The organism is Microbacterium sp. LWH13-1.2 (assembly GCF_038397735.1).
Taxonomy (GTDB): Bacteria; Actinomycetota; Actinomycetes; order Actinomycetales; family Microbacteriaceae; genus Microbacterium.
The window spans coordinates 1,808,110-1,865,227 of record NZ_CP151635.1; the positions used below are offsets into that span (position 1 = coordinate 1,808,110).

Below are 57,118 nucleotides of genomic sequence, written 5' to 3' on the forward strand. Positions count from 1 at the left end.
CTCCACGTCCTGCAGGCGCACCGGCTGCGCCGTGCCGGCATTCGCCGAACCGCGCGCCGTGGAGGGCGCCGAGAGGAGTGAAGTCATACCCCCATGCTGTCCAACCTGCCGGAGTGTGACGAATACGGACGTAATGTTCGGTCACGTAACCCCGCACGACTCACGGATGCGGGTGGATACGCGGAACGGGCCGCCACCCCGAAGGATGACGACCCGTTCCAGAGTGTGATGCTTAAGCGTTGCCGCCCGAGAGCTTCTCGCGGAGAGCCGCGAGAGCCTCGTCGTCAGCGAGCGTGCCCGCGCCTGCGGCCTCGCTCGAGAAGACCTGGCCGCCGAAGTCGTCGCCAGCGGCCGCCTCGGCCTCGGCTGCCTTGGCAACCTGAGCCTTGTGGGCCTCCCAGCGAGCCTGAGCTGCAGCGTACTCCTGCTCCCATGCCTCGCGCTGGGTGTCGAAGCCTTCCTTCCATGCACCGGTCTCGGGGTCGAAGCCCTCCGGGTACTTGTACTCGCCGGCCTCGTCGTACTCGGCGAGCATGCCGTAGAGCGCCGGGTCGAACTCGGTGCCGTTGACGTCGACGGCCTCGTTCGCCTGCTTCAGCGAGAGCGAGATGCGGCGACGCTCGAGGTCGATGTCGATGACCTTGACGAAGACCTCTTCGCCGACCGACACGACCTGCTCGGCCAGCTCGACGTGCTTGCTGGAGAGCTCGGAGATGTGGACGAGGCCCTCGATGCCGTCTGCGACGCGAACGAACGCACCGAACGGAACGAGCTTGGTGACCTTACCCGGCGTGACCTGACCGATCGCGTGGGTGCGGGCGAAGACCTGCCACGGGTCCTCCTGCGTCGCCTTCAGCGACAGGGAGACGCGCTCGCGGTCGAGGTCGACCTCGAGGATCTCGACGGTGACCTCCTGGCCCACCTCGACGACCTCGGAGGCGTGCTCGATGTGCTTCCAGGACAGCTCGGAGACGTGCACGAGGCCGTCCACGCCGCCCAGGTCGACGAACGCACCGAAGTTGACGATCGACGACACGACACCCTTGCGGACCTGACCCTTGTGCAGGTTGTTCAGGAACGTGGTGCGCGACTCCGACTGCGTCTGCTCGAGCAGCGCGCGGCGGCTGAGCACGACGTTGTTGCGGTTCTTGTCGAGCTCGAGGATCTTGGCCTCGATCTCCTGGCCGAGGTACGGCGTGAGATCGCGGACGCGGCGCAGCTCGATGAGCGAAGCCGGGAGGAAGCCGCGGAGGCCGATGTCGACGATGAGCCCACCCTTGACGACCTCGATGACCGTACCGGTGACGACTCCGTCGTTCTCCTTGATCTTCTCGACGTCTCCCCAGGCACGCTCGTACTGAGCACGCTTCTTGGAGAGGATCAGACGGCCTTCCTTGTCCTCCTTCTGGAGAACCAGGGCCTCGACCTCGTCGCCGACCTTGACGACCTCGTTGGGGTCGACGTCGTGCTTGATCGAGAGCTCGCGCGAGGGGATGACACCCTCGGTCTTGTATCCGACATCGAGGAGGACCTCATCGCGGTCGATCTTGACGATCGTGCCTTCGATGATGTCGCCGTCGTTGAAGAACTTCAGGGTCTTCTCGACCGCGGCCAGGAAGTCCTCAGCAGATCCGATGTCGTTGATGGCGACCTGCTTGGTGGCCGGGGCGGTCGTTGCGGTAGTCATGTAGTGGGTTGTCCTTGTGAATGGAGACTCGGGCTGAAGGCTCCGGCCGCGCACGGCCGATCACGAGCTCTGCAGCGATTGATTTGGTTTCTGCCACCTGGGCATGCATAGGCACGCCACGAGTGACAATCAAGGCTATCAGATCTCAGGGCTGCGTGAAGGATGCGATACCACGCGCGGCTCGCACGCTGACAGACTGTCGGCATGCCCCGCGCCGACAAGCTTCTCCTGCTCGACACCGCCAGCCTCTACTTCCGCGCCTTCTACGGCGTTCCCGACAAGGTGACGGCGCCGGACGGCTCCCCGATCAACGCGGCACGCGGCCTGCTCGACATCATCGCGAAGCTCATCACCCTCTACGAGCCGACGCACGTGGTCGCCTGCTGGGATGACGACTGGAGGCCGCAGTGGCGCGTCGACCTGATCCCGAGCTACAAGTCGCACCGAGTCGTCGAGGTGGTCGCGGCGGGCCCCGACGTCGAAGAGGTCCCGGATCCGCTCGAGGCGCAGATCCCGCTGATCCGTCAGACGCTCGGCCTGCTCGGCATCCCGATCATCGGTGTCGCCGAACACGAGGCGGACGACGTCATCGGCACCCTCGCCACGCACTCGACGATGCCCGTCGACATCGTCACGGGCGACCGCGACCTGTTCCAGCTCGTCGATGACGCGAGAGACGTGCGCGTCGTCTATACGGCACGCGGCATGAGCAATCTCGAGATCGTGACGGATGCCGTGGTCGTGGCCAAGTACGGCGTGCTCCCCGGTCAGTATGCCGACTTCGCCACGATGCGCGGCGACGCGTCCGACGGGCTGCCCGGCGTCGCAGGGGTCGGCGAGAAGACCGCCGCGACCCTGCTGCAGTCGCACGGCGATCTCGTCGGGATCCGCGCGGCAGCAGAAGCCGGTGAAGGGATGAGCGCCGGAGTTCGAGCGAAGATCCTCGCCGCGTCCGACTACCTCGACGTCGCGCCGACGGTCGTCGCCGTGGCACCCGATCTCGACATCGTGGCGCCGACCGAGGCGCTGCGGCCGCTCGACCCGGCCGAGGCGGATGCCGCGACGGCGCTCGCGGAGAAGTGGAACCTCGGATCGTCGATGGCCCGCGCCATCGCGGCCGTGGCGACAGTCGAGGGCTGAGTCAGTTCGCCCAGGCGAGCAGACGATCGAGACCCCAAGTCGTGATGATGCGGGATGCAGGTACTCCCGCCCGTTCCGCGCGCTCCGCGCCGTGGTCGAGCAACGAGAGCTGGCCCGGCGCGTGCGCGTCCGAGTCGATCGAGAAGAGGCATCCTGCGTCGAGGGCGATCGCGATCAGCTCGTCAGGCGGGTCCTGACGCTCCGGCCGCGAATTGATCTCGACCGCGACGCCGTTCTCGGCGCAGGCCGCGAAGACGGCGCGGGCATCGAACTGGGACTCGGGCCGCGTGCCCCTCTCCCCCTGCACGAGGCGTCCCGTGCAATGACCGAGCACGTTCACTCGCGAATCCGACACGGCAGCGATCATCCGCGCCGTCATGGGCCTCGCCTCCATGCGCAGTTTCGAATGGACGGATGCCACGACGATGTCGAGATCGCCGAGCAGCGAGTCCTCCTGATCGAGGGAGCCGTCCTCGAGGATGTCGACCTCGATACCCGCAAGCAGCGTGAAGCCGTCCCCTGATTCCGCCCGTACCAGCGGGATCTGCTCGCGCAGCCTCTCGGCGGAGAGTCCGCGGGCCACCCGCAGACGCGGGGAATGATCGGTGATCGCCTGATACTCGTGCCCCAGCGCCCTCGCCGCCGCCGCCATGACGGGAATGGGCGTGGTGCCGTCGGACCAGTCCGTGTGGGCGTGCAGATCTCCACGGAGCCTGCCCCGCAGCTGCGAGACCTTCTCCGGCTCGACATCTCCGCGAAGCTCGACGAGATACTCAGGAACCTCCCCGGCCTGCGCCTGCCGGATGACACCGAAGGTCGACTCCCCTATACCTCTGGCGGCACGCAACCGAGTGGGATCCTCACGGACGTCCTCGGGCAGCTGCTGCAGAGCCGCCGCCGCCTGGCGGAACGCCTTCGCCCGGTAGCGCGAGGCGCGTTCGCGCTCCAGCAGAGAAGCGATCTCGAGCAGGGCGGCGACGGGATCCATGTCTCTTCCCTACGCGGAGGCGAGCTCTCGGCTCACGCTGATCCACTCGTCGAGCTTCGCGGCCGCTCGGCCGTCGTCCACCGCGGCGGCCGAGCGCTCGTATCCCTCGCGCAGTCGCTCCAGGATCGGACGCTGCACCTGCGTGGCATCCTGCGACAGCTCGAACGCGACGATCCCAGCCGCGGCGTTCAACAGCACGATGTCGCGAACAGCGCCCTTCTGACCGTCGAGAGTGCGACGGAGCACTGCCGCATTGTGGTCGGGGGTGCCGCCGATCAGGTCGGCGAGATCGGCGACAGGGATGCCGAGGTCACGCGGATCGAGGTCATGCTCGTGGATGTCACCGCGGGTCACTTCCCAGATGCGGCTGTGACCCGTCGTCGTGAGCTCGTCCAGGCCGTCATCACCGCGGAACACCAGCGCTGTCGCGCCGCGGGTGCGGAACACTCCGGTGATGAGCGGGACACGCTCGAGCTGCGCCACGCCGACGGCGTTGGCCTCGGCTCGGGCGGGGTTGCACAGCGGGCCCAGCATGTTGAACACGGTCGGCACCCCGAGCTCTGCGCGAACAGCGCCCGCGTGCTTGAAGCCGGGGTGGAAGGCGCCGGCCCACGCGAAGGTGATGCCCGTGCGATCGAGGATCGACGACACCGCTGCGGGGTCGAGCGTGAGCTCGAGTCCCAGCGCGCTCAGCACATCCGACGATCCGGAGGCAGAACTCGCAGCCCGATTGCCATGCTTCACGACGGGAACCCCGGTGGCGCCGATGATGACCGCGGCGGTCGTCGAGACATTGACCGTGCCCACCCGATCGCCGCCGGTGCCGACGATGTCGAGCACGTTCGGCGACACGGGAAGCGGAACCGCCGCCTCGAGGATCGCGTCACGGAATCCGACGATCTCGTCGATCGTCTCCCCCTTCGCTCGCAGAGCGATGAGGAAGCCCGCCAGCTGCGCCTCGGTCACATCGCCGCGCATGATCTGACGCATGGCCCACGTGGACTCCCAGACGCTGAGGTCCCGGCGCTCCAGAAGAGTGGTGAGCACGTCGGACCAGGTCAGGGAATCAGCCATGTGTGCGATCCTATCGGCGTCGGGAAAACGTGCAGGCTCTTCCGCGCGGGCACCTCCCCCCACGGCACCCCCTGTTTCCCGCGGATTCACCGAGGATTCGCAGTGTTTTCTTAGGGTCACCTAAGTCGCATGACAGCGAATCGGGGTCCCTCGGTGCGAGAATCACGCCCGAGGATCGGCCATAATGGAAGGGTGACGACCTCAGCGACGTATGCCCCGGCGGCAAGAACGATCAAGCGCCCCAACCCGGTAGCTGTCGGCACCATTGTGTGGCTCGGCAGCGAGGTGATGTTCTTCGCGGGACTCTTCGCGATCTACTTCACTCTCCGCAGCACCTCACCGGAGCTCTGGGCCGACCGAACCGAACTGCTGAACGTTCCGTTCGCGTTCGTCAACACGGCGATCCTGGTGTTCTCCTCCTTCACGTGCCAGATGGGCGTGTTCGCGGCAGAGGACCTGCAGCCGTACCGCATCGCCAAGGGGCAGAAGAACCTCGCCGGCCGTCGTCGCCTCTTCGGGTGGGGCATGGTCGAGTGGTTCTTCCTCACCTTCGCACTCGGCGCGATCTTCGTGTCCGGACAGGTCTGGGAGTACGCACAGCTCGTCGCTGAGGGCATGCCGATCAGCGCAGACTCCTATGCATCCGCGTTCTACCTGACGACCGGCTTCCACGCCCTGCACGTCACCGGCGGTCTCATCGCGTTCCTGCTCGTCATCGGGCGTGCGTACGCCGTCAAGAATTTCCGGCACAAAGAGGCGACCTCCTCGATCGTGGTGTCCTACTACTGGCACTTCGTCGACGTCGTCTGGATCGTGCTGTTCGTCGTTATCTACTTCCTGAAATAAGAGCGGAGCTGATCCCCGAGATGGCACGAGAGAAGAAGCGCCGTTCGAACGGCCGTCGCAGTCCCCTGGCTGCGGTGGCACTCATCGGAGCAGGCCTCATGATCACCGGCGCCGTGTACGCCGGAACATCCGCAGCCTTCGCTGCGACCGACACCCAGACCACCGCTGAGAGCACCCTCACCGTCGAAGACGGAGAGAAGCTGTTCACGGCGAACTGCGCCACCTGCCACGGCCTCGACCTGCAGGGCACCCCGAACGGGCCCAGCCTCTACGGTGTGGGTGAGCTCGCGACCGAGTTCCAGCTGTCCACCGGACGCATGCCTCTGCAGATGCAGGGACCACAGGCTCCGCAGAAGACGCCGCAGTTCACGGAGGACCAGATCCTGGCGATCTCGTCGTTCGTCCAGGAGTCCGCGCCCGGTCCGACCTTCCCCGAGGAGCACATCCTCGACGGAGGCGGCGACGTCGCGAACGGCGCCGAGCTGTTCCGCGTCAACTGCGCCATGTGCCACAACGTGGCCGCAGCAGGTGGCGCACTCACCGAGGGCAAGTACGCCCCCGCTCTGACCGAGACCAGCGCGCTGCACATGTACGCCGCCATGGTCACCGGCCCCCAGAACATGCCCGTCTTCGGCGACATGAACCTGTCGGATGAAGACAAGCGCGACATCATCTCGGCTCTGCTCTACCAGCAGCAGTCCGTGCAGATCGGCGGATTCTCCCTCGGTTCGCTGGGTCCCGTCTCCGAGGGCCTGTTCGTCTGGATCTTCGGCATCGGCGCGCTCGTCGCCATCACCGTGTGGATCACGGCGAAGTCCAACTGACGCTTATTCATCGAAGAGGAACGTACGAGGAGCACCATGGCACACGACGACGACTCGCAGGCTCTTGACAGGGCCTACCAGCCCTCTCCGGGGCTGGGTGTCGCAGTCAGCGATCCCGTGCAGAACCCTGGGCTGCCGCCGCACCGCGAGCGGATGACCGACAAGGACCCGCGCGCTGAGAAGGCTGCGGAGCGCACGGTCTACACCCTGTTCTATCTCTCACTGGCAGGAAGCATCTGGGCGGTCGCCGCCTACATGCTCTTCCCCATCGAGAGCGGCGCGCTCATCGACATCCGTCAGAACAACCTCTTCATCGGTCTGGGCATCGCTCTCGCGCTGCTCTCGATCGGCATCGGGGCGATCCACTGGTCCAAGGCGCTCATGAGCGACAAGGAGCACATCGAGTACCGCCACCCCACCCGTGGCAAGGAGTCGACGCGCGAAGCGGTCATCGAGGCGTTCGAGACCGCCAACGAGGAGTCCGGCTTCGGCCGCCGCACCATGATCCGCAACTCGCTGTTCGCGGCGATCGTGGCGTCGATCATCCCCGGTGTGACTCTGTTCCGTGGCCTCGCTCCGCACAGCACCCCTGACGACCCCACAGCGGGCGATCCGGTCGTGCTGCTGAAGCACACGATGTGGGAGAAGGGTCAGCGTCTCGTGCGCGACCCCGACGGCACCCCCATCCGCGCGGCTGACGTCACCCTCGGTTCCGCGTTCCACGTGATCCCCGAGGACCTCGCCGAGCTCAGCCATCACGACGGCTACCTCGAGGAGAAGGCCAAGGCCATCGTGCTGATGATGCGCCTGCGCCCCGAGCAGCTCGTCGAGGCGGAGGACCGCAAGGACTGGTCGTACGACGGCATCGTCGCGTACTCCAAGGTCTGCACCCACGTCGGCTGCCCTGTGGCTCTGTACGAGCAGCAGACGCACCACCTGCTGTGCCCCTGCCACCAGTCGCAGTTCGACGTCACGGACCACGCCAAGGTCATCTTCGGCCCGGCCGCACGCCCGCTGCCGCAGCTGCCCATCACCGTCGACGACGAGGGCTATCTCGTCGCACGCAGTGACTTCACCGAGCCCGTCGGCCCGAGCTTCTGGGAGCGCCATTGAGCACCGCAACGCTGTCCAAAGAGGACAAGGACAACAAGGCGCCCCTCGGCGGCCGATTCGTCGGCGCCGCGTCGAACTACATCGATGAGCGCACCAGCATCTCCGGCTTCGTCAAGGAGCTCGGTCGCAAGATCTTCCCCGACCACTGGTCGTTCATGCTCGGTGAGATCGCGCTGTGGAGCTTCGTGGTCGTGTTCCTCTCCGGGACCTTCCTGACGTTCTTCTTCGAGGCGTCGATGGTCGAGACCCACTACACCGGTGCATACGCCCCGATGCGCGGCATCGCGATGTCGGCGGCGCTCGAGTCGTCGCTGAACATCTCGTTCGACCTCCGCGGTGGTCTCCTGGTCCGCCAGATCCACCACTGGGCCGCCCTGGTCTTCGTCGCCGGCATCGGCGTCCACATGCTGCGCGTCTTCTTCACCGGCGCGTTCCGCAAGCCGCGCGAGCTCAACTGGGTGATCGGCTTCGTGCTGTTCATCCTCGCGATGGCCGAGGGCTTCACCGGCTACTCGCTGCCTGACGACCTCCTGTCGGGCAACGGCCTCCGCATCATCGACGGAATGGTGAAGGGTATCCCCCTCATCGGCACGTGGACATCGTTCCTGCTCTTCGGTGGCGAGTTCCCCGGTACGGCGATCGTGGGCCGCCTTTACACGCTGCACATCCTGCTGCTGCCGATGCTGGTCATCGCGCTCATCGTGGTGCACCTGATGCTGATGATCGTCAACAAGCACACGCAGTTCGCCGGCCCCGGCCGCACGAACGACAACGTGGTGGGCTACCCGATGATGCCGGTCTACATGTCGAAGATGGGCGGCTACCTGTTCATCGTCTTCGGCACCATCGTGCTGATCGCGACGTTCTTCCAGATCAACCCGATCTGGAACTACGGCCCCTACGACCCGTCCCCCGTCTCCGCCGGTACCCAGCCTGACTGGTACATCGGATTCGCCGACGGTGCGCTCCGTCTTGCGCCGTCGAACCTCGACGTCGTGTTCCTCGACCACACCTGGTCGTTCGGAATCCTGCTGCCACTGGTCGTCCTCGGGCTGTTCATCGTGCTCGTCGCGATCTACCCCTTCATCGAGGCGTGGGTCACCGGAGACAAGCGCGAGCACCACATCGCTCAGCGTCCGCGCAACGCGGCGACCCGCACCGCCATCGGCGTTGCCGGCGTCATCTTCTACGCGGTGCTGTGGGCTGCGGCCTCCTCGGACCTCATCGCGACGCACTTCATGCTGACGATGGAGGGTGTGATCCACGCACTCCAGGCATTGCTCTTCGTCGGACCGGTACTCGGGTACTTCGTGACGAAGCGCATCGCACTCGCTCTGCAGAAGAAGGATCGCGAGATCGTCCTGCACGGATTCGAGTCTGGCCGCATCGTCCGCCTTCCCGGTGGCGAGTTCATCGAGGTGCACCAGCCGGTCGACAAGTACGACCGCTGGAAGCTCATCGACGTCGACGGCTATGAGCCGCTGGTCGTCCGCCCGAACGCGAAGGGACGCATCTCGTGGACCGAGAACCTGCGGTCCTCCGTCTCGCGCTGGTTCTTCGAGGATCGCCTGGCCCCGCTCACGCAGGCCGAGGTCGAGGCCGCGGATGCTCACCAGCACCACGTCGAGGCTCACAACGACGAGACCGAGGCGGCCGAGATCCAGGGCGCTCATGAGCGTGCAGGATTCCCTGACGCGCCTCTCACCGTCAGCGAGACACACATCGACGAGACGTCGAACACTCCCAGCACGGTCATTTCGACCGAGCCGGTGAAGAAGCCTCGCAAGAAGAAGTCGGAGGACGGCGAGTAAGACCGCCGCTCCCCCATGACGAAGGCCCTGTCCGTTTCGGACAGGGCCTTCGTCGTGTCCGGGAGCCTCCCACCTGGGCGTGGAAGGATCGTGACATGAGCTCAGCAGTCCAACTCATCCGTTCCGCCGACCTCGCCGCTGCGCCCTACGCCTACGCGGCCACAGCACCATCCGGATCCCGGTTGATCTTCCTCGCCGGCGCGTGCCCGCTCGAAGACGACGGCAGCACCACCGCACCGGGCGACTACGCCGCGCAAGCTGCCCGCTGTATGGAGACACTGCGCGAAGCATTACGCGCCAGCGGCGCGACTCTCACCGACGTCATCAGCACACGCGTCCTGGTTGCCTCGTCGTCCCAGCAGGACCTGATCGCCGCCTGGGACGTCGTACATGCTGCCTTCGGCGACCATGACGCGCCGAGCACCCTTCTGGGCGTCACGGTGCTCGGCTACGATCACCAGCTGGTCGAGATAGAAGCGGTCGCGGCGGTTGCGGAGAGGCCACGATGAGCGGCACGATCCGTGCGGCCGTCTCCGCGGATGCCGAAGTCCTGCACGCCATCGAGGCGCACGCCGACGCGCTCCTGATCGACACCCTGGGGGCACCGGAATGGCCGCCGGCCGGCGACGGCGCGGAGCGACTCGGAACGCCCGGCTTCGTCCTCGTCGTCGAAGACCCCGCGGACTCCCCCGTCGGCTTCGTCCATGTGCTCGACGCCGACGGCCACGCCCACCTCGAGCAGCTGTCCGTCCTCCCCTCCTCCGGTCGACAGGGCTACGGACGCCGCCTCGTCGTCGCCGCTCTGGACGAAGCCCGCGAACGCGGCTACACCCGGATGTCACTGCGGACCTATGCAGAGGTCCCGTGGAATGCCCCGTTCTACGCCTCGTGCGGATTCCTCGAGAGCATCCCGGAGACACAGTTCCAGCGTGGTCTCGTGGACACCGAGGCCACGCTCTCGCTCGACCGATACGGACGGCGCGTGCAGATGACCGTGGAGCTCTGACCACTCACTTCGATTTTGGCGGAATCCCGTGCGCCCGCGTCCGGAAGACGAGGGCGCACAAGGGAACGTGTCCCTACGCTGGGACCATGATCGATCGTGCAGACTACTTCGCCGCCAAGCTCGCCTACGAGACCGACGCCAGCGACGTCCATGCCGCTCTTAAGGCCGGAGAGGAGATCGTCGTCATCGATGTACGCTCCGACGAGGCATGGGCGCAGGGGCGCGTCTCCGGCGCCGTCCACATGCACTACAGCGAGATCGCGACCCGCGCTCCGGTCGAGGTTCCCGCCGATGCCGCGGTCGTCATCTACTGCTGGAGCCCTGGGTGCAACGCCGGCGCGAAGGGCGCCCGGGAGTTCGCCGCTCTCGGGTATGACGTGCGCGAGATGATCGGCGGCTTCGAGTACTGGGTTCGCGAGGGCTACCCGGTGGAGGACGCGGACGGCGTGCACCACCGCCCGGTCGATCCGCTCACCGGCGTGGCACGGGTGCGCACGACGGCCTAGACATCGCCGGCCATCGCGGCCTGAGGCCCGGCGGTGCGGGGATACGACGACGAAGGCCCCTGGGACGGATCCCAGGGGCCTTCGTCGAGAATCTCAGCGGGCGAAATTGCCGCGGTAGTACTCGTAGACCCAGCCGACGATCGCGACCACGAAGATCGCGAGGCCGATCGGGAGCAGGAAGTGACCGACCGCGAGTCCGACGACGAACACCGCAGCAGATCCAGCCAGCACGATCGGCCACCAGGACCAGGGGCTGAACTCACCCAGCTCGGGGTCACCGTCGTCGATGTCGCTCGTCAGGATGTCCTCGGGCAGCTCACCGTTCTGCGCCTTGTGCGTGCGATCGAGGTAGAACGCGATCAGCGCGCCCATGAAGGCTGCGAAGAACAGCGCCACGGTACCGACCCATTCGATCCGCTCGGCGAAGTTCTCCGAGGGAGTCGCCAGGATGTGCCAGCCGGTGTAGACGACGCCGACCAGTGCGAAGAACGCGGTCAGGATCCACCAGAGAATGACGTTGTCGCGCATGGCTCAGTGGCCCTCTCGCTCGCCGGGAGCGGCAGGCGTGAACTCCGCCGCCTCGGGGTGGTTCAGGTCGAATGCAGGACGCTCGCTGCGGATGCGCGGGATCGACGTGAAGTTGTGACGCGGCGGCGGGCACGAGGTCGCCCATTCGAGCGATGCGCCGTAGCCCCACGGGTCGTTGACCGTGACCTTGGGCGCCTTGCGTGCCGTGATCCAGACGTTCAGGAAGAACGGCAGCATCGATGCACCGAGGATGATCGCGCCGATCGTCGACACCTGGTTCTGCCAGGTCCAGCCGTCTGCGGCCGAGTAGTCGGCGTAGCGACGAACCATGCCGTCGACACCCAGCCAGTGCTGGATGAGGAACGTCATGTGGAAGCCGATGAACAGCATCCAGAAGTGCACGTAGCCGAGACGCTCGTTGAGCATGCGTCCGGTCCACTTCGGCCACCAGAAGTAGAAGCCCGCGAACATCGCGAACACCACCGTACCGAAGACCACGTAGTGGAAGTGAGCGACCACGAAGTAGGAGTCGGACAGAGCGAAGTCCAGCGGCGGAGCCGCGAGGATGACGCCGGTCAGACCACCGAAGACGAACGACACGAGGAAGCCGAGTGCGAACACCATCGGCGTCTCGAACGTCACGGATCCTCGCCAGAGTGTTCCGATCCAGTTGAAGATCTTCACACCGGTCGGCACCGCGATGAGCATGGTCATCAGGGCGAAGAACGGCAGCAGCACGGATCCCGTCACGTACATGTGGTGAGCCCACACCGCGACCGAGAGCGCCGCGATGGCGATCGTCGCATAGACCAGGGTCTTGTATCCGAAGATCGGCTTGCGGCTGAACACCGGGAAGATCTCCGACACGATGCCGAAGAACGGCAGGGCGATGATGTAGACCTCGGGGTGACCGAAGAACCAGAACAGGTGCTGCCAGAGCAGGACGCCGCCGTTGGCCGGGTCGTAGATGTGCGCGCCGAGGATTCGGTCTGCTGCCGCGGCGAAGATCGCAGCTGCGAGCACCGGGAAGGCCATCAGGATCAGGAGGCTCGTGATGAGCGTGTTCCACGAGAAGATCGGCATACGCCACATCGTCATACCGGGAGCACGCATCGTGATCACAGTGGTGATGAAGTTCACCGCTCCGAGAATGGTTCCGAAGCCCGAGATGCCGAGACCGACCATCCAGAGGTTTCCGCCTGCACCCGGCGAGAACGAGGCGCTCGCGAGCGGCTGATAGGCGAACCATCCGAACGATGCCGCACCCTGAGGGGTGAGGAAGCCGGCCACGGCGATCGTGGAGCCGAAGAGGAAGAGCCAGAACGCGAAGGCGTTGAGACGCGGGAACGCGACGTCAGGGGCTCCGAGCTGCAGCGGCAGGATCGCGTTCGCGAAGCCCGCGAAGAGCGGCGTCGCGAACATCAGCAGCATGATCGTGCCGTGCATCGTGAAGAGCTGGTTGTACTGCTCCTTCGTCGGGATGATCTGCATCCCGGGAGCGAACAGCTCTGCACGGATGACGAGGGCCATCACGCCACCGAGGAGGAAGAACAGCACCGAGGCGATGAGGTACATGTACCCGATCGTCTTGTGGTCGGTGGAGGTGATCCACTTGACGACGATGTTCCCCTTCTGCTCGACGCGCGAGGAGCTCATGAGAGCGGCCTGGCGTGCGGGCAGAGTGGTGGGTCGGGAGCGGGGGGCCTCGTCGGTGCGGGGGGCTTCAGTTGTCGACATGGCTTACTCCTCTCCTTCCTCGGAGTCGGTCGTTGCGGTGGTGCCCGGGAAGTTCGACAGACGGTCGTACGCATCCGTGATGTCGCCGGTGTTGCCTTCCTCCTCGAGCGACTGGAGGTAGGCGTCGTACTCGTCCTGCTCGACGACCTTGACGTTGAACAGCATCATCGAGTGGTACTCACCACACAGCTCGGCGCACTTGCCGGCGTACTCGCCGACGCGCGTCGGGATGAAGGACCAGGAATTGTCCTTCCCGATGTACATGTCCTTCTTGTACAGGAAGTCGATGATCCAGAACGAGTGGATGACATCGCGCGACTGCAGGTTGATGGTGACCTTCTGGTCCACCGGCAGCACCAGGGTCGGAAGCTGCGCCTGGTCGATGTTGCCGGCGGCATCGGGCTGAGCCTGGATGCCCATGGTCCAGACGGCGTCGGAGTTGTCCTCTTCTTCGCCGTCGTACTGGAAGTCCCACGCCCACTGCTTGGCGATCGCGGTGATCTCGACGTCGGGGTCATCCCACTTCGCCTCGATCGCGCTCTGGTCGCGAGCGGTGAAGAAGAACATTCCCAGCACCAGGATGAGCGGCACGATCGTGTAGAAGATCTCGATCGGCATGTTGTAGCGCATCTGCACCGGCAGGCCGGTCTGTCCCTTGCGGCGACGGTACGCGATCGCGGCCCAGGCCATCAGGCCCCAGGTGATCACGCCGACGGCGAGCAGGACGATCCAGGAGTTCACCCAGAGCGAGGACACGCGCTCGGTCTGGTTGGTGGCCGCAGGCTCACCCTCCACGAAGCCAGGCAGGTAACCGTTCAGCTCAGTGGCAGTACATCCCGCCAGGGCCACGGCTGCCACTACTCCCAGGGGAAGAGCGGCCCAACGAAGGCGGCGTTTCGAGGGCACGATGCACCTTTCAGATTGCGGACAGGGCACACCCAAGTCTAGGGCAACCTCACACCTGATTCATGCCAACCACGCAGGTTGGCGGAGGGGTTCGGATCAGTGGAAGCTGTCTCCACAGGCGCAGCTGCCCGCGGCGTTGGGGTTGTCGATCGTGAAGCCCTGCTCCGAGATCGTGTCCTTGAAGTCGATCGATGCACCGTCGAGATACGGGACGCTCATGTTGTCGATGATGACCTCGACACCGTCGAAGTCGACGGTCTCGTCGCCCTCGAGATAACGCTCGTCGAAGTACAGCTGGTAGATCAGGCCAGAGCATCCGCCAGGCTGGACGGCGACGCGCAGGCGCAGGTCGTCGCGGCCCTCCTGCTCGAGGAGGTTCTTGACCTTCGTGGCCGCGGCGTCGGTCAGCTTCACGCCGTGCGCCTGGGTGGTCTCTGCTGCAGTCAGTGTGGTGTCGCTCATGTCGCTCCTTGTGACGGGCCGCGCTCGCACGGCTGGTGTCTCGATTTTACCCTCCGGTTGGCGGAACGGGCTCAGATGATGATGTCGTTCATGCGGGAGAGGAGAAGCGCCTCGGTGGCGACCGCGTGGCGGAAGGTGTCGAGGTGCAGGGATTCGTTGGGGCTGTGCGCCCTGGAGTGCGGGTCCTCGACGCCGGTGACCAGGATCTGCGCGTCGGGGAACTCCCGGACGAGGTCGGCGATGAAGGGGATGGATCCGCCGACACCGAGGTCGATCGGCGCGACTCCGTAGCCGTCGCGCATCGCGTCGCGCGTGAGCGCGACGGCCCATCCGCTCGTGTCCACCAGGAACCCGTTGCCCAGATCGACGTCGGAGAACGTCAGCTCGGCGCCGAAAGGCGCGTGGGCGCGGAGGTGCGCCTCGAGGGCGGCGTATGCCTCCTCACCGGACTGGCCGGGGGCGACACGGGCGCTCACGACGACCGTGACCTCGGGCAGGAGCGTGTTGGATGCCGCCTCGACACTCGTCGCGTCGATGCCGATGACGGTGACGGCCGGCTTGTTCCAGATCCGGCTGAGGATCGTGCCGCCCCCGATCGGGGAGGTGCCCGGCAGGAGCCCCGCCTCATCGCGGAGGGTGTCCTCGCCGTACTCGGGCGTGGGAGCCTCCCGCTCCGTCATCCCCTCCACTGCGACCGAACCGTCGTCGTTCCACAGGGTCGAGAGCATCTTGACCGTCGCCATCATGGCGTCGGGCACCGCTCCGCCGAACATCCCCGAGTGGGATGCGTGGTCGAGGGTGCGCACCCGCACCGTGAATCGCGCGTTCCCGCGCAGAGACACCGTCAGCCCCGGAGTGACCGAGTCCCAGTTGCCGGAGTCGGCGACCACGATCGCGTCAGCGCGCAGCGCCTCCTTGTTGTCCGAGAGGAACTGCGCGAACGAGCGCGACCCGTACTCCTCTTCACCCTCGATGAACATCGCGATCCCCAGTTCGAGGTCGTCGCCGATCACCTCGGCCACGGCGCGGATCGAGGCGATGTGCGCCATGATTCCCGCCTTGTCGTCGGCTGCTCCGCGGCCGTAGAGGCGTCCGTCGCGAACGGTCGGCTCGAACGGCGGCGTCTGCCACAGCGCGTCATCGCCGGGAGGCTGCACGTCGTGGTGCGCGTAGAGCAGGATGGTGGGCTTGCCGTTGCGCGCGGCACGCGTGGCGAGCACTGCCGGCTGCCCGTGCTCGTCGGTGCCGGGGATCGCGGCACGGAGGATGCGGACCTCGTCGAAGACTCCGGTGTCGGTCGCGAGAGCGGCCACGGCCTCAGCGCTGCGCTCGAGCTGCGTCTGGTCGAAGGCGGGCCAGGCCATCCCGGGGATCCGCACGAGCCGACCGAGGTCGCTCAGCGCCGCCGGGAAGCCGGTCGCTGCCGCTTCGAGGACGGCGGGCTCGCGGTCGCTGGACAGATTCTGGTCACCGGGCTGGGCAGGAGATGTCATGCGAGTAATCTTAAGGTGATCGACCTTCACCGAACCGAGGAACCTCGTGGCCACTTCCCCTGTCTCCCCTCCGACGAACGACGACGCCTCCGAGACGCCAGGCTCGGGCAAGGGACGCGCGACGCCGACCCGGGCCGAGCAGGAGGCCGCGCGCCGTCGCCCTCTCGTCGCGAACACCAAGGAGGCCAAGGCCGCGGCACGTGCCGAGCTCAACGAGCGACGCAACCGTGCGCAGGCAGGTCTCGCAGCCGGCGAGGAGAAGTTCCTCCCTGCACGCGACAAGGGCCCGCAGCGCCGCTGGGTTCGCGACTACGTGGACGCCGGATGGCACCCCGCGGAGTTCGTGATGGGCGTGATGGTTCTCGTGATCCTCATCTCGCTGCTCCCTGCCAATCTCGCGATCGGTGGATTCGCCATCGCCGGCTGGGCGTACCTGGTCATGATGGCCTACCTGATCCTCGCGATCGGCGGCATGGTGCTCCTGGGCTTCCGCGTCAAGCGCAAGGTCGCAGCGAAGTTCGGCCAGGAGCGCATGGAGCGCGGCCTCGGCTGGTACGCCGCCATGCGGTCGCTGCAGATGCGCTTCATGCGCCTGCCGAAGGCCCAGGTCAAGCGCGGCGACTACCCCGCCTGACACACGCGACGTACGCAAGAGGCGTCTCCTGCTCTCACGAGCACGAGACGCCTCTTCTGCGTTCCGGGTGGCCTCAGCGGCGCACGAGCCCCCTGTTGAGCTCGCGTCCCCAGAACGGGCCGCGGTACAGGAAGGCCGTGTATCCCTGCACGAGGGTCGCGCCTGCAGCGAGTCGCTCCTGCACGTCTGCGGGGGTCTCCACTCCCCCGACGGCGATCACGCAGAAGTCCGCGGGGACCGCAGTACGGACGAGTCGGAGTACCTGCAGCGAACGCTCCTTGAGCGGCGCACCGGAGAGACCACCGGCGCCCGCCGCCTCGACGGTCGCAGCGTCAGTGGTGAGGCCGTCCCGGCTGATCGTCGTGTTGTGCGCGATGATCCCCGCGAGCCCCTCGTCGACGGCGAGCTTCGCGATCGCCGTGATCTCGTCGTCCGGGAGGTCAGGCGCGATCTTGACGAGCAGCGGCGTGGATCCCGATGCCGCGCGCACGGCCCTCAACAGCGGTGCCAGGGTCTCGACGGCCTGCAGGCCCCGAAGGCCGGGTGTGTTGGGCGACGACACGTTGACCGCCAGGTAGTCGGCAAGCGGAGCGAGCCTGGTCGCGGATGCGACGTAGTCGGCCGTCGCATCCTCGACGTCGACGACCCGGCTCTTGCCGATGTTGACACCGATCACCGTGTCCGGGGCCCCTCTGCGCAACTTCGCGAGTCGTCTCGCGGCCGCATCCGCACCCTCGTTGTTGAAGCCCATCCGGTTGATGACGGCCCGGTCGGCGACGAGCCGGAAGAGCCGAGGCTTGGGGTTGCCCTCCTGCGGGATCGCCGTCACGGTGCCGACCTCCACGTGCCCGAATCCGAGAGCCGCGAGCCCGCGCACACCGATCGCGTTCTTGTCGAAGCCCGCAGCGATACCGAACGGGGATGAGAAGGTCAGCCCGAGTGCCTCGACACGCAGCGACGGGTCGGGCTTCGTGAGCGCGCGCGTCGCCCAGGAGAACGGGGGCACGCCGAGTACACGGATCACCGCCATCCCGGCGTGGTGGGCGAACTCGGGGTCGAAGCGCGACAGGACAGCGCGGAAGAGCAGCGGATACATCCCTGCCAGATTACCGGTCGGCGGGCTCCGGCTTCGCGTGGTCGGCACGGAGATCGGTGATCGCGCTCTCGAAGTCCTCCAGTGAATCGAACGCCTGATAGACGCTCGCGAACCGCAGGTACGCGACCTCGTCGAGATCGCGGAGCGGACCGAGGATCGCCAGCCCGATCTCGTTCGTGTCGAGCTGAGACACACCGGTCTGCCGCACGGCCTCCTCCACCCGCTGGGCGAGGATGGCCAGGTCGGCTTCGGTCACGGGTCGACCCTGGCAGGCTTTGCGCACACCGGATATGACCTTCTCGCGGCTGAACGGCTCCATGACGCCTGACCGCTTGATGACGTTGAGGCTCGCCGTCTCGGTCGTCGTGAACCGGCCGCCGCACTCGGGGCACTGCCGTCGTCTGCGGATCGACAGACCGTCGTCGCTGGTGCGGGAATCGATGACCCGAGAGTCCGAGTGACGGCAGAAGGGGCAGTGCATCTGACCGATCCTACGCCGTGAAACGAGCCTCGATCGCCTCACCGTGCGCGGGAAGCACCTCGGTGTTGGCGAGTGCGACGACTCCGGCACGGACTTCGGCGAGGGCAGCGCGATCGTACGAGATCACCTGCTGCGGGCGGAGGAACGTGTAGGCGCCGAGCCCGGGCGCATAGCGCGCCTGTCCCCCGGTGGGCAGAACATGGTTGCTGCCCGCCATGTAGTCGCCGAGGCTCACCGGGGTGTGGTCGCCGACGAAGACGGCACCGGCGCTGGTGAAAGTGTCAGCCGCGGTCTCGGCATCGTCGAGATGCAGCTCGAGGTGCTCCGGCGCGTACGCGTTGCTGAACGCCGTGGCCATCGCACGATCGTCGACGAGGACGATCGCCGACTGCGGGCCGTCGAGCGCGGCTGCAACGCGGGTGGCGTGGCGGGTCGACGCGGCCTGCCGGGCGACCTCGGACGCCACGCGTTCTGCGAGGTCCTCCGAGTCCGTGACGAGCACCGCCGAGGCCTGCTCGTCGTGCTCTGCCTGGCTCACGAGGTCGGCGGCGATCAGACGCGGGTCCGCTGCCGAGTCCGCGACCACGAGGATCTCGGTGGCACCGGCCTCGGAATCCGTGCCCACGACGCCGGCCACGGCCCTCTTCGCTGAGGCGACGTAGTTGTTCCCCGGCCCCGAGAGCACGTCGACAGGATCGAGACCTATGCCGGCGACGCCGTGCGCGAATGCTCCGATGGCTCCTGCCCCGCCCATCGCGTAGACCTCGGTGATGCCGAGGAGACCGGCCGCTGCGAGGATCGTCGGGTGGATGCGTCCGTCCTGGTCGTCCTGTGGAGGGGATGCGAGCGCGATCTGCTCGACACCTGCCACCTGCGCCGGGACGACGTTCATGATGACGCTCGACGGATAGACCGCCTTGCCTCCGGGGATGTAGACGCCCGCACGGTGGACCGGCTGCCAGCGCTGGGTGATGGTGGCGCCGGCACCGATCTCGGTGACCTGAGGCGCGGGGACCTGGGCCGCCGAGGCGATGCGCACTCGACGGATCGCCTCCTCGAGCGCGGCGCGGACCTCCGGCGCCAGGATCTCGAGGGCATCGGCGATGTGCTGGGCCGGCACTCGGACTTCGTGTCCGGAGACGCGGTCGAATCTGTCGGCCTGCTCGCGGAGCGCCTCTTCGCCTCGCGCTCGCACGTCCTCGACGATCCGCGCCGCCGTATCGAGTGCCTCTGCGCGTGCCTGGGTGGCTCGCGGCACGGCCGCGAGCATGTCTGCCGGCGAGAGCTCGCGCCCCCGCAGATCGATCGTGCGCAAGATCAGCCCTTCGTGATGTCTGCGATGTCGTGCAGGTAGCCGATGCGACCGTCGTCGTGCCGCACGACGTAGGCACCGCCACGGTCCTCGATGACGAGAGCCCAGGCGTGGGGGCCGATCTGGAAGATCGCTTCCCCCCGCTCGTCGTGCACGTCGCGCTCGGTCGGAGCGAGCACCCAGAACGGCTGTGCGGCAGGGGCAGCGTCGTATGCGTCGTTCGCGCGGGCGTCTGTGTGGTCGTCCACGGCGGGGAACGCAGTCGTCTCGGGAGACGAGACGTCCTGAGCCGTCGCACCCAGAAGCGATTCGATGCTTCCGGTGTCGGACACGATCTCGGGCTCCTGGCCCCGGCTGCTGCGGGAGTATGCCGGGGCGTATTCCTCATCGGCCGTGGCCTGCTCGGTGCCCGTCCCCCCGCCGGATGCGTGCGCGGCGAGCGGCACCTGCTGGGCCAGATCGAGCCTGGCGACCTCGTCGGTCGCCTGCTGCCCGGAGAGCTCGACGTCGAGTCCGTCGGCGGGGAATGCCTGCGTGGTGTGCGGCACCTGCTCGGCGCTGCGGACGGCCTCGTCCGGCACATACTGCGCGGTCGTGTCAGGCGCGTAGTGCTCGGTCGTGTCGGGCGCGTACTGGGCTGTCACGTCCTGGGGTGCCGCGTCCTGGGCTGTCGCTTCGGGCACGGTCGCGGTCGCATGGCCCGCGCTGGCGAGGGGTGCACCCGGCGAGGACTCTTCGGCGCCTCGCGAGGCACTCACAGAAGTCGCCTCCACCGCGGGCGTCGGCTCAGGGCGCGGACGCGGGATGACGGGGCGCACCGGGTTCGCGTTGCGGTGAGCGAGCGTGACGAGGCGGCCGTGGAAGTCTTCCCTGAGCCCGGGTACCAGCGGCGCGAACACGGTGAGGACGACGAGCGCGAGCGATGCGACGAGCTGGACGATGCCACTCCAGGAGAGAGCGAAGACGCCGAACTCGATGGCGAAGGCGACCGCGCTCCACAGCGCACCGATCCAGAAGACGGCAGCGACAGAGAAGGCGACAGAGGCGAACTGATCGATCCCGAGGGAGCCGACCCGGCGGATGCCGTCGGGTGAGAAGCGGCGCAGGATGAGCAGGAAGACCGCGACCGTGGGCACACCGATCGGAAGGATCCACTGGATGCCGGTGCCCCAGATCGATGCGTCGACCGCATGCGGGAAGAACGACGAGATGAATGCGACGAGCCAGACACCGACGATGAGGAGCTCACGCAGGGTGAACCCGAGGATGCCGAACTCCGGCGTCACCTCGTCGTCGTAGAGGACACCGTCGTCGTCGGAGAAGACCTCGTCGACCGTGGCCTCGGAGGCTGCGGCTGCACCCTCTGCGTCCGAGGCGTCACTGTTCAGGAAGGGGGATTCCGTGCTCATGGGGGGTGGTCCTTTCGCCACGGTGCAGAGCCTCTGACGCCCTGCATCCGAACGCGTCCTGATACTACCCGGTGCATCCGGGAGGACGTCATCGGGCGACTCGTGTATAGGCTCGGCTCAGCCGAGGCAGCTCGGTCCGAGGAGTGATTTGAGATCGCCGAACAGGTCGGCGGAGACCTTCACGGGCATCGGCACGTCGAACACTTTCGCCGTGCCGCCACGGTGCACGCGCAGAACCACCTCAGTGTCTCCGTTGTGTCGGCGTAGGACATCGGCGAGGTCGTTCATGACCCTCTCGGTCGCTCGTTGCTCCGCCAGCACGAGTGAGAGCGGTCCTGCCGCATCGAACGAGCCGACATCGGGGGCGAACGCCGACTGCGCGTGGAGATTGAGCCCGTCGTCGCGCTTCGAGACGCGTCCGCGGACAGCCAGGATCGAGTCCTGCTGCAGGATGTGCTGGAACTCGGTGTAGGTCTTGCCCATGAACATGACCGTCACCTCGCCGTTGAAGTCCTCGACCGTGATCATGCCGTACGGGTTTCCGCTGGCCTTCGCGACACGATGCTGAACACTCGTCACGAGACCGGCGACGGTGACCTGCTCGCCGTCCTGCATCTCCTCCGAGTTGATGAGGTTGTGGATCGAGATCGACGCATGCTTCGCGAGAGGCACCTCGAGCCCGGCGAGCGGATGGTCGGAGACGTACAGGCCGAGCATCTCGCGCTCGAAGGCGAGCTTGTCCTTCTTGATCCACTCGGGACGCGCCGGAACCTTGGCCGGCGCCACCTCGTCCGTGCCCTCGTACAGACTGTCGAAGTCGAAGCCGATCGCGCCCTGCGCTTCGTTCCGCTTGCGATCCACGGCGGCCTCTACGGCATCCTCGTGGATCTCCAGCAGCGCCCGGCGGGAGTCGCCCATCGAGTCGAAGGCGCCGGCCTTGATCAGCGACTCCACGGTGCGCTTGTTCGAGACGTGCAGCGGCACCTTGTCGAGGAAGTGATGGAACGAGGTGAAGCGCTCGTCCTTCCGCGCCTTCACGATGCCTTCCACGACGTTGCTGCCGACGTTGCGCACGGCACCGAGCCCGAAACGGATGTCGTCGCCGACGGCGGCGAAGTAATTGATGGATTCGGAGACGTCCGGCGGAAGCACCTTGATGCCCATCCGGCGGCACTCGTTCAGATACAGCGCCATCTTGTCTTTCGAGTCGCCGACGCTGGTGAGCAGTGCGGCCATGTACTCGGCGGGGTAGTGGGCCTTGAGGTAGGCGGTCCAGTACGACACGACGCCGTAGGCGGCGGAGTGGGCCTTGTTGAAGGCGTAGTCGGAGAACGGGAGCAGGATCTCCCAGATGGCGTTGACCGCGCCATCCGAGTAGCCGTTCGCGTGCATACCGGCCTGGAAGCCCTCGAACTGCTTGTCCAGCTCGGACTTCTTCTTCTTGCCCATCGCTCGGCGGAGGATGTCGGCCTGGCCGAGAGAGAATCCGGCCACGCGCTGGGCGATGGCCATGACCTGCTCCTGATAGATGATCAGGCCGTAGGACTCGTCGAGGATGTCGGCGAGCGATTCGGTGAACTCCGGATGGATCGGCGTGATGGGCTGCTGGCCGTTCTTTCGCAGCGCGTAGTTCGTGTGCGAGTTCGCACCCATCGGCCCCGGACGGTACAGCGCGATGAGAGCCGAGATGTCGCCGAAGTTGTCGGGACGCATGAGACGCATGAGCGCGCGCATCGGCCCGCCGTCGAGCTGGAAGACGCCGAGCGACTCTCCACGGCCGAGCAGTTCGTAGGCTCCGCGGTCGTCGAGCGCGAGGTGCTCAAGGTCGAGCTCCTCTCCCCTGTTGGTGCGGATGTTGTCGAGCGCGTCCGAGATGATCGTGAGGTTGCGCAACCCCAGGAAGTCCATCTTGATCAGGCCGAGAGACTCGCATGACGGATAGTCGAACTGCGTGACGATCTGGCCGTCCTGCTCGCGACGCATGATCGGGATGATGTCGAGAAGCGGCTCGGACGACATGATCACACCGGCAGCGTGGACGCCCCACTGGCGCTTCAGTCCCTCGAGCCCGAGGGCCCGATCGAACACCGTCTTCGCCTCGGGGTCGGTCTCGATCAGCGCACGGAACTCGCTCGCCTCCTTGTAGCGGGGGTGCGCGGAGTCGAACATGCCGTCGAGCGGCATGTCCTTGCCCATGACTGGCGGCGGCATGGCCTTGGTCAGTCGCTCGCCCATGCTGAAGGGGAAACCGAGCACTCGCCCGGCGTCCTTCAGCGCCTGCTTCGACTTGATCGTGCCGTAGGTGACGATCTGCGCGACGCGCTCGGAGCCGTACTTCTTGGTCACGTAGTCGATGACCTCGCCGCGGCGACGGTCATCGAAGTCCACGTCGAAGTCAGGCATCGAGACGCGGTCGGGGTTGAGGAACCGCTCGAAGATCAGGCCGTGCTCGAGGGGATCGAGGTCAGTGATCTTCATGGCGTACGCGACCATGGATCCGGCACCCGAACCACGGCCGGGACCGACGCGGATGCCGTTGTCCTTCGCCCAGTTGATGAAGTCGGCGACGACGAGGAAGTAGCCCGGGAAACCCATCTGCAGGATGATCCCGGTCTCGTATTCGGCCTGCTTGCGCACCTTGTCGGGGATGCCGCTCGGGTACCGGTAATGGAGGCCCGCCTCGACCTCCTTGATGAGCCAGCTGTCCTCGGTCTCGCCGTCCGGCACCGGGAAGCGCGGCATGTAGTTCGCCGCGGTGTTGAACTCGACCTCGCAGCGTTCGGCGATGAGCAGCGTGTTGTCGCATGCCTCGGGGTGGTCGCGGAACAGCTGACGCATCTCTGCGGCCGTCTTGATGTAGTAGCCGTCGCCGTCGAACTTGAAGCGGTTCGGGTCGTCGAGCGTCGAGCCGGACTGCACGCACAGCAGCGCCGCGTGCGCATCGGCCTCGTGCTGGTGCGTGTAGTGCGAGTCGTTGGTGCCGACGAGCGGGATGCTGAGGTCTTTGGCAAGGCGGATCAGGTCGGTCATGACCCTGCGCTCGATGGAGAGGCCGTGATCCATGATCTCGGCGAAGTAGTTCTCCTTGCCGAACAGATCCTGGAACTCCGCCGCCGCCGCGCGAGCCGCATCGTACTGGCCGAGTCGCAGCCTGGTCTGGATCTCGCCGGACGGGCATCCGGTCGTGGCGATCAGTCCCTTGCCGTAGGTCTGCAGGAGCTCCCGATCCATTCGGGGCTTGAAGTAGTAGCCCTCCATGCTCGACAGCGAGCTGAGCCGGAACAGGTTGTGCATCCCCTGCGTGCTCTCGCTCCACATCGTCATGTGGGTGTATGCACCAGAACCCGAGACGTCGTCGCTCTTCTGATCGGGCGAGCCCCACTGCACGCGTGTCTTGTCGCTGCGGTGCGTGCCGGGGGTGACGTAGGCCTCGAGTCCGATGATCGGCTTGACGCCTGCGGCGTTTGCCGCCTTGTAGAACTCGAAGGCCGCGAAGGTGTTGCCGTGATCGGTCACCGCGATGGCTGGCATGTCGTAATCCGCAGCCGCCTGAGTCATCGCTGCGATCTTCGCCGCCCCGTCGAGCATCGAGTACTCGCTGTGCACGTGCAGGTGGACGAAGGAGTCGGATGCCATGCCTCGATTCTACTTTCGGCGTCCGACATCGGGTGCAGGCGTGTCCGTCGCCCGACCCGATGTCGGCATCGTCATCAGGGGAGCCCGTCCACCACGCCGACCGTGTAGATCACACGAGAATCCGGGATCTCGGCCGGGACGATGCCCTCACCGACGTCCGACGTGTACGTCGTCTCCCTGATGTCGCCGGTCGCCATGTCGATCGTCACCGTGAAACGCGTCAACGACGAGTCCGAGGGCTCGGACGCCCATCCGAAACGCGACTCGAACGTGAGGGTACGCGCTCCTCCCGCCTGTTCCTCGCCGACCGTGGAACCGGGGAGCAGACTGAGCGCCCGGTACATCGTGGCCCGGACGTCCGGCGGACCCGCGTTGTGCGCGAGCAGCCCGATGAGAGTCCAGCCGACCTTGAAGTCCTCCCCTCCCGGTCGTTCCGGTTCTACCCGATCCCGGATCCAGCTCACCATCTCCTCGGGGTCGTCAGGCATCGCCGCGAAGACGGAGGCGAGATCGCTTGCGCCGCCGACGGACCACGGCGCGAAGACATCGTAGGGTTCGAGCTGAGGGCGCGATCCGAGCATCCCCGGGAGCACCTGAGATCCTGCCGCGATCTCTGCGCTGTCGCCGAAGCTCGACAGGAGCTCCGATGGCTCCACGGACCCGTACCATTGGCTCGCCAGATCAGCGGGGATGTACTCTGTCCCGCGCGTACCCACCACCCACGCGCTCGTCGCGGTCTCCCGCGAACCACCCCACCCAGGCGTCGCCCACGAACCGAAGGCGTCTTCATACACATACAGCTCCTCTGTCTTCCACTCGCGACGGAGATACTGGCCCGGCGCGAGTGTCGGCGACACGAACTCGGCCGCCGCCACCGCCGCACCGCGCAGCACCTCGGCCGGTGTCTCCGTTGACGGCGGCTCCGGTGAGCGCGTGGGAACGAGAAGACTCCCCGGCTCGCGGGTCGGTACCGCCTCGATCATCGGCGCGGGACTCGTCAACCCGTTCACGACCAGGACACCGACGGTGACGGCGGCGACCGCACTCGCGAGCCCACCAGCGATGATCCATGGCCGCCGTGATGCCCGAGACCTCACCGGGCGGCGCTCGGCCTCGATCGCGCGCATCAGCCGCGATCGGGCAGAACCGAGATCGAGGTCGTCGGCCTCGTTCACAGGCTTGGTCTGCCGAACCCTCTCAAACACGTCCATGGACTTCCCCTCCCTGCAGCTTCTCGAATGCCTGGATCCTTCGCGTGGGATCCAACCGTCTGCGTACCCTGTTCAGCCGCGAACGCACGGTGCCGACGGGCACCGCGAGCGCCTCCGCGATCTGGTCATAGCTCAGCCCCTGCCAGGCATACAGAAGCAGCGTCTCCCGATCCTTCGGGGCGAGCGCCGCGATGCGCTCTCTGAGAGCACGTACTTCACGCTCCGCGTCGACGCGCCTCATCGCGTCCTCCACTCCGCCGAGCGTCGCGTGCTCCTCACCGGAGGCCACTGCAGCGAACGATCGCCAGTGCTTCGCCTCGACCACTCGATGACGGCGGATCAGCGTGGAAGCGATTCCGAGCAGCCACGGCGAGGCCGAGTCTTTCGTCAGGTCGAAGTCCGCCCTGCGGCGGAAGGCCACGAGGAAGGTCTCGCTGAGCACGTCTTCTGCGGCATGCCGACCGATGCGATAAGTCGCGAAGGCGTTCACCGCGCGGGCGTGCCGGTCGAACAGCTCTGCGAAGGCCGACGGCTGATCCAGCGACCGGCGGATGATCTCACTGTCTGTGCTCACACTGTGTATTGCCTCTGAGCCACGGCTCGGTTCACGATTTCTTCGACGGATTCCGCCCCTGTCGAAGATCCAGCCGCATCAGCACCCGTGGGAAGCCGTCGAGAGTCGAGTCGGTGTCGGCGGCCTTGCTGAAGCCCGCCGCCTCGAACAGCCCTCGCGTGCCGACGTACGCCATGGTCAGATTCACCTTCTCTCCCCTGTTGTCGACCGGATATCCCTCGATCGCCGGGGCACCACGTCTCTTCGCATAGGCCACGGCCCCGTCGATCAGCGCATGCGAGATCCCCTGCTTGCGGTGTCCCGGCCGGACTCGGATGCACCACAGCGACCACACGTCGAGATCGTCGACCTTCGGGATCAGCCTGTTCCGAGCGAAGCTCGTGTCGCTGCGCGGATGCACTGCCGCCCACCCGACCGGTTCGTCGTCGAGGTAGGCGATCACGCCGGGAGGCGGGTCCTGATGGCAGAGCTCACGCACACGATCCGCGCGCTGGGAGCCGCGCAGCTCGTTGTTCTCCTTGCTGCCGATCCGATAACTCAGGCAGAAGCACACGTTCGACGTCGGCTTCTTCGGGCCGACGAGAGCGGCCACGTCGTCGAACTCGGTCGCCGGTCGCACCTCGATGCTCATGCGCCCAGTCTGGCCCACCCCACGGACATCGCCTAGGCGCTCAGTACACCTCGGGCACGCATGAATGCCGTTCTCGTCGCTGGCCGGCCGAGTGGTTCACTCGCCTCGCAGAACCGCCAGCGCGTGCTCGAAGTCCGCAGGATACGCCGACTCGAACTGCACCCACTCCCCCGTCGCCGGGTGCGAGAACGCGAGTTTGTGCGCATGCAGCCACTGGCGGGTGAGACCGAGTTTCGCCGACAGCGTGGGGTCCGCCCCGTAGAGGGGGTCGCCGACACACGGATGCCGGAGTGCGGCCATGTGCACGCGGATCTGGTGCGTGCGACCGGTCTCGAGATGGATCTCGAGGAGCGAAGCACCCGGGAACGCCTCGAGCGTCTCGTAGTGGGTCACCGAGGGCTTGCCGTCGGGCACGACCGCGAACTTCCACGAGTGATTCGGGTGCCGACCGATCGGCGCGTCGATCGTCCCCATCAACGGATCGGGGTGCCCCTGCACGACCGCGTGGTAGATCTTCTCGACCGTTCGCTCTTTGAAGGCGTGCTTGAGCGCCGTGTAGGCGGACTCGCTCTTGGCGACGACCATCAGCCCGCTGGTGCCGACGTCGAGGCGGTGCACGACGCCCTGACGCTCGGGCGCACCGCTCGTAGCCACTCGGAACCCTGCGGCGGCGAGAGCGCCCACCACCGTGGGGCCCTCCCAGCCGAGAGACGGGTGGGCGGCGACGCCTGTGGGCTTGTCGACCACCACGATGTCGTCATCGTCGTAGACGATCCCGAGTTCCGGTACCGCGATCGGGATGATCCGCGGCTCCTCTTTCGGCTGCCACTCCACTTCGAGCCATCCGCCGCCGCGAAGACGATCGGACTTGTCGAGTGTGACGCCGTCGAGACGCACGCCTCCGGCGGCGGCGACGTCCGCGGCGAAGGTCCGGGAGAAGCCGAGCATCTTCGCCAAGGCGGCGTCGACGCGCGTTCCCTCCAGCCCGTCAGGAACGGGAAGGGAGCGGAACTCCACGCTCAGCGCCCGTCCGACGCGGCGGCGGGCGCATCGGGAGACGTGCTGTCGGTGCGTGAGACGTCCGTCTGCTCCACGGCATCCGCCTCTTCGGCGATCGCGACGGCCTCGGCCTCTTCGTCTGTCTCCACGGGGGCGTGGTCCCGTTCGCGCGTGCCGTCGAAACGCAGCCCGAAGACGACGAGCAACGCCACGGAGATCATTCCCGTGACGATGAAGATGTCCGCGACGTTGAAGATCGCCGGCATCATCCACGGCATCGAGATCATGTCGACCACGTGCCCCATGGGGAAACCGGGATCGCGGAAGAGGCGATCCGTGAGGTTGCCGAGCACTCCCCCGAGAAGGCAGCCGAGGACGACGGCCCAGAGCCGGGAGCGCAGACCGAAGGCCTTCCACACGATCACACCGGCGACGACCGCCAGCGCGATGGTGAAGATCCACGTGACATCGGACCCGAGCGAGAACGCGGCACCGGGATTGCGCACGTAGTACAGCTGAAGGAATTCACCGAGCACCGGGACGGGCTCTTGCAGCGGCAGGTTCTCGGTGGTGAGGTACTTCACAAACTGATCGGCGGCCAGCACGATCGCTGCGAGAATCGCAACGATCGCGCCAGCCGCCGACCGACGAAGGGCAGGACGTCCTGGCAAAGGGACGACCTACAGTCCGATCGCGGAGACCGGGGTCGAGTCCGTCGACGCCGACTTCTCGTCGAGGTCGCGGAGCTGGCCCTCGATGTAGCCGCGCAGCTGCGAGCGGTAGTCGCGCTCGAAGTTGCGGAGCTCGGTGATGCGAGCCTCGAGCGTGTTGCGCTCGCGCTCGAGACGTGCCGACTCTTCGCGCTGCTTGGCCTCGGCCTCGGTGCGGATGCGGTTGACCTCGCCCTCGGCGTCGGCGATGAGCTGAGCGCGCTTGGCCTCACCCTCGGCGACGTGCTCGTCGTGCAGACGCTGTGCGAGCTCGATGATGCCGGCGGTGGCGGTCGCGGAACCCGACGGAGCGGGCTCGGCCGGTGCGGCGACGGGCGTCTCTTCGACGACGGGCGCGGGCGCCTCGGCGGCAGGAGCCGCGGCAGCGACCGGCGCATCGCCGGACTCGAACGCGGCCAGCTTGGCCTTGAGTTCGACGTTCTCCTCGAGGGCCTTGCGCCACTCGATGACGATCTCGTCGAGGAAGTCGTCGACCTCGTCCGGGTCGAAGCCGTCCTTGAAGCGGACGTGCTGGAACTGCTTGGTGACGACGTCATCCGGGGTAAGTGCCATGGTGGCTCCTTCGATGAGTTCGGTTGCCAGTTTCGAGAATGGCGTGGTCGTGATGTGGCGCGAACCCGGGGCGCGCACCTGGGAGCCAAGCATAGTCCCCGAGCCTGTCAGCCGCGACGCCGCGACACTCCGCGGCGTCTAAGTCGCGCAGGACTCAGATGAAGTTGCGGACGATGCTCATGAGGATCAGCACGATCAGAATCGTGATCGAGAACCCGAAATCCAGCGAGATCGAGCCGATCCTCAGGGGTGGGATGATCCGCCGGAAGAACCGGACAGGCGGATCGGTCAGCGTGTAGACGAGCTCGGCTGCGACGAGACCCGCACCCTTGGGTCTCCACTCCCGATTGAACATCGGGATGTAGCCCAGGATCAGGCGAGCGAAGAGCACCAGCAGATACAGCAGAAGCGCCAGATGAAGGATGCTGGCGACGATGGAGACGACGATCCCCACGGTCTAGGACTGGTCGAAGCCCGCGGACTCAGCGTCTGCGTGCGCGATTCCCCCGTGGCCGGACACAGCGATGTTCTCCGGCGAGAGCAGGAACACCTTCGAGGTGACCCGCTCGATACGGCCGTACAGGCCGAGCGAGAGACCGGATGCGAAGTCGATCAGTCGGCGAGCGTCGGCGTCGCTCATCTGCGAGAGGTTGATGATGACCGGGACACCTTCGCGGAAGCTCTCCGCGATGAGCTGAGCATCGCGATACTGCTTCGGGTGCACGGTGAGGATCTCGTTCACTGCCCCTCCTGCGGGCTGGCGCACGGCGACAGGACGCCGCAGCGGGGTGACGGGCGCCGGAGCGGGCTCTTCCCGGTCACGGTCGCGGTCGCGATCACGTTCGCGGTGGGCGCGGGCCGGAACCTGCTCCTCGTAAGCCTCTTCCTCGTCGGCGAGGCCGAGATACACCATGGTCTTCTTCAGCGGGTTACCCATCGTGTCCTCCGGTTCGAACGTGTCGGGTTGGTCTGTTCACAGGTTAACCCCGGTCGGGGCGGGGTCCCGTGATTGCGGAGCCGATCCGCAGGTGTGTCGCACCGGCGTCGATGGCTTCGACGAAGTCACCGGTCATGCCGGCGGAGATCCAGTCGGCCGCGGGCTCGACCTCGCGCACTCCCTCTGCGATCGCGCGCAACCGGGCGAACGCCGACGCGGGCTCCTCGTCGAGAGGCGCCACGGCCATCACGCCTCGCAGGCGCAGCGACGGGAGGGTCAGGATGTGCTCGGCGAGCGAGCGCGCGCTGTCTGGCGCGACACCGCCTCGCCCCTCGTCCGCCGTCAGGTTGACCTGAACGAGGACGTCGAGGACGTCATCCCCCTCGGCAGCCCTGTGCAGGGCGTCGGCGAGCCTGTCGCGGTCGACCGAATGCACGACATCCGCGCTCCGCCTGATCGCCGAGGCCTTGTTGGTCTGCGCCTGTCCGATGAAATGCCAGCGGACATCGAGGCCGTCGAGCTCGCCGACCTTCGAGGAGAGCTCCTGCTGGCGGTTCTCCCCCACCTCGCGCACACCCAGCGCCTGCAGGTCGCGCACGAGGGACGCGGGATGGAACTTCGTCACGACGATCCGGGTGATCTCACTCGGATCCCGATCGGCCAGTCGCGCAGCCTCGGCGATCCGTTCATCGATCGCCGAGAGCCGCGCGGCCAGACCCGATTTCTCGGGGCCCTGCTCGAGGGTCACTTCAGGAATTCAGGGATGTCGATGTCGTCGTCCGCGAAGGCGGGCTCGATGCTCGTGGCGGTGACGCGCTGCGGGGTCTTCTCGGTCTCGACAGCCTCGGAGGCGGGCTTGCTCTCCTCGTCGTTCGAGAGGGCGACCTCGGGGAGCGTGCTCGCCGCGGCGGGACGCGTGACGACCATCGGGTCGAGGCGGAGCGACGGCTCGCCGCCGTCGAAGCCCGCGGCGATCACGGTGACGCGCACCTCGTCGCCGAGGGTGTCGTCGATGACCGTACCGAAGATGATGTTCGCCTCGGGGTGCGCGGCCTCCTTGACGAGGTCTGCCGCGTCGTGGATCTCGAAGATCCCGAGGTTCGACCCGCCCTGGATGGAGAGCAGGACGCCGTGGGCGCCTTCGATGCTCGCCTCGAGGAGCGGCGACTCGACGGCCAGCTCGGCGGCCTTGATCGCACGGTCGGCGCCGCGCGCCGATCCGATTCCCATGAGCGCGGATCCCGCACCCTGCATGACGGACTTGACGTCCGCGAAGTCGAGGTTGATCAGACCGGGGGTCGTGATGAGATCCGTGATGCCCTGCACACCGGCGAGGAGCACCTGGTCGGCTGTGGCGAAGGCCTCGATCATCGAGATGCCGCGATCGCTGATCTCGAGGAGGCGGTCATTCGGCACCACGATGAGGGTGTCGACCTCTTCCTTCAGCTTCGCCACGCCGGCTTCGGCCTGGCTCTGACGGCGGCGACCCTCGAATGAGAACGGCTTGGTGACGACGCCGATCGTGAGCGCGCCGATCGACTTCGCGATGCGCGCGACGACGGGGGCACCACCGGTTCCGGTTCCGCCTCCCTCGCCCGCGGTCACGAAGACCATGTCGGCACCTGTGAGCGCCTGCTCGATCTCCTCGGCGTGGTCCTCGGCGGCGCGGCGACCCACCTCGGGGTCGGCTCCTGCGCCGAGTCCGCGAGTGAGCTCGCGGCCCACATCGAGCTTGACGTCTGCGTCACTCATCAGCAGCGCCTGCGCGTCGGTGTTCACTGCGATGAACTCGACTCCGCGGAGACCGAGGTCGATCATGCGGTTGACGGCGTTGACGCCGCCACCGCCGACGCCGACGACCTTGATCACGGCGAGGTAGTTCTGGTTCTGGCTCATGGCCGGCCTCCGAATAGTCGAGCCTGTCTTTGGGCGAGATCCCGAGGGTTGAACCTTAAACCTCAACTAGAGGTGTAAAGTATTTCCCGGTATTGGTTTCTCTTGTTCGAAGGTAAGCGTCGCGACCCCGCGCACCCGCAAAGACACGGGCGTGTCGCCGGTTTGCCGTCGAAACCTCAGCCGACGACGACCGCGTGGGGCGAAGTGACGTCGATCGTGGATGCGTCCGGACGCCCGATCAGGGTCTTCGAGAGCGCCTCGCTCTTCAGGGGCGAGTCCTCGGCGCTCCCCCACACCACGGTGAGACCGGAGCTCAGCGTGAGCGTCACGTCATCCGGCGACGTCGCACGCACGCCCGTGAGCATCGCCCTCAGATCGGCCGGCACCGACCGCACGACGAGACCCGCGCTCTCGAAGGCTGCCGAGTCCGTGCCGCCCTCGATGTCGAGCACGGGTTGTCCGGCGGGTTGATCAGACGTCGTCGCGAGCGCGACCCCTGCGGCGTCGACGAGCGTGTACCCCGCCTCCGAGCGGATGACGCCGACGGGTGTGCGCTCGACGATCCGCACCGTGAGGTCGTGCGGGGGCTTCGCCTCCAGCGCATAGGTCTCGATCAGCGGGAATGCCAGCAGCGACGCCTTCACCTCACTCGAGTCGATCGAAGCGAGCGGGGTACCGATCTGACCGGCGAGAGCGGTCTCGACCGCAGCAGGATCCAGGGTCACCGCACCGACCACGGAGATCTTCTCGACCGCGAACAACGGGCTGTACGCCGCGACCGTCGTCCCGCCGACGAGGAGCACGACCGCGCCGATCGCGCTCAGCCAGACGATGCGCCGACGCCGTGAGCGCTGGGTGAACCGCCGGATCTCCGCGCGAAGCGCCTTGCGCCGTGCGCGCGCGGCGCGCCAGACGTCACGTGTGGACGTCGGCCGCTCGGCATGCTCCGCGCCCGTGTCTCCTGCGTAGGCCCCGAGATCGATGACATCCGCGTCGTCGCGTCGGCCTTCGCCCGCAGCGGCGCGTCCGCGATCGCGAGCGCCCGCCCGTGGCCCGGCGGCGGACTCGTCCTCCGCGCGACCCGCGGGAGGCGTGGGAAGCGGAGGCGGACGTCGCATCGCCTAGACCTCTTCGGTCCGCAGCGACTCGAGCACCTGCGGGATGATCTGATAGACGTTGCCGCAGCCGAGCGTGACGACGAAGTCACCCTCACGCGCTACAGACGCCGTGTAGTCGGCGGCCTGCTGCCAGTCCGCGACAAAGTGCACATGCGAGGGATCCTGGAAAGCGCCGCTGACCAGCTCACCCGTCACCCCGGGCACCGGATCCTCGCGCGCGCCGTAGACGTCGAGCACGACCGTGTGGTCGGCGTAGGTCTCGAGCACCTCGGCGAACTCGCGGAACATGTGCTGCGTGCGCGAGTACGTGTGGGGCTGCTGGATCGCGATGATCCTTCCGGAGCCTGCGATCGAGCGCATCGCCTCGAGCGCGGCCCGCACCTCGGTCGGGTGGTGCGAGTAGTCGTCGTAGACCGTGACGCCGCGCTCGATTCCGTGCTTCTCGAGCCGGCGCACGGTGCCGGCGAAGCCCTCGACGGCGCGCGCGGACTCGGTCAGCCCGAAGCCGACGGACAGGAGCACCGCGATGGCGCCGGCCGCGTTGATCGCGTTGTGCACACCGGGCACGGCGAGCTGCAGTCGCACGCTCTCATCGTCCCGGGTGATCGTGGCGGACACGGGGCCCGCGGTGACGATGTCGGTGACACGGACGTCGGCATTCTCGGCCTGACCGAAGGTGATGACGTTCGGGTGCGACAGCCCGGCGCCCACACGCAGTGCGCCCAGGTCATCACTGGAGATCACGACGGCCTCGCTGGCGGCGTCGGCGAAGCGTACGAATGCATCGTGGAAGGCTTCGTCCGTCCCGTAGTGGTCGAGGTGATCGGGGTCGACGTTGGTGATGAGCGCGACCGCGGTGTCGTACAGCAGGAAGGTGCCGTCGGACTCGTCGGCCTCGATCACGAAGAGCTCACCCGCGCCCGTCGCACTCGAGACACCGAGCTGCTCGATGACGCCTCCGTTCACGAAGTTCGGGTCGGCCCCGAGAGCCTGCAGCGCTGTGACGATCATGCCCGTCGATGACGTCTTGCCGTGCGCTCCCGCCACCGAGACGAGTCGCCGCGCGCCGATCAGCCAGTGCAGCGCCTGCGAACGATGGATCACGTGCAATCCACGTTCCTTCGCCAAGAGGAATTCGGGATTCTCGGGCCAGATCGCTCCCGTGTGCACCACCGTGTCGGCGTCGCCGAGGTGGGCGGCGTCGTGTCCGACGTGCACCGTGGCACCGGCCGCTGCGAGAGCGCGGAGGTTGTCGCTGTCCGCCCGGTCGCTCCCGGAGACGCGGATTCCCGCATCGAGGAACATCTTGGCGAGGCCGCTCATGCCGGATCCTCCGATGCCGATGAAGTGCGCGGAGGAGATCGACTCGGGGATCGGGAGAGTGAGGTCAGGTCTGATCATGTCGGATTCAGTCTACTTTTCAGTGAGGACGTTTCGGCGGCGCTGAGCCGTGTCTGCAGCGGACTCAGACGAGACCGAGGGCTCGGTCGACGAGCGCTATGACATTGTCGGTACCGCTGCGCGTGCCCACCTGACCGGCTGCGTCCGCCATCGCCGAGAGCCGCTGCGGATCCTTCAGCATGGGGACCACGATGCGCCGCACGGCGTCTCCGTCGAAGGTGGCATCGTCGAGCAGACGGGCGGCGCCGGCGGCGACCGCGGATGCCGCGTTCAGCCGCTGCTCGCCGTTGCCCACCGAGTACGGCACGTACAGCGCAGGGATGCCGAGCGCGCTGATCTCGCTGACCGTCGCCGCCCCGGAGCGCGAGACGATGAGGTCGGCCAGAGCGAACGCGAGATCCATGCGATCGACGTAGCGGCGCAGCGCGTAGCCGGGCACCTCGGGGTCGGCGAGGTCGCTGCGCTCGCCCGTGACGTGAAGCAGCTGCCATCCTGCGGCGAGGACGTCGCCCCACGAGTCGGCGAGGGCCTCGTTCAGGCGCTGAGCTCCGAGCGATCCGCCGAACACGAGCAGGACCGGACGAGAGGCATCGAGTCCGAAGTGCTCTGCGGCCTCGTCGCGGGTGGCCGCGCGGTCGAGCTCGATGACCTCACGGCGCAGCGGCATGCCGACGACCTCGCCACCGCGCAGCTTCGTGCCGCCGAAGGCGACTCCGGTCGCCGCGGCGCGACGCGCACCCAGCACATTCGCGAGGCCGGGCTTGGCGTTAGCCTCGTGCACGACGAAAGGCACACCCTCTCGGCGGGCGGCCACATAGGCGGGGGCGGAGGCGTATCCGCCGAAACCGACCACGACGTCGACCGCGTGCGTGCGGATGTGCGCACGCACCTGCGCGATCGCCCGACGGAAGCGTCCGGGGAATGCGGCCGCCTGCCTGTTGGGACGACGCGGGAACGGCACCTTGTCGACGATGAGGAGTTCGTATCCTCGGGCGGGCACGAGTCGGGACTCGAGGCCCTCCGCCGTGCCCAGCACCAGGACGGTCGCATCGGCTTCGCGGGCGCGCAGTCCGTCAGCGACGGCGAGCAGGGGATTGACGTGACCGGCGGTTCCACCGCCGGCGAGAAGGTACGTGGTCACCGTGTGACCCTACCCCGCCCTGCCGAAGGGGTCCGCTCAGCTGCGCGTGCTTCCGGGACCTTGAGAGTGCGCGCGAAGGACAGCAGGACGCCGCAGGCGATGAGCACCGCGAGGAGCGCCGTGCCGCCCTGCGACATGAAAGGCAGCGGAACGCCCATGACCGGGAACAGTCCGATGACGACGCCGACGTTGAACACGGCCTGGCCCGTGATCCAGACGGTGATGCCACCGGCTGCGACACGGATGAACGGGTCGTCCGTCTTGCGGATGATGTGGAAGGCGCCGACCGTGAAGAGCGTGAAGAGCGCGAGGACGACGATGCAGCCGATCAGTCCGAGTTCCTCGCCGACGATCGCGAAGATGAAGTCGTTGCCCGCCGCGGGCAGCCACCCGTACTTCTCCTGCGAGTTGCCGAGGCCGACGCCGAAGATGCCTCCGGAGGCCATGCCCCAGATCCCGTGGATCGACTGGTAGCAGTCGCCGGTGTACGCCGACATGTCGGAGCAGGTGGCCGTGATACGACGCATGCGGTCCGGGCTCGTCACGGCGAGGGCGATGACCGCCACGACGCCGAGCAGCACGGGCAGGATGAACAGTCGCAGCTTCACGCCGGAGAAGAACAGGCAGCCGAGCAGGACGATGACCAGCACCATCGCGGTGCCGAGGTCCTTTCCGGCGATGACCGTGCCGATCGCGAGGGCTCCGACCGGCACCACCGGGATGAACACCTGGTGCCAGGTCCCGAGCATCGTCTGCTTGCGCAGCAGCACGTACCCGACCCAGAGCGCGAGCGCGAGCTTCAGGAACTCCGACGGCTGCAGGGTGAATCCCGCGATCATGATCCAGTTGCGGTTACCGCCGTCCTCGATGCCGAGAGGCGTGAAGACGAGCATCTGCAGGGCGATCGAGCCGAACAGCGCAGGCCACGCCATGCGCTTGAGGAAGGCGATCGGCAGTCGCGAGATCAGGAACATCAGCGGGATGCCGAGCACCGCGAAGATCCCCTGGCGCAACGCGCCGTCCATCGGGTTCTCGCCCCTGGCCACCGCGGTCGCACTCGTCGCCGAGAGCACCATCACGAGTCCGAAGATGGTCAGCATGAGGGCGGCCGACGCGATCATCAGGAACTCGGTCGAGACCGGGGTGAATCGCCTCCCGAGGGAGACACGGGCGGCCAGGCCGCCCGACGATGTGCGGCCGGGCTCAGACCGTGGGGGGCGTGCGACCTGCGTCATCGGCGCTCCCCCGGTCTATCCAGTCCCGCACCGCCTCGGCGAAGCGGTGTCCGCGATCCGCGTAGCTGGAGAACTGATCGAAGGATGCCGCTGCGGGGGCCAGCAGAACTGTGCCCTCGCCATCGACGATTCCCGCGGCGATCTCCACGACGCGATTCATGACGTGACCAGTCTCGCCAGCATCCACCTCGAATACCGGCACCCCCGGCGCGTGTCGCTCGAATGCCGCGACGACGGAGGTGCGTTCGACGCCGATCACGACGGCCGCACGGGCCGTCGAGCCGACGGACGCGACCAGATCGGCGATGTCGACGCCCTTCAGATCTCCGCCGACGACCCAGACCGCTCCGGGGTAGGCACGCAGCGACGAGGCCGCGGCGTGCGGATTCGTTGCCTTGGAATCATCGACCCAGGTGATGCCGGCGTGACGCGCGATGACCTGGATGCGGTGCTCGTCGAGTCGGAAGGACTGGAGAGCTGCATGGATGGCTTCGGGCTCGACCCCGAGCGAACGCGCGAGAGCGCTGGCCGCCAGGATGTTCTGCACGATGTGCGGCGCGGCGAGGCCGACGCTCTGCAGGTCGGCGATCGTCGTCAGCTCCAGCGCACTGGTCGCCCGATCGTCGAGGAACGCCCGATCGACGAGCAGCCCCTCGACGACACCGAGGTCGCTGGGTCCTGGAATGCCGAGGTCGAAGCCGATCGCCCGTGCACCGTCGACGACCTCGGCCTCCTCGACCATGATCCTTGTGGCCTCATCGGCCTTGTTGTAGACGCAGGCGACGCGCGTGTTGCGATAGACGATCGCCTTCGCGTCGCGATACGCCTGGGCGCTGCCGTGCCACACGAGGTGGTCGTCCGCGAGGTTCAGGCACACCGACGCGTGCGGGAAGAGCTGCCCCTCGGCGCGGGACTGCCCGAGGTACCAGAGCTGGTGGCTGGAGAGCTCGACGACGAGCGCATCGAAACCCTCGGGGTCGCGCACAGCATCCAGCACCGGCACTCCGATGTTGCCGCAGGGCGCCGCACGCAGCCCGCCCTCGACGAGGAGGGATGCCGTCAGCTGCGTCGTGGTGGTCTTGCCGTTGGTGCCGGTGATCAGCACCCAGTCGGCCGGAGTGCCGTCGGCGCGCGTCACCTTGTCGCGGACGCGCCAGGCGAGCTCGATGTCGCCCCAGATCGCGATGCCGGACTGCTGCGCCCACCGGATCACGGGATGCGCGGGAGAGAAGCCGGGAGAGGCGATGACCACTTCGGGCGCGAAGACGCTGAGCGCCTCGGGCACCTCGATGAGTGAGCCCAGTTCGAGGCGCGCGCCGATCACGGGCAGGAGATCGGCGTATTCCTGCTCGGCAGACTCGCTGAGCACGAGCACGTCGGCACCGAGCTCTGTGAGTGTGTCGGCCACCGAGAAGCCGGTCATCGAGAGCCCGAGCACGGCGACCCGCAGGCCCGACCAGTCGGACCGCCAACTGGTCAGCGTCGCGAGCCTGGACTCAGCTGACACGAGTGAGCCATTCGACGTAGAAGAGCCCGACGGCCGAGACGGCGAGGAGTCCTGCGATGATCCACATCCGGACGACGATCGTCACCTCTGACCACCCGCGCATCTCGAGATGGTGGTGGAAGGGACTCATCAGGAACAGCCGCTTACCGCGAGTGACCTTGAAGTAGGCACGCTGCAGGATGACCGACCCCGACGCGAGGACGAAGACTCCGGCGATCACGAAGAGCAGCAGCTCGGTGCGGGTGAGGATCGCCATCGCGGTGATCACACCGCCGATCGCCATCGAGCCGACGTCGCCCATGAAGACCTTGGCCTTGGGGGCGTTCCACCAGAGGAAGCCGATCAGGCTGGCGGCGAACGACGCGGCGATGATCGCCAGGCTGAAGGGATCGCGCACCTCGTAGCATCCGCCTATGGCCGCGGATTCGACGCCTTCACCGACGCAGGACTGCTTGAACTGCCAGAAGGCGATCAGGCTGTAGGCACCGACGACGATGACTCCGGCTCCCGCGGCGAGGCCGTCGAGTCCGTCCGTGAGGTTGACGCTGTTCGACGTCGCCACGCCGATGACCGAGATCCACAGCAGGTAGAGGGCCCAGCCGAGGATCGCGGCGAACGCGAAGAGGTTCAACCAGGGGATGTCGCGGAAGAGCGAGATCGAGCCGGATGCCGGTGTCTGGTCGTACGAGTTCGGGAAGTTCAGGGCGACGATGCCGAACGGGATGATCACCACCAGCTGGCCGATGATCTTGCGCCAGCCCGAGAGCCCGAGGCTGCGCTGACTGCGCACCTTCATGTAGTCGTCGATGAAGCCGACGGCCCCGAAGCCGACCATCAGCCAGATGACGAGGAGCGCCGATGTCGACGGCGTCCCGCCACCGACGTATGTCCCGGTGAAGTAGCCGACCATGGTGCCGACGATGAAGATCACGCCGCCCATGGTCGGGGTTCCCCGCTTCGCCTCGTGGCTCGGGTTCTCGATCGCTTCGGGCGTGCGGATGACCTGCCCCCAGCCCCACTTCCGGAACAGTCGGAGGAAGACGGGAGTCAGGAAGAGAGTGAAGGCGAGCGATATGGCGGCCGCCATGATGAGAGATCTCACGAGAACAATTCTCCCAGACGATCGCCGAGGTGCCGGAGCCCCACGGAATTGGAGGACTTCACGAGCACGCGGTCGCCGTCGCGCAGCTCGCCGCGCAGGTACTCGAACGCGGAATCCTGGTCTGCGAAGAACACGGCCTCGCTGTCCCACGAGCCCTCGCCGATCGCGGAGATGAAGAGGCGGCGAGCCTCGGGGCCGACGACCACGATCCGCTGGATGTTCAACCGCACGGCGAGCAGACCGATCCTGTCGTGCTCCTCACCCGCCGTCTCGCCGAGTTCGCTCATGGCGCCGAGCACCGCGACCGTCCGCTCGTCGGGACCGGTGATCTGCGCGAGCGTGCGCAGCGCCGCAGCCATGGAGTCCGGACTCGCGTTGTAGGCGTCGTTGATGATGCGCACGCGCTCGTTGCCCATCGGCTGCATGCGCCAGCGCTCGGCGATCTCGACCGTCTCGAGCCGAGCGACAGCATCTGCCGTCGAGACGCCCAGCACACGCGCAGCCGCGATGGCGGCCAGAGCGTTGCCGACATGGTGCGCACCGAGGACCTGCAGCCGGAGCGGATGCCGCTCCCCCGCGGCCTCGATCACGCAGGAGGTGCCCGATGCGGTGACCTCGAGGTCATGGGCCCGCACGTCCGCCGCGGCACTCTGACCGAAGCCGACGACCCGCATGCCGCGTGAGACGGCGAGCTCGCGCATCGCCGCGACTCGGGGGTCATCGATGTTGAGCACGGCGGTCCCCGAGGGAGTGGCGGCGGAGACGAGCTCGGACTTGGCCTTCGCCGTCGCCTCGATGCCGCCGAATCCTCCGGCGTGCGCCATGCCGACCATCAGCACCACGGCGATGTCCGGCTCCACGAGGCCCGCGAGGCGCGCGATGCTGCCCGGCGCATCCGCACCGAACTCGCTCACGAGGAACCGCGTGTCGTGGGTGATCCGCAGCATCGTCACCGGAGCGCCCACCTCGTTGTTGAACGAGTTGATGGGCGCGACCGTCTCCCCCTCGCCGGAGAGGATGCGCGCCAGGAAGTTCTTGGTCGTCGTCTTGCCGTTCGAGCCCGTGATGCCGACGATCTTGAGATGCCCCTCGGCGCGCACGCGCGCCACGACCTCTCGCGCCAGATCGGCGAGGGCGGCGACAGCGCTCGGAACGACGATCTGCGTGATCTCGTCGTCGACAGGATGCTCGACGATCGCGAGAGCGGCGCCGGCTGCCAGCGCCGCTCCGACGAAGCGGTGGCCGTCGGTCTCGGCACCCGGCTTCGCGACGAAGACGGATCCGGGCGCCATGGTGCGCGAATCGGTGTCGACCACGCCGTCGACGAGGGTCTCGGCCGTCGCGGTACCGGCGAGTCGGAGATCACCCCCGAGGACGGCGGCGATCTCAGCAAGCGACAGGGCGATCATGACGTCTCCAGGCGCGGCGGGGCGCCGTCTATTCGAACTTGGGAAGCAGTGCGTCCATCGGTGTGGAGGACGGCATCACGCGGTAGGTCTTCATGGTCTGGGTCATGGCCTTCTGGAAGGCCGACGCGGTAGCAGCAGACGATGTAACTCTAGTCGGCTCGTCGAGAGTCACCACGACGACGTACTGCGGGTCATCGACCGGAGCGAAGCCCACCATGCTCGTGTAGTACACGCCGGCCTTGTATCCGCCGTTGCCGTCCGGGATCTGTGCGGTACCCGTCTTGCTGGTCACGCGATAGCCGGGAACCTGGATGCGCTCGGCGTTGCCGCCCTGGACGGCGACGTTCTCGAGCATCCGCGTCAGGTCGGCGGCGGTCTCGGGCTTGATGATCTGATCGTGTGCCGGAGCCTCGGGAGCGATCACCTCGCCGTCGGGCGTCGTGCAGGACTCGATCAGCGACAGGCCGATCTTCTCCCCGCCGTTCGCGATGGCCTGGTAGGCCCCGGCGAGCTGCGGGGCCGTGACGGTGAAGTACTGACCGAACGTGGTCGTGTACAGCGACTGGTTGTCCCACTCGCTCGTCGGGTGCAGCAGACCGCCCGCCTCGTCGGGGAAGTCGACAGTCCTCGTGCCGACGCCGAAGCGCTGCAGGTAGTCGTATCGAACATCGGGGCTCACCATGGTGCCGAACTTCGACAGCGCCACGTTCGAGGAGTCGATGAGCGCGCCGGCGAGGGTGTACTGGAACGTCGGGTGCACGAATGCGTCGTTGATCACGGCGCCGTTGTCGAACTTCTCCTTCGACGATGCCGACACCGTGGGGCTCGTCATCGTCACGCCGGCGTTCTCCATGATCGCCGCGGCGGTGACCGCCTTGAACGTGGAGCCGGGCTCGAACGGGTAGGTGAAGAGCTTGCTGCCCCACGTGTCGGACGACGATGCGTCCAGGTCATTGGGGTCCATGGTCGGCCACTCCGCAGCCGCCCGGATCTTGCCGGTGGCGACCTCGACGACCGTCACCGTGCCGCCCTTCGCGCCCTGTGTCTGCGCCTCCTCGGCGATCATCTGCTGCATGTACCACTGCAGGTCGCTGTTGATCGTCAGCTGTACGGCACCGCCGTCGACGGCGTCGACTCTGCTCTCGCTGCCGGGGATGACCACACCGTTCTTGCCCGTGCGGTACGACTCCTCACCGTCCGTCGGTGCGAGGCACTTCTCGTCCATCTTCTCGATGCCGGCCTGCGCGGTACCCGCTCCGTCGAGGAATCCGAGGAGGTTTCCGGCGACCGCGCCGTTCGGGTAGACCCGCACCTCGCGCGGCTTCATCGTGAGGTACGACGAGACCTTGAGATCGCGCAGCTCGATGTACTTCTCGGTGCTGAGCCCCTTCACGAGCGGAAAGTACTGGGAGTCGGGGTTCGCTGCCAGCGCTGCGGCGACGTCGGCGCGGAGCTTCTCGGCGTCCAGCCCCATGATCTCGGCGATGCGGGTAGACGCTTCGGCCCACGGAAGCGCCGGCGGGTTCTTCTCGTCCTCTTCGAGGAGTCGGATCACCTGAGGGCTCAGCTGCGCGTCGTAGACGTTGACGCTCTCGGCAAGCACCGCACCGTCTGCATCGGTGATGGGTCCGCGTTGTCCGGGGATGGCCGTGCCCTTGGAGATGAACTCCAGCGACTGAGCGACGTGCTCGTCTGCCTTGACCACTTGGATGTCCACCAGGCGCACGACGAACGCCGCGAGGATCGACAGGATCACCGCCAGCGCGACGACCGTGCGTCGCCGGGGCGTCCGGGTGGCTCGTGTCGTCATGGACTCTCTCCGTCAGGTCGTGATGGTCGGTGGATCCGGCTAGCGGGTGCTGGGGCTCGGAAGCCCGTCGGTGATGGCCGGCGGCAGCTCCTGGGCTGATTGTCCTGCCGTGCCTTCCGGCGTGGCGTCCGGCGTGGCGTCGTCCTCCGTCGAGGCGTTCACCGGCACGTCGTTCAGCAGGGCGTTGCTCACCGCACCGGCGCCGTTCGGATCGATGGTGGATGCTCCGACCGCGCCTGTTCCCTGGCCGAACACCGCACCGTCGCTGAGTCGCAGGTAGGCCGGCGAGCCGGCGACCACCATGCCGAGCGCGGCAGCTCCGGTCGCGAGAGACTGCGGCGAGCTCAGACCGGTCAGGTCCTCCTGCAGCGCGTTCGTGCGGAGGTCCAGCTCGTGCTGCTCGGACGAGAGACTCGCCAGCGTGAACGAGTCCTGGGTGATCGCGAGCGACAGCCCGATCTGCACGGCTCCGATCGCGAGCGCACCCGCGACGGCGATGAGCGCGTAGGCGAGCTTCGGCTTGCGGCGGACCGGTGTGCCCGTGACGGGCTCGAGGCGGCGACGCGGCGCGCGTGTCGGCGCTTCCGGCAGCGATCGAGGCCGGGGTGCCAGCGCATTCAGGCTCATGAGGTCTCCCGCACCTTCTCTGCCGCACGCAGTCGAACCGGGATCGCTCGGGGGTTCCGGGCGCGCTCGTCGTCATCGGCGAGCTCGGCACCCTTGGTGATGATGCGGAAGCGGGGCGCGTGCTCCGGCAGCTCGACGGGCAGGCCCCGCGGAGTGGTCGATGCGGCGCCTGCAGCGAACGCCTGCTTCACGAGTCGGTCCTCGAGCGACTGGTACGACATCACGACGATGCGCCCGCCGACCGCAAGTGCGTCCATGGCCGAGGGGATCGCGTCGGCGAGCACGTTGAGCTCGGCGTTCACCTCGATGCGCAGGGCCTGGAAGACTCGCTTGGCCGGGTGCCCTGCCCGCTGAGCCGCAGCAGGAGTGGCGGCCTGAAGGATCTCGACGAGTTCTCCCGAACGGGTGATCGGCTGCTTCTCGCGTGCGGCGATGATGAACCGGGCATAGCGGCCGGCCAGCTTCTCCTCGCCGTACCGCTCGAAGATGCGACGGAGGTTTCCCTCGCTGTAGGTCGCGATGACCTCTGCCGCGGTGACGCCCTTCGTCTGATCCATCCGCATGTCCAGCGGGGCATCCTTCGAATAGGCGAAGCCCCGGTCGGCTTCGTCGAGCTGCAGGGACGAGACGCCGAGGTCGAAGAGGATGCCGGCTGCGCCCTGGGCGTGGAGCCCGATCTCGTCGTACACCGTGTGCACGAGCGTGACCCGGTCCTTGAAGCGGGCGAGCCGCTCCCCCGCGATGCGCAGCGCGTCGGTGTCACGGTCGAGACCCACCAGACGGATGTTCGGGAAGCGCTCGAGCAGAGCCTCGGAGTGACCTCCCATGCCGAGAGTGGCATCGACGAGCACCGCTCCGTCGGCCTGCAGGGCGGGAGCGAGCAGCTCGACGCAGCGATCGAGCAGTACGGGGGTGTGGATGTCGCGGAGGTTCATGATCTTTCTCGGGTGACCTCTGTGTGTCGGAGACCAGGGCCCTGATCCCCCTCCGCTTCTCGACCCGGCACCGGGGAAGTGTGTCGGGGCAGGAGCGGCGGGGCATCACAGCCGTGGTCAGAACAGTCCCGGAATCACCTCCTGCTCGAGATCGGAGTAGGTCTCCTCGCCGGCTGCGAGGTAGGAGTTCCAGCTCTCGGCATCCCAGATCTCGGCGTGGGCGCCGACACCGGTGACGATGAGTTCCTTCTGCAGGCCCGCGTACTGACGAAGGTGCACGGGGATGGTGATGCGGTTCTGGCTGTCTGGCATCTCCGCACTCGCACCGGAGAGGAACAGGCGCATGAAGTCACGTGCCTGCTTGTTCGCGAGCGGCGCCTGACGGATCCGCTCGTGCATCGCCTCGAATTCGGCCGTGCTGAAGACGTAGAGGCAGCGTTCCTGCCCTCGTGTGACGACGATGCCGCCACCGAGGTCTTCGCGGAACTTCGCGGGAAGGATGACCCGTCCCTTGTCGTCCAACTTCGGAGAATGCGTTCCCAGCAACATCAGCCATCACCCCCTCTGCGTCCGGCCAACTCGAGGTGCGCCCCACTTTACTCCACTTTCCTCCACAAACCTACGGTCAATCCACGGCTTGAAGGCCTGAGCGGGTGCAGGCACGCCGAAGATCCGCGTGATTACGCGGTCGAGAGAGGTGGAGGACGGGTGGAGGGAGGTGGAGCACCAGGTGCGGACAGAGCTCGCTCGGAGCGCATCGCCCGCCCTCACCCTGCATCGGGCCGGAAAACGACGAAGGCCCGGATGCTCAGAGCATCCGGGCCTTCGAGGAAGAAGAGATGTGGGTCACTGACCGTCTTGGCGGCGATCCCAGCGGTCGTTCATGCGATCCATGAAGGATGCCGAGCTCTTCTGCTTGGGCGCCCGCTCACGGGGGACTGCAGAGAGTGGACGACGAACGGGAGTGACGGCGAGCATGACGCCGCCAAGCATCGCGGCGAACCCGATGACGCCGACCACGACACCCCAGACATCGCCGAGCACGACACCGACGATCAGTCCACCGACACCCGCGAGGAGCAGCAAGGCTCCGTACACGAGATTGCGGTAGCTGAGTGCGCGGTCACCTGACGGCGCACTCACGACATCGGCGTCGTTGTGGAGGAGATGGCGTTCCATCTCGTCGAGCAGACGCTGCTCCTGTTCGGAGAGTGGCATTTCGTCCCCCTCGGGTATCGTCCATCCATTCTACGCGCGGTATGTCGGTCGGGGCTAGCCGCACGGCCCCCGTTTGGCTTTACGTATGCTGGGAGTCGTGCCGTCCCCCACACTCGTCTCCGACGCCGTCGCCGCCCGCCTGCGGCTCTTCCTCGACCGGATGAGGGAGGAGTCGATCGACTACGGGCCGGACGCCATGGGCCTGCTCGACTCGGCGGCCGACACCCTCGTCGGAGGCAAGCGCCTGCGCGCCCGCTTCTGCCATGCCGGATGGCAGGCGGTCGCCCGCTTCAGGGATCGGCATGCCCAGCAGCCGACCGCTCTCTGGGACGTCTGCGCGGCTCTGGAGATCTTCCAGTCGGCTGCCCTCGTGCACGACGACCTGATCGACAACTCCGATACGCGCCGTGGTCGTCCCGCGGCGCACCGAGCGCTCGAATCGACGCACCGTGAGGCCGGGTGGGTCGGTGACGCGGCGGCGTTCGGCCGATCTTCGGCGATCCTCCTCGGCGACCTGCTCGTGGCCTGGAGCGACGATCTGCTCGAGGATGCGATCGATCCGCTGCCCCACGCCGCAGCCGTGCGCCGTGAATACGGTCGCATGCGCCGAGACGTCACAGTGGGTCAGTTCCTCGACATCGCCGAGGAGTCCGCCTGGAGCGTGCACGCGACCGACTCCCATGTCGAGCGCGCTCTCCGCGTCATCTCGCTGAAGTCCGCGCGCTACAGCATCGAGCAGCCCCTGGTCCTCGGCGCGGCGATCGCGGGCGGTGCCGAGGATCAACTCGACGCCCTGCGCCGGTTCGGTCACCCGGTGGGCATGGCGTTCCAGTTGCGCGACGACCTTCTGGGGGTCTACGGGGATGCCGCGGTGACGGGAAAGCCGACAGGCGACGACCTGCGCGAGGGCAAGCGCACGGTTCTGGTCGCGCTCACCAGGGAGACCCTCGACACGTCGGCGCGCAACCTGTTCGATGAGATGCTCGGCGACCCTGACCTCACAGCCGAGCAGGTAGCGTTCCTCCAGGCGACCATCTCGGGTTCCGGGGCGCTCGATCGTGTCGAACGCATGATCGACGTCTTTGCGAAGGATGCCGACCGCGCGCTCTCAGGCGCGCGTCTCGACAACGCGGCTGTGGGCGACCTGCGCGATCTCGCGCGTGCGGCCACCGTCCGGTCAGCCTGAACACGGCTCCAATCAGGCTCGCAGGTCCGATCAGGCTCGCAGGTTCAGGCGAGCGTGCGGGCGACGCGGCGGACCGCACTCTTGTGGCCCGCGAGGAGCGCGTCGATCGGCGAACGACCCAGCTCCTCCTCGGGGGCGAGCAGCCAGTCGATGACCTCGTCGTCGCTGAACCCGGCATCCTGCAGCACGATGATCGTTCCGCGCAGCGAGGACAGCGGCTGGCCGTCGACGATGAACACCGAGGGGACCGCGAAGACGCCGGAGCGACGCGACCCGATCAGGTAGTGCTCGTCGATGAGTCGACGCACACGGCCCAGCGCCTCGTCGAGGACCTCGACGAGATCGGGCATCGTCAGCCACTCGGTGGCGGTGACGCCGGGAGCGGTCACGCTGTTCTCGGACGCGGTCTCGGACTGCGAGGTTTCAGACGGCTTGCTTTCAGACGGAACAGACACGTTGCCACTATCTCATCTCTTCGCGGTCGCCGCATTTCTCGCGGCCCATCGAGTCACTTTCGTCCCATGCGTCACAGTGGTATCTCCCGTCACTTCTGTTGACTTCCGTATACATACGTGTCAGCGTGGGCAGACGCCGAACAAGGGAGACCACCTTGAGAACGCATGCTGTCGCGCGCCGAACGCGCTATCTCCAGCTCGGAGTACCCGCCGCGGTGCTGGGTACCCTGTCTGGCGCGATCGCGGTCGTGCCCGCGTCCGCAGACGCCGTCACGCCGCCCATCGAGCGGCTCCAGTCGAGTGCCACTCAGGTCAAGACGGCTGAGGCGCCCCCCGCTGCATACACCGTGCAGCCCGGCGACACGATCTCGTCGATCGCGAACCGCTTCGGTCTTCGCACGGTCGATGTGCTCACGTGGAACGCTCTCACCTGGCGATCCGTCATCTACCCGGGGCAGACGCTGTCGCTCTCCGGGGCATCCGCGCCCGTGGCTCCCGCCGCTCCCCCGGCTCAGGCTCCCGCGACGGCGACCCATGTGGTCGCCGCGGGCGACACGGTGTTCGGCATCGCGCAACGGTACGGCACGAGCGTCGACGCCGTGCTGGCGGCGAACGGGCTCACCCGCGCATCCGTCATCTACCCCGGTCAGCAGCTCGCGCTCTCGGGAACGCCTGCGCCTGCGGCCGTCGCCCCCGCGGCCCCCGCATCCGCCCCCGTAGCCACGGGCGGACAGACGCATGCGGTCGTCGCGGGCGACACGCTCTTCGGTATCGCCCAGCGATACGGCACGTCCGTGGCGCAGCTCTACGCGATGAACGGTCTGAGTTCGGGCTCGATCATCTATCCCGGGCAGAGCATCGTCGTCGCCGCAGCCGCCGCGGTCGCCGCACCGGCACCGGCGCCCGCCGCTGCGACCGCGCCACCCGGCCAGCTGTTCGCGAATCTCGACGCGGAGCAGGCCGCGAACGCCCACCTGATCATCAGCGTCGGGCGGAATCTCGGAGTCTCCGATCGCGGGATCGCCATCGCCCTCGCGACCGCGATGGTCGAATCCAGCCTGCGGAACCTCTCATGGGGAGACCGCGATTCGCTGGGACTGTTCCAGCAACGACCGAGCATGGGCTGGGGAACACCGGAGCAGGCGATCGACGCCGACCGAAGCACCCGCGTGTTCTTCGGCGGCGCATCGGACCCCAACGGGCAGGGCTCCCGGGGTCTCCTCGACATCACCGGCTGGGAGGGCATGCGATTCACGGATGCCGCGCAGGCGGTGCAGATCTCGGCCTATCCTGAGCGCTACGGCCAGTGGGAGACCCAGGCATACCAGTGGCTCGGCCTTCACGGGTGACCCTCTTCCGGGCAAACCCGCAGGGTCCAGGGGCGAGCCGCTCCCCAAGCTTTCAGGCAGTTCTCCATAGAATCTTGACGTGACGACCAATCAGCAGGCCGACCCCCTCATCGGGCGGCTTGTCGACGGTCGGTATCGGGTACGCGCCCGCATCGCACGCGGCGGCATGGCCACCGTGTACGTGGCCACGGATCTCCGGCTCGAGCGACGCATCGCCCTGAAGGTCATGCACGCGCACCTGAGCGACGACTCGGCCTTCCAGAGTCGTTTCATCCAGGAAGCCCGTGCGGCCGCTCGACTGGCCGACCCGCACGTCGTGAACGTGTTCGACCAGGGTCAGGACGGCGAACTCGCCTACCTGGTGATGGAGTACCTCCCGGGTATCACGCTGCGCGAACTCCTGCGCGAGCAGAAGCGCCTCACGATCCCCCAGACCATCACGATCATGGATGCTGTGCTCGCCGGACTCTCCGCCGCGCATCGCGCCGGGATCGTCCACCGCGACGTCAAGCCCGAGAACGTGCTGCTCGCCGAGGACGGACGCATCAAGATCGGCGACTTCGGGCTCGCGCGCGCGACGACCGCGAACACCGCCACCGGACAGCAGCTTCTCGGGACGATCGCCTACCTCGCCCCCGAACTCGTGACCCGCGGCACCGCGGATGCCCGCAGCGACATCTACGCACTCGGCATCATGCTCTACGAGATGCTCGTCGGCGAGCAGCCCTACAAGGGCGAGCAGCCCATGCAGATCGCCTTCCAGCATGCGACCGAATCCGTGCCGCGCCCGAGTGTGCGCAACCCCGGGGTTCCCGAGCAGCTCGACGAGCTCGTGCTGTGGGCGACCGAGAAGTCGCCGGACGAACGCCCGGACGACGCCGGGCAGATGCTCGAGCGTCTGCGCGAGATCGAGCGAGGCCTCGGCATAGCCCCCGCTGTCGCTGCGGCGACCACCTCGCAGCGCTCTCAGGCCGATTCGGCCGACCTTACGAAGGTCATGCCGAGCACGATGGTGATCGCCGACCCGACGGCTCCGGTTCCGGAAGCCGTCGACAACGCGACCCTCCTGCGTCGCCGATCGTCGAGACGTCGCGCACGCGGAGCGTTCCTGCTGACCTTCGTCCTGCTCCTCGCCACCGTCGCCGGCGGCGTCGGCTGGTGGTTCGGCTCCGGGCCGGGCTCCCTCGTGGCTGTGCCGGGGGTGGCGGGGCTCTCGTACGAGGCCGCGGCCGACGCGCTGACCGCCGAAGGATTCGTTCCTGTCCGTGGCGAGGAGAACTCCATCGATGTGGCGCGAGATCAGGCGATCCGCACCGATCCCGATGAAGGCGAGCGACTCGACAAGGGCACCGAGGTCACTGTCTACATCTCCGTCGGCCCCGCTTCGCATACGGCGGAGGCTCTCAACGGCAAGACCGAGCAGGAGGCCCGTGACTACCTGTCGGGCATCAAGGTCAACACGACCGAGACGTCTCTGGTGCTGTTCTCCGATGCCGATGCCGGGCGGGTGATCAACGCCTTCGTCACCCCGCGCGACGGCGGCGAGGTCTATCCCTGCGCCGAGGGCTGCGAGCTGCTCGAAGACGACACGGTCGAGCTCTATGTCTCGGCTGGAGCCTTCCCCGACGTGTCCGGGATGTCGGTCGACCAGGCGACGAACACCCTCACCGAGAAGCAGCTCCTGGTCGCGGGCGACGTCCAGTCCGTCTTCAGCGAGTCGGTCGCGAAGGACCTCGTGATCGGAGTCGCCGATCGCGCCGAAGAGGGCAACTGGCGCCCCGGCGACACTGTCCAGCTCATCGTCTCGAAGGGGCCGGAGCTGTTCCCGGTTCCGGACGTCTCGGGCAAGACCCTCGTCGAAGCCAAGGGCATTCTCGAGAACGCCGGCTTCACCTCCAGCTACGCCGCATGGGGCGACCTCCCCGGATTCGCCGACCTGGCACGCGTCACCGCCCAAGATCCAGGAGCCGACAAGCAGCTCCCCCGCGGCGGCAACGTCAAGCTCTCGATCCAGCTCAGCGGCTGATCCGGGTCGCGCGAGCGACCCCGGAACCACGAACCGCCCTCCCCGAGATCGGGAAGGGCGGTTCGTCTTTTCAGTTATGCGGGATCAGCGCTTCTCGAGCTCTTCAGCCACGAGGAAGGCCAGTTCCAGCGACTGCATGTGGTTCAGACGCGGGTCGCAGAGGCTCTCGTAGCGAGTCGCGAGCGCTGCCTCGTCGATGTGCTCGGATCCGCCGAGGCACTCCGTGACGTCGTCACCGGTGAGCTCGACGTGGATGCCCCCGGGGAACGTGCCCGCGGCGCGGTGCGCCTCGAAGAAGCCGCGCACCTCGTCGACGACGTCGTCGAAGCGACGCGTCTTGTACCCCGTGGGAGTCGTGATGCCGTTGCCGTGCATCGGGTCGGTGACCCACAGCGGCTGCGCGCCCGAGTCGCGGACGGCCTCGAGCAGCGGTGGCAGAGCATCGCGGATCTTGCCCGCTCCCATGCGCGTGATGAAGGTCAGTCGTCCGGGCTCACGGTTCGGGTCGAGCTTGTCGATCAGAGCCAGAGCCGTCTCGGGCGTCGTCGTCGGGCCGAGCTTGACGCCGATGGGGTTGCGGATCTTCGAGAAGTAGTCGATGTGCGCGCCGTCGAGCTCGCGCGTGCGCTCACCGATCCACAGGAAGTGCGCCGAGGTGTTGAACGGCGTGTCCGTGCGGGAGTCGATGCGGGTCATCGGGCGCTCGTAGTCCATCAGCAGACCCTCGTGGCCTGTGAAGAACTCCACGCGGGTGAGCTCGTCGAAGTCGGCGCCGGCCGCCTCCATGAACTTGATGGCCCGATCGATCTCGGCAGCCATGCGCTCGTAGCGCTGGTTCGCCGGGTTCTGGGCGAAGCCCTTGTTCCAGGAGTGCACCTCGCGGAGGTCGGCGAAGCCACCCTGCGTGAAGGCACGGATGAGGTTCAGCGTCGAGGCGGCGGTGTGGTAGCCCTGGAGCAGTCGGGCCGGATCCGGACGACGCGATCCTTCGGTGAAGTCGTAGCCGTTGACGATGTCGCCGCGGTATGCGGGCAGAGTGACGTCGCCTCTGGTCTCGGTGTCGCTCGATCGCGGCTTGGCGAACTGCCCCGCCATACGCCCCATCTTCACGACCGGCATCGATGCCCCATAGGTCAGCACGACAGCCATCTGCAGAACGGTCTTGATCCGGTTGCGGATCTGATCGGCGGTCGCTCCGGCGAAGGTCTCGGCGCAGTCACCGCCCTGGAGCAGGAAGGCCTGTCCGGATGCCGCGCGTGCGAGACGGTCGCGCAGGTTGTCGACCTCGCCGGCGAACACCAGGGGCGGAAGCGTCGAGATCTGTGCGGAGACCTCGGCTACGCGAGCGGCGTCGTGCCACTGAGGCTGCTGCTTGATCGGGAGCGAACGCCACGCATCAAGCGCGTCGATGTGGTGCTGGAGCATGACTCCAGCCTAGTGCTCGGCGCGAACCCGGGATGCCTCAGGGGCGCCGTGTGACGCGCGCCGGGAGACGGTCCTTCACGGTCGAGGCGTAGACGTCGTCGTACTGCTGCTCCCCCAGTCGCTGGAGCGCGACCATGATCTCGTCCGTGACCGACCGCAGGATGTAGCGGTCGTTCTCCATACCCGCGTAACGCGAGAAATCCAGGGGTTCGCCCACGACGATCCCCACGCGTGTGACCCGTGGCACCCTCTGACCGATCGGCATCGCGGTGTCGGTGTCGACCATGATCACCGGGATGACCGGGACCTTCGCTTCCATCGCCATCCGGGCGATGCCGGTGCGGCCTCGATAGAGCCGTCCGTCCGGGCTGCGGGTGCCCTCCGGGTAGATGCCGAGCAGGTCACCTCTCCCGAGCACCTGGAGCCCGGTGTTCAGCGACGCCTCGGAAGCCTTACCTCCCGAGCGGTCGATCGGGATCTGGCCGGTGGCCTTCATGAAGAACTTCGTGGCCCACCCTTTGATCCCCCGCCCGGTGAAGTAGTCGCTCTTCGCGAGGAACGACATGGGGCGATCGATCATGAGCGGCAGGAAGATCGAGTCCGCGAACGAGAGGTGGTTGCTGGCGAGGATCGCCGCGCCGCTCGCCGGGATGTTCGCACGCCCGACCACCCACGGTCGGAAGACGGCCTTGACGACGGGTCCGATCGCGACGTACTTCATGAGCCAGTAGAACATCGAGGTGAAGTCTAGCGCCGTGATGACGAACCGCCAGCGCCCGCTTCCGATCGACCGCGAAAGGCGACTCAGTCTCATCAGATGTGCGACCCGGTGCCATGCCCTAGACTCGTGTGCAACCCAGTGCCCGACCGGTACCGAAGGAGCTGCCGTGGTCCAGTTTGAAGTCCCCGCCGTCGTCCCCGCCGATCCCGAAGCGAACATCGCCGACCTCCTGGCCAAGCGCGTCGAGGCGACTCCGGATCGCCCCCTGTTCGCCGTCCCAGACGGGGACGGCTGGCGCGACATCTCCGCCGCCGACTTCCAGACCGCGGTCATCGCTCTCGCGAAGGGTTTCGTCGCCGCCGGCATCCAGCCCGGCGAGAAGGTGGGCTTCCTCGCCCGCACCACCTACGAGTGGACGCTCGTCGATTTCGCGCTCTTCTACGCGGGTGCCGTGATGGTCCCGATCTACGAGACCAGCTCGCCGTCGCAGATCCAGTGGATCCTCGAGGATTCGGGCGCGATCGCCGTCATGGTCGAATCCCCCGAGCACTTCGCCCGACTCGACGAGGTCCGTGGCGACCTGCCGCTGCTCCGCGAGGTGTGGCAGCTTCACCTCGGCGCCATCGACGCGCTCACGGCGCAGGGGGCTTCCGTGCCGGACGCCGAGATCGAGCGCCTCCGCAACATCGCCGTCGGCTCCGACATCGCCACCCTCATCTACACGTCCGGGTCCACCGGTCGCCCCAAGGGCTGCGTGCTCACGCACAGCAACTTCGTCGAGCTCTCCCGCAACTCCGCCAAGGCGCTGGATGCAGTCGTCCAGACACCCGGTTCCTCGACGCTGCTGTTCATCACGACCGCGCACGTCTTCGCGCGCTTCATCTCGATCCTCAACATCCACGCGGGCGTCCGCACCGGGCATCAGCCCGACACGCGCCAACTGCTGCCGGCGCTCGGCTCCTTCAAGCCGACCTTCCTCCTCGCCGTGCCGCGCGTGTTCGAGAAGGTCTACAACTCGGCGGAACAGAAGGCAGAGGCCGGAGGCAAGGGCAAGATCTTCCGCGCGGCGGCCGACGTCGCCATCCAGCACTCCAAGCTGGTCGAAGAGGGAAAGAGCGTCCCGTTCGGGACCCGGCTCAAGTTCGCGCTGTTCAACAAGCTGGTCTACAGCAAGCTGCGCGAGGCGATGGGCGGCCGGATCGTCTACGCCGTCTCGGGCTCAGCTCCGCTCGGCGCGCGACTCGGTCACTTCTTCCACAGCCTCGGAGTCGTGATCCTCGAGGGCTACGGCCTCACCGAGACCACGGCCCCCGCGACCGTGAACCTCGCCGACAAGTCGAAGATCGGCACCGTCGGCCCCGCTCTTCCCGGCGTCGGGGTACGGCTCGCCGACGACGGCGAGATCGAAGTGCGGGGTATCAACGTGTTCAAGGAGTACTGGAACAACCCCGAGGCCACTGCGGAGGCGTTCAGCGAAGGCGGCTGGTTCCACACCGGCGACATCGGCAGCTTCGACTCCGAGGGCTTCCTCACGATCACCGGTCGCAAGAAGGAGATCATCGTCACGGCGGGCGGCAAGAACGTCGCACCGGCCGCTCTCGAAGACCCGATCCGCGCGAACCCGATCATCGGGCAGGTCGTCGTGGTCGGCGACCAGCGGCCGTTCATCTCGGCGCTCGTCACGCTCGACTCCGAGATGCTGCCGACGTGGCTCGCGAATGCCGGACTCGACAAGGACATGTCCCTCGCGGTCGCGGCGAAGAACGATGCGGTGCGCGCCGAGATCCAGAAGGCGGTGGATGCCGCCAACGCCCGTGTGTCCCGTGCCGAGTCGATCCGCAAGTTCACGATCCTCGACAGCGAATGGACCGAGGCGTCTGGACACCTGACGCCTAAGCTCTCGATCAAGCGGGCCGTGATCATGAGCGACTTCGCCGACGAGATCGCCGCCATCTACGACGAGCCCGTTTCTACGACGAACGTCGCCATCGGCGGCTGAGACGACCCGAGCATATGAGAAGGGCCCCGCTTCGGCGGGGCCCTTCTCATATTCACCGACCGGTCAGAACCAGTCGCTCTCGCGCACCTCGCGCATCGCGCGCTTGCGCGTCTCGGCATCCAGTCGCGTGAGGTACAGCTTGCCGTCGAGGTGATCCGTCTCGTGCTGGAGCGCCTGTGCCAGGAGACCTCCGCCTTCGAGCACCACCGGTTCGCCGTCGAGGTCGATCCCCTCGACCCGGGCCCACGGATGACGCATCGCATCGTGCCAGAGCCCGGGGACGGACAGACATCCCTCACCCGTCGGCACGGGCTCTCCGCGCACCTCGGTCAGGACCGGATTGAGCACATAGCCGATGTCACCGTCGATGTTGTAGCTGAATGCCCGGACGGCGACACCGATCTGGGGGGCGGCGACGCCTGCGCGCCCCGGAACCTCCACGGTGTCGACCAGATCCGTCACCAGGGCGCGCACGCCGTCATCGATGTCGTCGATCGGGCTGCACACGGTACGAAGCACGGGGTCTCCGAAGACCCGGATCTCGCGAACCGCCATCAGGCGCCCTTCGCCCGGATGCCCTCGACGAGCAGCGCGGCGAGCTCGCGCGCGGCCACCCTCGTCTCGGGCTGAAGGTTCGCGAATACGATGGTTCCGCCGCCGGCGATCTGAGCGTCGTAGGGCATCCGCACCACGTTCTTGGCGCGCGTACGGAAGTGCGCCTCGAGTTCGTTGAGGCGCACGAGCGGCGCCCCGGGCGTCGACTGGTTCAGCACCACGACCGCATCGCGCGCCTGCTCGGCATAGCCGTTGCTCTCGAGCCAGGTGAGGGTCTCGGACGCGAGCCGCGCCTCGTCGACGCTGAGCCCCGACACGATCACAAGCTGATCGGCGAGGTCGAGTGTGGCAGACATCACCGAATGGACGATGCCCGTCCCCGTGTCCGTCAGGACCAGCGAGTAGTAGTGGGCAGCGACGCCGGCGACGTCCCGGTAGTCGCGGTCGCTGAATGCCTCGGCGATGCGGGGGTCGGAATCGGAGGCGAGCACGTCGAGTCGGGTCGCATCACGAGCGACGATCGCGGAGATGTCGTGATAGCCCCGCACCTCGTCGTGGATGCGCACGAGATCGCGCACGGTCTTGTTGTGATGAGGGCGCACGACGCGCTCGGCGAGTGTGCCGCGATCGGGATTCGCGTCGACGGCGATGACTCGATCATCACGTGCATCCGCGAGTGCCATGCCGAGCAGCGCTGTGATCGTCGTCTTTCCGACGCCGCCCTTGCGCGACAGCACGGGAATGAATCGAGCACCGCCGACGATCGGAGCGGCGATCCTCGCGCTCAGCGCCTTGCGCTGACGCGCGCGCTTTCCGTCGCCGATGTTGATCCGGCGACCGGAGATCGTATAGAGGAAGTGGCTCCACGCGCCTTCCGGCTCCGGCTTGGTGAGTCGGTGCGGATCGAGCAGCCGATCCGCCGTGAGGAGGTCAGCGCTCTCACGCGACGAGTCGCCGAAGTCGTCCAGTCGCTTCGACGCGAGCTGCACCTCCGCGCGCCCGGCACGGGTGGTCTGTGCGGGGGCCGACGCCTTCTTGGGTTGTTCCACTGGCTGACTCTCCTTCTTGGCGAGTGATGCCGCGGCCGCCGATCGGCGCGGGCCGCGCCCGGCGTCGAGGTCGGCGCGCGCCCTCGCGATGAATGCCGCGGCAGCCGCGGCCTCTTGGGCAACCACGTCAGTGCCCGTGGAGTCAGCGGCGGCAGTCGCCTCGACCGGCGTCGATGCGGGCGAATCGCGCACGGTCGCGCGCTCACGAGTGATCCGGGGTTCGGGCTCGGGCTCAGGCTCAGGCTCAGGCTCAGGCTCAGGCTCAGGCTCAGGCTCGGGTGCAGTCTCTGACTCCGTCTCCTTCGCGGGAGCGGGCTCGGCCAGGGAATCGACAGCAGGATCGGCCTCGGAGATGTCCGAGGCCGACTCAGCCTCGAGATGCGCCTCGCGTGCGACATCGGACGACGGTACGATCGCGACGTCGTCAGCGGGCTCGATCTCCGGCTCAGGCTCAGGCTCGAGCTCGGGCTCGGGCTCGGGCTCGAGCTCGAGCCCGATCTCGGGCTCAGGCTCAGGCTCAGGCTCAGGCTCAGGCTCAGGCTCAGGCTCAGGCTCAGGCTCAGGCTCAGGCTCAGGCTCAGGCTCAGGCTCAGGCTCAGGCTCAGGCTCAGGCTCGATGTCGTCGTCAAC

General features: G+C 67.1%; 53 protein-coding genes and 1 pseudogene (2 of these 54 running past the window's edge). 13 read left to right on the forward strand and 41 right to left on the reverse strand.

The features are described 5' to 3' along the window. Window positions 1-87, reverse strand: partial view of an ABC transporter ATP-binding protein gene (locus tag MRBLWH13_RS08560; RefSeq protein ID WP_341958089.1) — the start only. The gene continues 768 nt to the left of window position 1, outside the view; the window shows 87 of its 855 coding nt (coding positions 1-87); it begins with the start codon at window positions 85-87; its stop codon lies off the left edge, out of view. Window positions 88-232: 145 nt separating this feature from the next. Continuing rightward, window positions 233-1,687 (reverse strand): 30S ribosomal protein S1, encoded by a 1,455-nt coding sequence (rpsA, locus tag MRBLWH13_RS08565; RefSeq protein ID WP_053096692.1) that lies wholly within the window; start codon window positions 1,685-1,687, stop codon window positions 233-235. Between the two features lie 204 nt (window positions 1,688-1,891). Between rpsA and MRBLWH13_RS08570 the strand changes: the two genes are divergently transcribed. Further along, on the forward strand, window positions 1,892-2,827 hold the full coding sequence (locus MRBLWH13_RS08570) for a 5'-3' exonuclease (protein ID WP_341958091.1): 936 nt from the start codon (window positions 1,892-1,894) through the stop codon (window positions 2,825-2,827). 1 nt (window position 2,828) lies between these two features. On the opposite strand, the gene MRBLWH13_RS08575 is transcribed toward MRBLWH13_RS08570, so the two are convergent. Together MRBLWH13_RS08575 and trpD are read right to left on the reverse strand one after the other, a co-directional pair. After that, window positions 2,829-3,815, reverse strand: a complete 987-nt coding sequence (locus MRBLWH13_RS08575) for a PHP domain-containing protein (protein WP_341958093.1) — start codon at window positions 3,813-3,815, stop codon at window positions 2,829-2,831. Window positions 3,816-3,824: 9 nt separating this feature from the next. Beyond that, entirely contained in the window at window positions 3,825-4,889 is a 1,065-nt protein-coding gene (gene trpD, locus MRBLWH13_RS08580) for an anthranilate phosphoribosyltransferase (protein WP_341958095.1), read from the reverse strand. 288 nt (window positions 4,890-5,177) lie between these two features. Between trpD and MRBLWH13_RS08585 the strand changes: the two genes are divergently transcribed. The 7 genes from MRBLWH13_RS08585 to MRBLWH13_RS08615 all read left to right on the forward strand — a co-directional run bounded on the left by MRBLWH13_RS08585 (window position 5,178) and on the right by MRBLWH13_RS08615 (window position 10,995). After that, window positions 5,178-5,735 (forward strand): heme-copper oxidase subunit III, encoded by a 558-nt coding sequence (locus MRBLWH13_RS08585; protein WP_341958261.1) that lies wholly within the window; start codon window positions 5,178-5,180, stop codon window positions 5,733-5,735. A 20-nt stretch (window positions 5,736-5,755) separates the two neighbouring features. Then, entirely contained in the window at window positions 5,756-6,559 is an 804-nt protein-coding gene (locus MRBLWH13_RS08590; protein ID WP_056516548.1) for a cytochrome c, read from the forward strand. A 36-nt stretch (window positions 6,560-6,595) separates the two neighbouring features. Beyond that, window positions 6,596-7,672 carry a Rieske 2Fe-2S domain-containing protein gene (locus MRBLWH13_RS08595; protein ID WP_341958097.1) on the forward strand — a complete coding sequence of 359 codons (1,077 nt, stop codon included), beginning with the start codon at window positions 6,596-6,598 and terminating at the stop codon, window positions 7,670-7,672. Next, the gene (locus MRBLWH13_RS08600) at window positions 7,669-9,483 is read left to right on the forward strand and encodes a ubiquinol-cytochrome c reductase cytochrome b subunit (RefSeq protein ID WP_341958099.1); all 1,815 of its coding nucleotides are present in this window, start codon (window positions 7,669-7,671) and stop codon (window positions 9,481-9,483) included. Before MRBLWH13_RS08595 ends, MRBLWH13_RS08600 begins: the two co-directional genes overlap by 4 nt. A 95-nt stretch (window positions 9,484-9,578) precedes the next feature. Then, window positions 9,579-9,992, forward strand: coding sequence for a Rid family hydrolase (locus MRBLWH13_RS08605; RefSeq protein ID WP_341958100.1), 414 nt, complete (start codon window positions 9,579-9,581; stop codon window positions 9,990-9,992). Next, window positions 9,989-10,489 carry a GNAT family N-acetyltransferase gene (locus MRBLWH13_RS08610; protein WP_341958102.1) on the forward strand — a complete coding sequence of 167 codons (501 nt, stop codon included), beginning with the start codon at window positions 9,989-9,991 and terminating at the stop codon, window positions 10,487-10,489. Before MRBLWH13_RS08605 ends, MRBLWH13_RS08610 begins: the two co-directional genes overlap by 4 nt. 86 nt (window positions 10,490-10,575) lie before the next feature. Next, a complete protein-coding gene (locus MRBLWH13_RS08615; RefSeq protein ID WP_341958104.1) occupies window positions 10,576-10,995 on the forward strand; it encodes a rhodanese-like domain-containing protein in 420 nt (139 codons plus the stop codon). Between the two features lie 93 nt (window positions 10,996-11,088). Here the strand turns inward: MRBLWH13_RS08615 and MRBLWH13_RS08620 are convergent, their stop codons facing one another. The 5 genes from MRBLWH13_RS08620 to MRBLWH13_RS08640 all read right to left on the reverse strand — a co-directional run bounded on the left by MRBLWH13_RS08620 (window position 11,089) and on the right by MRBLWH13_RS08640 (window position 16,121). Further along, the gene (locus MRBLWH13_RS08620) at window positions 11,089-11,523 is read right to left on the reverse strand and encodes a cytochrome c oxidase subunit 4 (RefSeq protein ID WP_341958106.1); all 435 of its coding nucleotides are present in this window, start codon (window positions 11,521-11,523) and stop codon (window positions 11,089-11,091) included. A 3-nt stretch (window positions 11,524-11,526) separates the two neighbouring features. Next, a complete protein-coding gene (gene ctaD / locus MRBLWH13_RS08625) occupies window positions 11,527-13,260 on the reverse strand; it encodes a cytochrome c oxidase subunit I (protein ID WP_056516527.1) in 1,734 nt (577 codons plus the stop codon). 3 nt (window positions 13,261-13,263) lie between these two features. After that, window positions 13,264-14,166 (reverse strand): cytochrome c oxidase subunit II, encoded by a 903-nt coding sequence (coxB, locus tag MRBLWH13_RS08630; RefSeq protein WP_056307020.1) that lies wholly within the window; start codon window positions 14,164-14,166, stop codon window positions 13,264-13,266. Between the two features lie 96 nt (window positions 14,167-14,262). Beyond that, window positions 14,263-14,628: an iron-sulfur cluster insertion protein ErpA gene (erpA, locus tag MRBLWH13_RS08635; protein WP_056307018.1), complete on the reverse strand. Its 366-nt coding sequence runs from the start codon at window positions 14,626-14,628 to the stop codon at window positions 14,263-14,265. Window positions 14,629-14,699: 71 nt separating this feature from the next. After that, window positions 14,700-16,121 (reverse strand): dipeptidase, encoded by a 1,422-nt coding sequence (locus MRBLWH13_RS08640; RefSeq protein ID WP_341958110.1) that lies wholly within the window; start codon window positions 16,119-16,121, stop codon window positions 14,700-14,702. A gap of 46 nt (window positions 16,122-16,167) precedes the next feature. Here MRBLWH13_RS08640 and MRBLWH13_RS08645 point away from each other — a divergent pair, with 46 nt between their 5' ends. Beyond that, window positions 16,168-16,755, forward strand: a complete 588-nt coding sequence (locus tag MRBLWH13_RS08645) for a DUF3043 domain-containing protein (protein WP_311244377.1) — start codon at window positions 16,168-16,170, stop codon at window positions 16,753-16,755. A 73-nt stretch (window positions 16,756-16,828) separates the two neighbouring features. On the opposite strand, the gene MRBLWH13_RS08650 is transcribed toward MRBLWH13_RS08645, so the two are convergent. The 27 genes and pseudogenes from MRBLWH13_RS08650 to MRBLWH13_RS08780 form a co-directional block, all read right to left on the reverse strand. Then, window positions 16,829-17,851 carry a quinone-dependent dihydroorotate dehydrogenase gene (locus MRBLWH13_RS08650; RefSeq protein WP_341958113.1) on the reverse strand — a complete coding sequence of 341 codons (1,023 nt, stop codon included), beginning with the start codon at window positions 17,849-17,851 and terminating at the stop codon, window positions 16,829-16,831. A gap of 10 nt (window positions 17,852-17,861) precedes the next feature. Next, window positions 17,862-18,332, reverse strand: a complete 471-nt coding sequence (nrdR, locus tag MRBLWH13_RS08655) for a transcriptional regulator NrdR (RefSeq protein ID WP_341958115.1) — start codon at window positions 18,330-18,332, stop codon at window positions 17,862-17,864. A 10-nt stretch (window positions 18,333-18,342) separates the two neighbouring features. Beyond that, complete coding sequence (gene hisD, locus MRBLWH13_RS08660) at window positions 18,343-19,650, reverse strand: histidinol dehydrogenase (protein WP_341958263.1); 1,308 nt, start codon at window positions 19,648-19,650, stop codon at window positions 18,343-18,345. Then, the gene (locus tag MRBLWH13_RS08665; protein WP_341958117.1) at window positions 19,650-21,053 is read right to left on the reverse strand and encodes a hypothetical protein; all 1,404 of its coding nucleotides are present in this window, start codon (window positions 21,051-21,053) and stop codon (window positions 19,650-19,652) included. The genes hisD and MRBLWH13_RS08665 overlap by 1 nt, the downstream gene beginning before the upstream one ends. Window positions 21,054-21,170: 117 nt before the next feature. Beyond that, entirely contained in the window at window positions 21,171-24,689 is a 3,519-nt protein-coding gene (gene dnaE, locus MRBLWH13_RS08670; protein ID WP_341958119.1) for a DNA polymerase III subunit alpha, read from the reverse strand. A 74-nt stretch (window positions 24,690-24,763) separates the two neighbouring features. Next, entirely contained in the window at window positions 24,764-25,900 is a 1,137-nt protein-coding gene (locus tag MRBLWH13_RS08675; RefSeq protein WP_341958121.1) for a hypothetical protein, read from the reverse strand. Continuing rightward, window positions 25,887-26,474 (reverse strand): sigma-70 family RNA polymerase sigma factor, encoded by a 588-nt coding sequence (locus tag MRBLWH13_RS08680; protein ID WP_341958123.1) that lies wholly within the window; start codon window positions 26,472-26,474, stop codon window positions 25,887-25,889. Before MRBLWH13_RS08680 ends, MRBLWH13_RS08675 begins: the two co-directional genes overlap by 14 nt. Window positions 26,475-26,505: 31 nt before the next feature. Next, window positions 26,506-27,105, reverse strand: coding sequence for a GNAT family N-acetyltransferase (locus tag MRBLWH13_RS08685; RefSeq protein WP_341958125.1), 600 nt, complete (start codon window positions 27,103-27,105; stop codon window positions 26,506-26,508). A gap of 96 nt (window positions 27,106-27,201) precedes the next feature. Beyond that, complete coding sequence (locus tag MRBLWH13_RS08690; protein WP_341958127.1) at window positions 27,202-28,122, reverse strand: RluA family pseudouridine synthase; 921 nt, start codon at window positions 28,120-28,122, stop codon at window positions 27,202-27,204. Window positions 28,123-28,124: 2 nt separating this feature from the next. Continuing rightward, window positions 28,125-28,688, reverse strand: coding sequence for a signal peptidase II (gene lspA / locus MRBLWH13_RS08695; RefSeq protein ID WP_341958129.1), 564 nt, complete (start codon window positions 28,686-28,688; stop codon window positions 28,125-28,127). A 96-nt stretch (window positions 28,689-28,784) separates the two neighbouring features. Then, on the reverse strand, window positions 28,785-29,387 hold the full coding sequence (locus MRBLWH13_RS08700) for a DivIVA domain-containing protein (RefSeq protein WP_341958131.1): 603 nt from the start codon (window positions 29,385-29,387) through the stop codon (window positions 28,785-28,787). A 154-nt stretch (window positions 29,388-29,541) separates the two neighbouring features. After that, complete coding sequence (locus tag MRBLWH13_RS08705; RefSeq protein WP_341958133.1) at window positions 29,542-29,841, reverse strand: YggT family protein; 300 nt, start codon at window positions 29,839-29,841, stop codon at window positions 29,542-29,544. 3 nt (window positions 29,842-29,844) lie between these two features. Further along, a complete protein-coding gene (gene sepF, locus MRBLWH13_RS08710; protein WP_341958135.1) occupies window positions 29,845-30,324 on the reverse strand; it encodes a cell division protein SepF in 480 nt (159 codons plus the stop codon). Between the two features lie 43 nt (window positions 30,325-30,367). Beyond that, complete coding sequence (locus tag MRBLWH13_RS08715) at window positions 30,368-31,072, reverse strand: YggS family pyridoxal phosphate-dependent enzyme (RefSeq protein WP_341958137.1); 705 nt, start codon at window positions 31,070-31,072, stop codon at window positions 30,368-30,370. After that, the gene (gene ftsZ, locus MRBLWH13_RS08720; RefSeq protein WP_341958139.1) at window positions 31,069-32,220 is read right to left on the reverse strand and encodes a cell division protein FtsZ; all 1,152 of its coding nucleotides are present in this window, start codon (window positions 32,218-32,220) and stop codon (window positions 31,069-31,071) included. Before ftsZ ends, MRBLWH13_RS08715 begins: the two co-directional genes overlap by 4 nt. A gap of 176 nt (window positions 32,221-32,396) precedes the next feature. Further along, window positions 32,397-33,023: an FtsQ-type POTRA domain-containing protein gene (locus MRBLWH13_RS08725; protein ID WP_341958265.1), complete on the reverse strand. Its 627-nt coding sequence runs from the start codon at window positions 33,021-33,023 to the stop codon at window positions 32,397-32,399. A gap of 243 nt (window positions 33,024-33,266) precedes the next feature. Continuing rightward, window positions 33,267-34,739, reverse strand: a pseudogene (gene murC, locus MRBLWH13_RS08730) (UDP-N-acetylmuramate--L-alanine ligase); the annotation flags it as partial. 64 nt (window positions 34,740-34,803) lie between these two features. Next, window positions 34,804-35,880 carry a UDP-N-acetylglucosamine--N-acetylmuramyl-(pentapeptide) pyrophosphoryl-undecaprenol N-acetylglucosamine transferase gene (locus MRBLWH13_RS08735; protein WP_341958141.1) on the reverse strand — a complete coding sequence of 359 codons (1,077 nt, stop codon included), beginning with the start codon at window positions 35,878-35,880 and terminating at the stop codon, window positions 34,804-34,806. Next, complete coding sequence (ftsW, locus tag MRBLWH13_RS08740) at window positions 35,877-37,115, reverse strand: putative lipid II flippase FtsW (protein WP_341958143.1); 1,239 nt, start codon at window positions 37,113-37,115, stop codon at window positions 35,877-35,879. The genes MRBLWH13_RS08735 and ftsW overlap by 4 nt, the downstream gene beginning before the upstream one ends. Beyond that, window positions 37,084-38,622: a UDP-N-acetylmuramoyl-L-alanine--D-glutamate ligase gene (murD, locus tag MRBLWH13_RS08745; RefSeq protein WP_341958145.1), complete on the reverse strand. Its 1,539-nt coding sequence runs from the start codon at window positions 38,620-38,622 to the stop codon at window positions 37,084-37,086. Before murD ends, ftsW begins: the two co-directional genes overlap by 32 nt. Beyond that, the gene (gene mraY / locus MRBLWH13_RS08750) at window positions 38,612-39,724 is read right to left on the reverse strand and encodes a phospho-N-acetylmuramoyl-pentapeptide-transferase (protein ID WP_341958147.1); all 1,113 of its coding nucleotides are present in this window, start codon (window positions 39,722-39,724) and stop codon (window positions 38,612-38,614) included. Before mraY ends, murD begins: the two co-directional genes overlap by 11 nt. Beyond that, window positions 39,721-41,133 (reverse strand): UDP-N-acetylmuramoyl-tripeptide--D-alanyl-D-alanine ligase, encoded by a 1,413-nt coding sequence (gene murF, locus MRBLWH13_RS08755; protein WP_341958149.1) that lies wholly within the window; start codon window positions 41,131-41,133, stop codon window positions 39,721-39,723. Before murF ends, mraY begins: the two co-directional genes overlap by 4 nt. 28 nt (window positions 41,134-41,161) lie before the next feature. After that, window positions 41,162-42,943, reverse strand: coding sequence for a penicillin-binding protein 2 (locus tag MRBLWH13_RS08760; RefSeq protein WP_341958150.1), 1,782 nt, complete (start codon window positions 42,941-42,943; stop codon window positions 41,162-41,164). 39 nt (window positions 42,944-42,982) lie between these two features. Continuing rightward, complete coding sequence (locus MRBLWH13_RS08765) at window positions 42,983-43,570, reverse strand: hypothetical protein (protein WP_341958152.1); 588 nt, start codon at window positions 43,568-43,570, stop codon at window positions 42,983-42,985. Next, complete coding sequence (rsmH, locus tag MRBLWH13_RS08770; protein ID WP_056516463.1) at window positions 43,567-44,505, reverse strand: 16S rRNA (cytosine(1402)-N(4))-methyltransferase RsmH; 939 nt, start codon at window positions 44,503-44,505, stop codon at window positions 43,567-43,569. Before rsmH ends, MRBLWH13_RS08765 begins: the two co-directional genes overlap by 4 nt. A gap of 117 nt (window positions 44,506-44,622) precedes the next feature. Then, window positions 44,623-45,054 carry a division/cell wall cluster transcriptional repressor MraZ gene (mraZ, locus tag MRBLWH13_RS08775; protein WP_311259213.1) on the reverse strand — a complete coding sequence of 144 codons (432 nt, stop codon included), beginning with the start codon at window positions 45,052-45,054 and terminating at the stop codon, window positions 44,623-44,625. Window positions 45,055-45,351: 297 nt separating this feature from the next. Next, window positions 45,352-45,723 (reverse strand): DUF3040 domain-containing protein, encoded by a 372-nt coding sequence (locus MRBLWH13_RS08780; RefSeq protein WP_056306969.1) that lies wholly within the window; start codon window positions 45,721-45,723, stop codon window positions 45,352-45,354. A 97-nt stretch (window positions 45,724-45,820) separates the two neighbouring features. Here MRBLWH13_RS08780 and MRBLWH13_RS08785 point away from each other — a divergent pair, with 97 nt between their 5' ends. Next, window positions 45,821-46,909: a polyprenyl synthetase family protein gene (locus tag MRBLWH13_RS08785; protein WP_341958158.1), complete on the forward strand. Its 1,089-nt coding sequence runs from the start codon at window positions 45,821-45,823 to the stop codon at window positions 46,907-46,909. Window positions 46,910-46,953: 44 nt separating this feature from the next. On the opposite strand, the gene MRBLWH13_RS08790 is transcribed toward MRBLWH13_RS08785, so the two are convergent. Continuing rightward, window positions 46,954-47,259: an Rv2175c family DNA-binding protein gene (locus tag MRBLWH13_RS08790; protein WP_341958267.1), complete on the reverse strand. Its 306-nt coding sequence runs from the start codon at window positions 47,257-47,259 to the stop codon at window positions 46,954-46,956. Window positions 47,260-47,519: 260 nt separating this feature from the next. On the opposite strand from MRBLWH13_RS08790, the gene MRBLWH13_RS08795 reads away from it, so the two are divergent. Both MRBLWH13_RS08795 and pknB read left to right on the forward strand, forming a co-directional pair. Beyond that, window positions 47,520-48,713, forward strand: a complete 1,194-nt coding sequence (locus tag MRBLWH13_RS08795; RefSeq protein ID WP_341958161.1) for a LysM peptidoglycan-binding domain-containing protein — start codon at window positions 47,520-47,522, stop codon at window positions 48,711-48,713. Between the two features lie 79 nt (window positions 48,714-48,792). Next, on the forward strand, window positions 48,793-50,739 hold the full coding sequence (pknB, locus tag MRBLWH13_RS08800) for a Stk1 family PASTA domain-containing Ser/Thr kinase (protein WP_341958163.1): 1,947 nt from the start codon (window positions 48,793-48,795) through the stop codon (window positions 50,737-50,739). Window positions 50,740-50,823: 84 nt separating this feature from the next. On the opposite strand, the gene MRBLWH13_RS08805 is transcribed toward pknB, so the two are convergent. Then, on the reverse strand, window positions 50,824-52,164 hold the full coding sequence (locus tag MRBLWH13_RS08805; RefSeq protein WP_341958165.1) for a 3-deoxy-7-phosphoheptulonate synthase class II: 1,341 nt from the start codon (window positions 52,162-52,164) through the stop codon (window positions 50,824-50,826). Window positions 52,165-52,201: 37 nt separating this feature from the next. Next, complete coding sequence (locus MRBLWH13_RS08810; RefSeq protein WP_341958168.1) at window positions 52,202-52,900, reverse strand: lysophospholipid acyltransferase family protein; 699 nt, start codon at window positions 52,898-52,900, stop codon at window positions 52,202-52,204. Between the two features lie 151 nt (window positions 52,901-53,051). On the opposite strand from MRBLWH13_RS08810, the gene MRBLWH13_RS08815 reads away from it, so the two are divergent. Further along, window positions 53,052-54,884, forward strand: a complete 1,833-nt coding sequence (locus tag MRBLWH13_RS08815; protein WP_341958169.1) for a long-chain fatty acid--CoA ligase — start codon at window positions 53,052-53,054, stop codon at window positions 54,882-54,884. A 63-nt stretch (window positions 54,885-54,947) separates the two neighbouring features. Here MRBLWH13_RS08815 and MRBLWH13_RS08820 read toward each other — a convergent pair whose 3' ends face one another. Both MRBLWH13_RS08820 and MRBLWH13_RS08825 read right to left on the reverse strand, forming a co-directional pair. Next, window positions 54,948-55,439, reverse strand: coding sequence for a peptide deformylase (locus MRBLWH13_RS08820; RefSeq protein ID WP_341958170.1), 492 nt, complete (start codon window positions 55,437-55,439; stop codon window positions 54,948-54,950). Further along, window positions 55,439-57,118: the 3' portion of a MinD/ParA family protein gene (locus MRBLWH13_RS08825; RefSeq protein WP_341958171.1), read on the reverse strand. It continues 444 nt past the right edge of the window; the window shows 1,680 of its 2,124 coding nt (coding positions 445-2,124); its start codon lies beyond the right edge, outside the window; it ends in the stop codon at window positions 55,439-55,441. The genes MRBLWH13_RS08820 and MRBLWH13_RS08825 overlap by 1 nt, the downstream gene beginning before the upstream one ends.

Excerpts from the sequence above, each read along its gene's own strand:
- rpsA (WP_053096692.1), bottom strand. The coding sequence starts at position 1,687 with ATGACTACCGCAACGACCGCCCCGGCCACCAAGCAGGTCGCCATCAAC.
- MRBLWH13_RS08570 (WP_341958091.1), top strand. The coding sequence starts at position 1,892 with ATGCCCCGCGCCGACAAGCTTCTCCTGCTCGACACCGCCAGCCTCTAC.
- MRBLWH13_RS08575 (WP_341958093.1), bottom strand. The coding sequence starts at position 3,815 with ATGGATCCCGTCGCCGCCCTGCTCGAGATCGCTTCTCTGCTGGAGCGC.
- trpD (WP_341958095.1), bottom strand. The coding sequence starts at position 4,889 with ATGGCTGATTCCCTGACCTGGTCCGACGTGCTCACCACTCTTCTGGAG.
- MRBLWH13_RS08585 (WP_341958261.1), top strand. The coding sequence starts at position 5,178 with ATGTTCTTCGCGGGACTCTTCGCGATCTACTTCACTCTCCGCAGCACC.
- MRBLWH13_RS08590 (WP_056516548.1), top strand. The coding sequence starts at position 5,756 with ATGGCACGAGAGAAGAAGCGCCGTTCGAACGGCCGTCGCAGTCCCCTG.
- MRBLWH13_RS08595 (WP_341958097.1), top strand. The coding sequence starts at position 6,596 with ATGGCACACGACGACGACTCGCAGGCTCTTGACAGGGCCTACCAGCCC.
- MRBLWH13_RS08605 (WP_341958100.1), top strand. The coding sequence starts at position 9,579 with ATGAGCTCAGCAGTCCAACTCATCCGTTCCGCCGACCTCGCCGCTGCG.
- MRBLWH13_RS08610 (WP_341958102.1), top strand. The coding sequence starts at position 9,989 with ATGAGCGGCACGATCCGTGCGGCCGTCTCCGCGGATGCCGAAGTCCTG.
- MRBLWH13_RS08615 (WP_341958104.1), top strand. The coding sequence starts at position 10,576 with ATGATCGATCGTGCAGACTACTTCGCCGCCAAGCTCGCCTACGAGACC.
- MRBLWH13_RS08620 (WP_341958106.1), bottom strand. The coding sequence starts at position 11,523 with ATGCGCGACAACGTCATTCTCTGGTGGATCCTGACCGCGTTCTTCGCA.
- ctaD (WP_056516527.1), bottom strand. The coding sequence starts at position 13,260 with ATGTCGACAACTGAAGCCCCCCGCACCGACGAGGCCCCCCGCTCCCGA.
- erpA (WP_056307018.1), bottom strand. The coding sequence starts at position 14,628 with ATGAGCGACACCACACTGACTGCAGCAGAGACCACCCAGGCGCACGGC.
- MRBLWH13_RS08640 (WP_341958110.1), bottom strand. The coding sequence starts at position 16,121 with ATGACATCTCCTGCCCAGCCCGGTGACCAGAATCTGTCCAGCGACCGC.
- MRBLWH13_RS08650 (WP_341958113.1), bottom strand. The coding sequence starts at position 17,851 with ATGTATCCGCTGCTCTTCCGCGCTGTCCTGTCGCGCTTCGACCCCGAG.
- nrdR (WP_341958115.1), bottom strand. The coding sequence starts at position 18,332 with ATGCACTGCCCCTTCTGCCGTCACTCGGACTCTCGGGTCATCGATTCC.
- MRBLWH13_RS08665 (WP_341958117.1), bottom strand. The coding sequence starts at position 21,053 with ATGAGCACGGAATCCCCCTTCCTGAACAGTGACGCCTCGGACGCAGAG.
- dnaE (WP_341958119.1), bottom strand. The coding sequence starts at position 24,689 with ATGGCATCCGACTCCTTCGTCCACCTGCACGTGCACAGCGAGTACTCG.
- MRBLWH13_RS08675 (WP_341958121.1), bottom strand. The coding sequence starts at position 25,900 with ATGGACGTGTTTGAGAGGGTTCGGCAGACCAAGCCTGTGAACGAGGCC.
- MRBLWH13_RS08685 (WP_341958125.1), bottom strand. The coding sequence starts at position 27,105 with ATGAGCATCGAGGTGCGACCGGCGACCGAGTTCGACGACGTGGCCGCT.
- MRBLWH13_RS08700 (WP_341958131.1), bottom strand. The coding sequence starts at position 29,387 with ATGGCACTTACCCCGGATGACGTCGTCACCAAGCAGTTCCAGCACGTC.
- sepF (WP_341958135.1), bottom strand. The coding sequence starts at position 30,324 with ATGGGTAACCCGCTGAAGAAGACCATGGTGTATCTCGGCCTCGCCGAC.
- ftsZ (WP_341958139.1), bottom strand. The coding sequence starts at position 32,220 with ATGAGCCAGAACCAGAACTACCTCGCCGTGATCAAGGTCGTCGGCGTC.
- ftsW (WP_341958143.1), bottom strand. The coding sequence starts at position 37,115 with ATGACGCAGGTCGCACGCCCCCCACGGTCTGAGCCCGGCCGCACATCG.
- murF (WP_341958149.1), bottom strand. The coding sequence starts at position 41,133 with ATGATCGCCCTGTCGCTTGCTGAGATCGCCGCCGTCCTCGGGGGTGAT.
- MRBLWH13_RS08760 (WP_341958150.1), bottom strand. The coding sequence starts at position 42,943 with ATGACGACACGAGCCACCCGGACGCCCCGGCGACGCACGGTCGTCGCG.
- MRBLWH13_RS08765 (WP_341958152.1), bottom strand. The coding sequence starts at position 43,570 with ATGAGCCTGAATGCGCTGGCACCCCGGCCTCGATCGCTGCCGGAAGCG.
- rsmH (WP_056516463.1), bottom strand. The coding sequence starts at position 44,505 with ATGAACCTCCGCGACATCCACACCCCCGTACTGCTCGATCGCTGCGTC.
- mraZ (WP_311259213.1), bottom strand. The coding sequence starts at position 45,054 with ATGTTGCTGGGAACGCATTCTCCGAAGTTGGACGACAAGGGACGGGTC.
- MRBLWH13_RS08780 (WP_056306969.1), bottom strand. The coding sequence starts at position 45,723 with ATGCCACTCTCCGAACAGGAGCAGCGTCTGCTCGACGAGATGGAACGC.
- MRBLWH13_RS08790 (WP_341958267.1), bottom strand. The coding sequence starts at position 47,259 with ATGCCCGATCTCGTCGAGGTCCTCGACGAGGCGCTGGGCCGTGTGCGT.
- MRBLWH13_RS08805 (WP_341958165.1), bottom strand. The coding sequence starts at position 52,164 with ATGCTCCAGCACCACATCGACGCGCTTGATGCGTGGCGTTCGCTCCCG.
- MRBLWH13_RS08810 (WP_341958168.1), bottom strand. The coding sequence starts at position 52,900 with ATGTTCTACTGGCTCATGAAGTACGTCGCGATCGGACCCGTCGTCAAG.
- MRBLWH13_RS08820 (WP_341958170.1), bottom strand. The coding sequence starts at position 55,439 with ATGGCGGTTCGCGAGATCCGGGTCTTCGGAGACCCCGTGCTTCGTACC.